The sequence below is a fragment of the Anabaena sp. CCY 9910 genome (assembly GCF_963920875.1).
Lineage (GTDB): Bacteria > Cyanobacteriota > Cyanobacteriia > Cyanobacteriales > Nostocaceae > Trichormus > Trichormus variabilis.
Genome location: NZ_CAWUDJ010000033.1, coordinates 1 through 57,671, shown reverse-complemented (window position 1 = coordinate 57,671; position 57,671 = coordinate 1). Strand labels below are relative to the sequence as shown.

General features: G+C 42.3%; 44 protein-coding genes and 1 pseudogene (1 of these 45 running past the window's edge). 12 read left to right on the top strand and 33 right to left on the bottom strand.

Translation table 11 applies throughout. From position 1 onward, the window contains the following. The 12 genes from ACM5QX_RS21290 to ACM5QX_RS21235 form a co-directional block, all read right to left on the bottom strand. Positions 1–587, bottom strand: the start of a protein-coding gene (locus tag ACM5QX_RS21290) for an NAD(P)H-dependent oxidoreductase (RefSeq protein ID WP_414755348.1). Its footprint begins 727 nt before the window's first position; the window shows 587 of its 1,314 coding nt (coding positions 1–587); it begins with the start codon at positions 585–587; its stop codon lies beyond the left edge, outside the window. A 69-nt stretch (positions 588–656) separates the two neighbouring features. Then, positions 657–1,226 (bottom strand): dTDP-4-dehydrorhamnose 3,5-epimerase, encoded by a 570-nt coding sequence (gene rfbC / locus ACM5QX_RS21285; RefSeq protein ID WP_414755346.1) that lies wholly within the window; start codon positions 1,224–1,226, stop codon positions 657–659. An 84-nt stretch (positions 1,227–1,310) separates the two neighbouring features. Next, entirely contained in the window at positions 1,311–2,123 is an 813-nt protein-coding gene (locus ACM5QX_RS21280) for a phytanoyl-CoA dioxygenase (RefSeq protein WP_414755344.1), read from the bottom strand. 7 nt (positions 2,124–2,130) lie between these two features. Beyond that, positions 2,131–3,144, bottom strand: a complete 1,014-nt coding sequence (locus tag ACM5QX_RS21275) for a glycosyltransferase family 2 protein (protein WP_414755342.1) — start codon at positions 3,142–3,144, stop codon at positions 2,131–2,133. A gap of 92 nt (positions 3,145–3,236) precedes the next feature. Beyond that, complete coding sequence (locus ACM5QX_RS21270) at positions 3,237–4,079, bottom strand: phytanoyl-CoA dioxygenase (protein ID WP_414755340.1); 843 nt, start codon at positions 4,077–4,079, stop codon at positions 3,237–3,239. Positions 4,080–4,086: 7 nt separating this feature from the next. Then, the gene (locus tag ACM5QX_RS21265) at positions 4,087–5,130 is read right to left on the bottom strand and encodes a glycosyltransferase family 2 protein (RefSeq protein ID WP_414755339.1); all 1,044 of its coding nucleotides are present in this window, start codon (positions 5,128–5,130) and stop codon (positions 4,087–4,089) included. 228 nt (positions 5,131–5,358) lie between these two features. Then, entirely contained in the window at positions 5,359–6,387 is a 1,029-nt protein-coding gene (locus ACM5QX_RS21260; protein ID WP_414755338.1) for an NAD-dependent epimerase/dehydratase family protein, read from the bottom strand. Between the two features lie 76 nt (positions 6,388–6,463). Continuing rightward, complete coding sequence (gene lhgO / locus ACM5QX_RS21255; RefSeq protein ID WP_414755337.1) at positions 6,464–7,678, bottom strand: L-2-hydroxyglutarate oxidase; 1,215 nt, start codon at positions 7,676–7,678, stop codon at positions 6,464–6,466. A 110-nt stretch (positions 7,679–7,788) separates the two neighbouring features. Beyond that, positions 7,789–8,562 (bottom strand): glucose-1-phosphate cytidylyltransferase, encoded by a 774-nt coding sequence (rfbF, locus tag ACM5QX_RS21250; protein ID WP_414755335.1) that lies wholly within the window; start codon positions 8,560–8,562, stop codon positions 7,789–7,791. A 568-nt stretch (positions 8,563–9,130) separates the two neighbouring features. Continuing rightward, positions 9,131–11,329: a tetratricopeptide repeat protein gene (locus ACM5QX_RS21245; protein ID WP_414755334.1), complete on the bottom strand. Its 2,199-nt coding sequence runs from the start codon at positions 11,327–11,329 to the stop codon at positions 9,131–9,133. Between the two features lie 116 nt (positions 11,330–11,445). Continuing rightward, complete coding sequence (locus tag ACM5QX_RS21240; RefSeq protein ID WP_414755332.1) at positions 11,446–12,228, bottom strand: PP2C family serine/threonine-protein phosphatase; 783 nt, start codon at positions 12,226–12,228, stop codon at positions 11,446–11,448. Positions 12,229–12,270: 42 nt separating this feature from the next. Beyond that, complete coding sequence (locus tag ACM5QX_RS21235; protein WP_011317950.1) at positions 12,271–12,945, bottom strand: vWA domain-containing protein; 675 nt, start codon at positions 12,943–12,945, stop codon at positions 12,271–12,273. A gap of 605 nt (positions 12,946–13,550) precedes the next feature. Here ACM5QX_RS21235 and ACM5QX_RS21230 point away from each other — a divergent pair. After that, entirely contained in the window at positions 13,551–14,924 is a 1,374-nt protein-coding gene (locus ACM5QX_RS21230; RefSeq protein WP_414755331.1) for a response regulator, read from the top strand. A 138-nt stretch (positions 14,925–15,062) separates the two neighbouring features. Here ACM5QX_RS21230 and ACM5QX_RS21225 read toward each other — a convergent pair whose 3' ends face one another. After that, complete coding sequence (locus ACM5QX_RS21225) at positions 15,063–15,701, bottom strand: hypothetical protein (RefSeq protein WP_414755330.1); 639 nt, start codon at positions 15,699–15,701, stop codon at positions 15,063–15,065. A 498-nt stretch (positions 15,702–16,199) separates the two neighbouring features. Between ACM5QX_RS21225 and ACM5QX_RS21220 the strand changes: the two genes are divergently transcribed. Both ACM5QX_RS21220 and ACM5QX_RS21215 read left to right on the top strand, forming a co-directional pair. Then, complete coding sequence (locus ACM5QX_RS21220; protein WP_414755329.1) at positions 16,200–16,559, top strand: hypothetical protein; 360 nt, start codon at positions 16,200–16,202, stop codon at positions 16,557–16,559. Positions 16,560–16,721: 162 nt separating this feature from the next. Beyond that, complete coding sequence (locus tag ACM5QX_RS21215) at positions 16,722–17,279, top strand: HdeD family acid-resistance protein (protein ID WP_414755328.1); 558 nt, start codon at positions 16,722–16,724, stop codon at positions 17,277–17,279. Positions 17,280–17,302: 23 nt separating this feature from the next. Here ACM5QX_RS21215 and ACM5QX_RS21210 read toward each other — a convergent pair whose 3' ends face one another. The 5 genes from ACM5QX_RS21210 to ACM5QX_RS21190 form a co-directional block, all read right to left on the bottom strand. Beyond that, positions 17,303–17,782 carry a HetP family heterocyst commitment protein gene (locus ACM5QX_RS21210; RefSeq protein ID WP_011317945.1) on the bottom strand — a complete coding sequence of 160 codons (480 nt, stop codon included), beginning with the start codon at positions 17,780–17,782 and terminating at the stop codon, positions 17,303–17,305. A 1,030-nt stretch (positions 17,783–18,812) separates the two neighbouring features. Further along, positions 18,813–21,941: a cysteine peptidase family C39 domain-containing protein gene (locus tag ACM5QX_RS21205; protein WP_414755327.1), complete on the bottom strand. Its 3,129-nt coding sequence runs from the start codon at positions 21,939–21,941 to the stop codon at positions 18,813–18,815. 1,055 nt (positions 21,942–22,996) lie between these two features. Then, entirely contained in the window at positions 22,997–25,411 is a 2,415-nt protein-coding gene (locus ACM5QX_RS21200) for a GH116 family glycosyl hydrolase (protein WP_414755326.1), read from the bottom strand. A 111-nt stretch (positions 25,412–25,522) separates the two neighbouring features. Next, the gene (locus tag ACM5QX_RS21195) at positions 25,523–25,756 is read right to left on the bottom strand and encodes a hypothetical protein (protein ID WP_011317942.1); all 234 of its coding nucleotides are present in this window, start codon (positions 25,754–25,756) and stop codon (positions 25,523–25,525) included. 32 nt (positions 25,757–25,788) lie between these two features. Continuing rightward, positions 25,789–26,487, bottom strand: a complete 699-nt coding sequence (locus ACM5QX_RS21190) for a Coq4 family protein (RefSeq protein ID WP_414755324.1) — start codon at positions 26,485–26,487, stop codon at positions 25,789–25,791. Positions 26,488–26,587: 100 nt separating this feature from the next. On the opposite strand from ACM5QX_RS21190, the gene ACM5QX_RS21185 reads away from it, so the two are divergent. Beyond that, positions 26,588–27,241 (top strand): TetR/AcrR family transcriptional regulator, encoded by a 654-nt coding sequence (locus tag ACM5QX_RS21185; protein ID WP_414755323.1) that lies wholly within the window; start codon positions 26,588–26,590, stop codon positions 27,239–27,241. A gap of 127 nt (positions 27,242–27,368) precedes the next feature. Here ACM5QX_RS21185 and rimM read toward each other — a convergent pair whose 3' ends face one another. Further along, on the bottom strand, positions 27,369–28,070 hold the full coding sequence (gene rimM / locus ACM5QX_RS21180) for a ribosome maturation factor RimM (RefSeq protein WP_414755322.1): 702 nt from the start codon (positions 28,068–28,070) through the stop codon (positions 27,369–27,371). Between the two features lie 3 nt (positions 28,071–28,073). Then, positions 28,074–29,357, bottom strand: a complete 1,284-nt coding sequence (locus ACM5QX_RS21175) for a valine--pyruvate transaminase (RefSeq protein ID WP_414755321.1) — start codon at positions 29,355–29,357, stop codon at positions 28,074–28,076. 278 nt (positions 29,358–29,635) lie between these two features. On the opposite strand from ACM5QX_RS21175, the gene ACM5QX_RS21170 reads away from it, so the two are divergent. Continuing rightward, positions 29,636–30,745, top strand: a complete 1,110-nt coding sequence (locus ACM5QX_RS21170) for an S-(hydroxymethyl)glutathione dehydrogenase/class III alcohol dehydrogenase (protein ID WP_414755320.1) — start codon at positions 29,636–29,638, stop codon at positions 30,743–30,745. 63 nt (positions 30,746–30,808) lie between these two features. Here the strand turns inward: ACM5QX_RS21170 and ACM5QX_RS21165 are convergent, their stop codons facing one another. Further along, entirely contained in the window at positions 30,809–31,438 is a 630-nt protein-coding gene (locus ACM5QX_RS21165; protein ID WP_011317935.1) for a Uma2 family endonuclease, read from the bottom strand. Between the two features lie 174 nt (positions 31,439–31,612). Between ACM5QX_RS21165 and fghA the strand changes: the two genes are divergently transcribed. After that, positions 31,613–32,449 (top strand): S-formylglutathione hydrolase, encoded by an 837-nt coding sequence (gene fghA, locus ACM5QX_RS21160; RefSeq protein WP_414755319.1) that lies wholly within the window; start codon positions 31,613–31,615, stop codon positions 32,447–32,449. Between the two features lie 408 nt (positions 32,450–32,857). After that, positions 32,858–37,141 (top strand): ATP-binding protein, encoded by a 4,284-nt coding sequence (locus ACM5QX_RS21155; protein WP_414755318.1) that lies wholly within the window; start codon positions 32,858–32,860, stop codon positions 37,139–37,141. 189 nt (positions 37,142–37,330) lie between these two features. Here ACM5QX_RS21155 and ACM5QX_RS21150 read toward each other — a convergent pair whose 3' ends face one another. Next, complete coding sequence (locus tag ACM5QX_RS21150; RefSeq protein ID WP_414755317.1) at positions 37,331–37,765, bottom strand: hypothetical protein; 435 nt, start codon at positions 37,763–37,765, stop codon at positions 37,331–37,333. A gap of 545 nt (positions 37,766–38,310) precedes the next feature. On the opposite strand from ACM5QX_RS21150, the gene glgP reads away from it, so the two are divergent. Further along, positions 38,311–40,524, top strand: a complete 2,214-nt coding sequence (glgP, locus tag ACM5QX_RS21145) for an alpha-glucan family phosphorylase (protein ID WP_414755316.1) — start codon at positions 38,311–38,313, stop codon at positions 40,522–40,524. A gap of 172 nt (positions 40,525–40,696) precedes the next feature. Here the strand turns inward: glgP and ACM5QX_RS21140 are convergent, their stop codons facing one another. The 4 genes from ACM5QX_RS21140 to ACM5QX_RS21125 all read right to left on the bottom strand — a co-directional run bounded on the left by ACM5QX_RS21140 (position 40,697) and on the right by ACM5QX_RS21125 (position 46,753). Then, complete coding sequence (locus tag ACM5QX_RS21140) at positions 40,697–41,179, bottom strand: DUF3368 domain-containing protein (protein WP_414755314.1); 483 nt, start codon at positions 41,177–41,179, stop codon at positions 40,697–40,699. Next, positions 41,169–41,423, bottom strand: a complete 255-nt coding sequence (locus ACM5QX_RS21135) for a UPF0175 family protein (protein WP_414755313.1) — start codon at positions 41,421–41,423, stop codon at positions 41,169–41,171. The genes ACM5QX_RS21140 and ACM5QX_RS21135 overlap by 11 nt, the downstream gene beginning before the upstream one ends. Positions 41,424–42,271: 848 nt before the next feature. Beyond that, the gene (nifJ, locus tag ACM5QX_RS21130; RefSeq protein ID WP_414755312.1) at positions 42,272–45,871 is read right to left on the bottom strand and encodes a pyruvate:ferredoxin (flavodoxin) oxidoreductase; all 3,600 of its coding nucleotides are present in this window, start codon (positions 45,869–45,871) and stop codon (positions 42,272–42,274) included. Positions 45,872–46,309: 438 nt separating this feature from the next. Next, the gene (locus ACM5QX_RS21125; RefSeq protein WP_414755308.1) at positions 46,310–46,753 is read right to left on the bottom strand and encodes a YidH family protein; all 444 of its coding nucleotides are present in this window, start codon (positions 46,751–46,753) and stop codon (positions 46,310–46,312) included. A 456-nt stretch (positions 46,754–47,209) separates the two neighbouring features. Here ACM5QX_RS21125 and ACM5QX_RS21120 point away from each other — a divergent pair, with 456 nt between their 5' ends. Further along, complete coding sequence (locus tag ACM5QX_RS21120) at positions 47,210–48,202, top strand: methyltransferase domain-containing protein (protein WP_414755307.1); 993 nt, start codon at positions 47,210–47,212, stop codon at positions 48,200–48,202. Here ACM5QX_RS21120 and ACM5QX_RS21115 read toward each other — a convergent pair whose 3' ends face one another. From ACM5QX_RS21115 to ACM5QX_RS21100, 4 genes are all read right to left on the bottom strand, one after another. Then, a complete protein-coding gene (locus ACM5QX_RS21115; RefSeq protein WP_010996278.1) occupies positions 48,203–48,427 on the bottom strand; it encodes a FeoA family protein in 225 nt (74 codons plus the stop codon). 1 nt (position 48,428) lies between these two features. Continuing rightward, positions 48,429–49,892, bottom strand: coding sequence for a nucleoside recognition domain-containing protein (locus tag ACM5QX_RS21110; protein ID WP_414755306.1), 1,464 nt, complete (start codon positions 49,890–49,892; stop codon positions 48,429–48,431). Between the two features lie 25 nt (positions 49,893–49,917). After that, positions 49,918–50,538, bottom strand: a complete 621-nt coding sequence (locus ACM5QX_RS21105) for a FeoB small GTPase domain-containing protein (RefSeq protein ID WP_414755304.1) — start codon at positions 50,536–50,538, stop codon at positions 49,918–49,920. 126 nt (positions 50,539–50,664) lie between these two features. After that, entirely contained in the window at positions 50,665–52,452 is a 1,788-nt protein-coding gene (locus ACM5QX_RS21100; RefSeq protein ID WP_414755303.1) for a hypothetical protein, read from the bottom strand. Between the two features lie 333 nt (positions 52,453–52,785). Between ACM5QX_RS21100 and ACM5QX_RS21095 the strand changes: the two genes are divergently transcribed. Further along, positions 52,786–52,950 (top strand): hypothetical protein, encoded by a 165-nt coding sequence (locus tag ACM5QX_RS21095; protein WP_414755302.1) that lies wholly within the window; start codon positions 52,786–52,788, stop codon positions 52,948–52,950. An 89-nt stretch (positions 52,951–53,039) separates the two neighbouring features. Here the strand turns inward: ACM5QX_RS21095 and ACM5QX_RS21090 are convergent, their stop codons facing one another. Beyond that, positions 53,040–53,537 carry a hypothetical protein gene (locus tag ACM5QX_RS21090; RefSeq protein ID WP_414755301.1) on the bottom strand — a complete coding sequence of 166 codons (498 nt, stop codon included), beginning with the start codon at positions 53,535–53,537 and terminating at the stop codon, positions 53,040–53,042. A gap of 411 nt (positions 53,538–53,948) precedes the next feature. Here ACM5QX_RS21090 and ACM5QX_RS21085 point away from each other — a divergent pair, with 411 nt between their 5' ends. Continuing rightward, a complete protein-coding gene (locus tag ACM5QX_RS21085; protein ID WP_414755300.1) occupies positions 53,949–55,199 on the top strand; it encodes a glycoside hydrolase family 10 protein in 1,251 nt (416 codons plus the stop codon). A gap of 44 nt (positions 55,200–55,243) precedes the next feature. Next, positions 55,244–55,819: pseudogene (locus ACM5QX_RS21080) on the top strand (DUF2887 domain-containing protein); the annotation flags it as partial. 61 nt (positions 55,820–55,880) lie between these two features. Here the strand turns inward: ACM5QX_RS21080 and ACM5QX_RS21075 are convergent. Then, on the bottom strand, positions 55,881–57,362 hold the full coding sequence (locus tag ACM5QX_RS21075) for a site-2 protease family protein (RefSeq protein WP_414755299.1): 1,482 nt from the start codon (positions 57,360–57,362) through the stop codon (positions 55,881–55,883). Between the two features lie 35 nt (positions 57,363–57,397). Continuing rightward, positions 57,398–57,529: a hypothetical protein gene (locus ACM5QX_RS21070; protein WP_255449089.1), complete on the bottom strand. Its 132-nt coding sequence runs from the start codon at positions 57,527–57,529 to the stop codon at positions 57,398–57,400. Between the last annotated feature and the right edge of the window lie 142 nt (positions 57,530–57,671).

Genomic DNA, 57,671 nt, shown 5'->3' with positions numbered 1-57,671 from the left:
GTGGGGTTGCGGTAGGGGTCTTGTAAGCCTTTGATGTTACCGCAAAGTAGGGGAGTTAAACCGATGCTTTGGACAAATCGGTAAAGATTCATTTGTACCCCTGGTTGGTCACCATCACAAGCACTGAGAATCACCCCGGCTTTGTCTGCATAGACTTTCAGGATGGGGCCGATTGTACCGTCAAGTTCCGCATTCATCATGATAACGTGTTTGCGGTGGGCGATCGCTTCCATGACCACATGAGCGCCAAATTCTACTGCACCGGTGACTTCGATGATTGCGTCGATACCGTCGGCTTGGCAGATAATTTTGGCATCTTCGGTAATAGTATACTTACCTTGAGCGATCGCACTTTCTAATTCACCTACAGAATCCACAATTTCAATATCTTCGATACCAGCTTCACTATAAGCTCGTTTCGCGCCATCAATACTGCGGTTAGAGATAGCAACTAACTCCATCCCTGGAACTGAATTAATAATTTGGTTGGCAATACCCCGACCCATAAAACCAGCGCCAATCATTCCCACTTTCACGGGGTTACCAGCAGCAGCACGAGCCTTTAAGGCGTTATCAATAATAATCATTTTGCTTAATCCTTTATTTTCTAAAACAAGCAACAGAAGCAGAATATCTTACTCACAACTCAGTATTGTTTAACAAACTGCTTCTACTGGGTCTGGGCTACCGATGGGGATAGTTTCTAATAAAGGCCAACTGGCATCTTTATCAGAAATTACAGTCACATCTAAAGGCCATTCAATGTTGAAGAATGGGTCATTATAACGTAGGCCTTTTTCATATCCTGGGGTATAAAATTCACCTACTTGATAAACAACTTCTGCATCATCGGTGAGGGCTTGATAACCATGAGCAAACATCTCTGGTACATACAAAGCACGACGATTATCCGCAGTGAGTTCTACACCAATATGTGATAAAAATGTCGGTGATTCGGGACGCATATCAATAATTACGTCATAAATAGCGCCTTTAATACAACGAATTAATTTTGTTTCGGCGGCTGGTCTGAGTTGATAGTGCATCCCCCGCAGTGTACCTTTTTTATAGTTATAAGATAAGTTACACTGAGCGACTACTGGTTTTAAACCGTGGGCTGCAAATTCATTAGCACAGAAAGTTCTGGCAAAAAAACCACGATGATCTGGTTTTTCTTCTAAATCAATAATAAATGCGTCCTGGAGTGATGTGGCGGTAAAAATCATGGGTTTCTCAGCTATGAATTAATGATGGGAGAATAATGACTAATCACTTAGTCTTTACAAAGATGAATCAGCTAAACAGGAACTTTAGCTATAATTTGGTTTAGGAAAAGTATCATCCCAGTATTGAGTACAAAGTCCTGGTCTTTTGGCAGGGTTAGCAGTGTAGGCATAGAATAGAGTTGAACGTTCTTCTGTGCGGACTGTGCCATGATGTAGAAGTCTTTGGGTATCAGCAATAATTACGGTTCCTGCTGGGCCAGTACATGATTTCCAAGCTGATTTAGGCACAATTTTATTTAATGCCTCATCATTAATACCCGACTTATGAATTTTGTAGTAAAGTCGATAGAAATTCAAACTATCTATAGAGGTAAACGATGCTGGTACGTATTCAAAAGGCCCGTGTTTTTCTTCTACATCACTTAAGTAAATGATAATTTTGACAATGCGGCGATCTTCTGAATCTCTATGCCATAACATTGTACTGAATTGATTGGCATTTACAAAGTCTTTGCGAATTTGTACGCCATGATAAGCGACGGGAAGACCAATATAATTTTCTAGAATATTCAATAGTCTTGATTCACTTCCCCAGTTATAAAAATCTGGTATGTGGGCAACTGTATAAATTTCTGGGGGATTTTGGGATGATTCTGCATAGCTACCTTGTCCCATGCTGGGTAATAAAGCATGAGAAGCTTTAAGTAATTGTTCTGTGGATGGAAGCCCTAACTCTTGTAGTGTAGTGATGTAAATTCCTTCACTTTTAAGAGTATCAACAATCTGGCGATCGCGTGATTCTACTTTAGGCAAGTTGGGAGCATATTGCCAGAGTTTGACTCTATAGGAAACTTCTGAATTTAGCGCTTCAATTTTTTCTTTGACTGTAGTTAACATGGGAGACTCACTTTGTCTTACTATCAGATTTCATTAAGTCACGTCTGTTGTTACTATTACTCCTGCTGATAACTTCTTGCGAAACCCCTTCTTTAGTAAGAATAATAGTTTCTAAAACTGATAAACTGACTAGCCCAAAGTAAGGAATTACTGTGGTCAATGCTAGAACAGGCCATCTTCTTAAAGCCCCTAATAGAACCCGCCAATTATTATTATTAAAATGATTGATAACCAGGTTTCTACAAAAACTATCTGAATAGCCTATTTCTTTCAGCTTGATATTTACCTCTGGTGAATATGTATATTGCATTTTCAGCAACATTTTTGGTTTAACCATCCAATGGCTAGCACCGAAAGCATTTTCTAGATATACATCTTTGCTGATTCTGACATTTCCATGAAAAGCACAGAACCCAGTTAAATATACTTGATAATCTAAGTTATTTACCCCATCAGACCAAGTTTTTAACGCACATTGTGCTAAATCTGTTCTATATACTTGGGCCGACATTAGTTGTACGCCAGAGCGACTTTCTTGGATACAACGTTCAAAAACTGCCCTACCATCAGTCTCAACAATTTCATCTTCAATTTGATAACAGCGTTCGTACAATAACTCACCTGTTACTTCATGGCGACAAGAAAAATTTAAAATCAGCAAACCTAAATTAACTGATGTCTTTAATGTGTTGATGAGGTAAGAAATCGTTGTGTCCTCGATTTTATCATCATCACTGATTGTCCAAACATATTGGCTGGTTGCAGCATTAAGGCAATAAGCGATGTTTCTCATCACTCCCAGATTTTGACTATTTCTGTTAGAGTGAAAAGCTGTTTCAGGCAAAGTCATCTGCCATTTTTTCACGATTTCTTGGGTATTATCTTCTGAACAGTTATCAGAAATAATGATTTCACATTCAGATTCAAAACCTTTGATGGCTTTAGCTAGCCATGCTAATTGTTGGTCAAGTAATTTAGCTCGATTATATGTGGGGAGAGCAATAGTGAGTAATTTATTCATGATTAAACGAAGATGATGCTTGGTGGTGAATTTCCGAAATAGGTATATTTATTTCGGAAATATGAAGAGATTTTTGACACCAAAAAATCAAACTAGACAGGATTTTTCTCTAATTCTAGTAAGTCAGCCCTAGTATAAGTATCATCCCAGTATTGTGTACAAAGGTCTGGTCTTTCTGGGGGATTGGCCGTATAACAAAAGAAGAGGGTTGAGCGATCTTCCGTCCGCACTGTCCCATGATGTAAAGTATTTTTGGTATCTACAAAAATGACCGTACCTGCTGGGCCAGGACATGATTTCCAAGCTGATTTGGGAATGACTGCTTTGACTTGTTCATCGTCGATACCCATATAGCTTGACTGCCAAAGTTTGTAGTAAAGTTGAAAATAATTCCAACTAAATGTGGGAGTTAATGAACGAGGAATGTATTGAAATGGCCCCGTCTTTTCTTCCACATCATTTAAGTACACAAAAACTTTAATCAGACGACGATCTTCTGCATCACTATGCCATAGCAAAGTTCCAAATTGATTATTGCTAGGAAAATCTTTACGTAAATGTACACCGTGAAATTTAATAGGAAGACCAATATAATTTTCGATTATGCTTAGTAGTCTTTGCTCTGTTCCCCAGGTATAAAACTCTGGTAAACCCGTAACTGTATAAATTTGCGGCCACTTTTGTTCTAGATGTTCGTTGTTAGCATTTTGCATCTGGGACAATTGATGTTTAGCAGCCTGGAGCAAATTTTGAGTTGAGCTTAAACCTAAATCTGCAAGTGTCGTGACATAAACACCCTCTTTTTTCAGTGTATCTAGAATGATGCGATCGCGTTTTTCTAGAGATGGTAAATTCTTTATATGTTGCCAGCGTTCTACTTCGCAAGCAAAATCAGAATGTATTGCAGAGAGCTTGTTTTTAATTGTGTTGAGCATAAAACACCTAACCTTGTTTATTCAGTAATTTTTGGAGTGATTTTCTATCGTTGTTTGCCGAGGATTGTTGAGATATCGGTTCACTAGTTTCAGCAACTCTTATCTCTTTAAAAGGGATCAATTCAAAAGCAGACAAACTCACTAAAGCCACAAAGGGGATAACTGTTTTAACAGCAGATATTGGCCATCTTCTTAAAGCACCCAAGAAAACTTTCAAGTCTACTTCTTTAGAATTATGCAAAAGCATCTGCCGACAAAATTGTTTAGAATATCCAATTTCCTGAAGTTTTAAAATCACTTCGGGGATGTGTTTGTATTGCATTAATAATGCTGATTTTGGCTCTTTCTGCCAATAGCTCACACCAACAATACACTCTAAGAAATTTTCTTTTGTGACAATTACATCACCGTTAGCAGCACAATAACCAGCCAGATATGCTAAAGATATCCAATTATTGGCTGCATCTGGCCAATTTTGTATAGCTTGCTTAACCAAATCAGTACGATAGATGCTAGCACTCAGAAAGATAACTGCACCTACACTTTTGGCAAAACAATGTTCAAAAACTTCTTTACTATCTCTACACCCATCTTCACAATCAGCATCAAACCAACGATTCCCAATAATTGTTGGTGGGAATACTGGTTGATTAGTAATTTTATTGCGACCAGAAAAGTTGAGAAAGATTAATCCTAAATTTTGATGCTGTTTGATCTTATTGATGACATAGGCAATAGCTCTATCTTGTATAGGATCATCATCGCCAATTGTCCAAACATATTGTGTTTTCGCAGAACTTAGGCAGTACATAATGTTTTTCATTACGCCTAAATTTTTTGAATGTTTGTTAGACTTAAAGGTGACGTTATTTAATTGATGCTGCCATTTTTGGATAATGCCCTGAGTATTATCAGTAGAACAATTATCAGAAACTAATATCTCACAATATTCTTCAAATCCCTTGATAGCATTTGCCAGCCATGCTAACTGTTGGTCAAGCAGTTTAGCACGATTATAAGTAGGAATGGCAATTGTTAATAATTTGCTCATAATGCAAGAATAAGAATCCGGGAGACTGATATTTGGATAAGAATAGAAAATGCTAAAAACGATATTTTTGTGATAAAAGCTGCGGTTAAGGAGTTAATCTCAAATCAGCCTGTAGCGCATCTCATAAATTTTGATAGATTAGTAGTAAAAGCTCTAGCCCTACTTGATTGAGAATTCGAGGGTTTAAGCCCTTACTACAAATCTCTAATGACCAAGCACTTTTAGGTGTTACTTAACATTCCAGAAGAAATCTTGGTTAATTTGTTCAGTCCGGATGAGGTATTCTAGCTGCTTTAAGCGTGTAAAACCTCTAAACAAGAAGGTATCTTCTGTCATATCTATTTGACTGAATAAATCAAATAATTGTCTAGCGCCTTTTTGTGCATCCCAATCACACTTAAATCCTGGTAAAACAGTGTTGATTTTTTCAAAAGATACGCGGTAACTGCGGTTATCTGCACCATTATCACCGAAGGATAATTTACAGCCAGGGAAAGTATCGGCGATGATTTCGGCAATTTCTTTGACGCGGTAGTTGTTGGTAGTATCGCCAACGTTAAAGACTTGGTTGTGAACAATATCACGAGGCGCTTCTAAAGCACAAACTATGGCTTTGCAGATATCTAGTGCATGGACTAATGGCCGCCAAGGAGTACCATCACTAATCATTTTGATTTCTTTGGTAGTCCAAGCCAAACCTGCTAAGTTGTTCAACACAATATCAAAGCGCATTCTGGGAGAAGCACCAAAAGCAGTGGCGTTACGCATAAATGTAGGGGAGAAGTCATCATCGGCTAAAAGTGTGACATCTCTTTCTACCAGGGTTTTGCATTCTGCATAGGCTGTTTGGGGATTCACTGGAGAGGCTTCTGTAACATCACCCTCAGTAGCAACACCATACACACTACAAGAAGACATATAGACGAAGCGCCGTACGCCCATTGTTTTGGCTAGGTTAGCCAAACGGACTGAACCTATATGATTGATGTCGTAGGTAATATTTGGTGCTAATTGTCCGGTGGGGTCGTTGGAAAGTTCCGCCATGTGAACGATCGCTTCTACACCTTCCAAGTCTTCGGGGGTGATGTGGCGGATATCTTTATTGAGGGTTTTCGCTGTTACTTGAGTACCGTTGTATAGCCAGCCTACTTTGTAGTAACCAGTATCTACACCAATTACTTCATGTCCTTTGCCAATTAACAAAGAAGGCAATAAACAACCTAAATATCCTTCGGTTCCAGTTACTAAAATTTTCATTTGTGTCAAATTCTCTATATTGGTTAATGGAGAGTGGGGAGGGCTGAGTAGTGACCCCTGCCCCCTGCCTAACTATCTATGCAATCACCGCATTCTCAAGGTGTGATTGCTGGGGGATTTGTGCTGCGATCGCTTTGCCAATTTCTAAGGAAGAAGTCGCGGCTGGTGAAGGCGCATTGCAAACATGAATGGAGTTTTCACCAGGAACAATGTAGAAGTCGTCTACAAGTTTGCCATCATCCATTAAGGCTTGGGCGCGTACCCCTGCATGGGTGGGAACTAAATCCTCGGCTTGGACTTCGGGAATCAGATTTTGCAAACTTCTGGTGAAGGCGGCTTTGCTGAAGGAACGAATGATTTCTTGGATACCTTCGTCGGCGTGTTTGCCTGCAAGTTTCCAGAAACCAGGGTAGGTCATGACTTCCGCAAAGTCTCTCAGGTCAAAGTCGGTTTTTTTGTACCCTTCGCGCTTCAGACTTAACACTGCATTCGGCCCGGCGTGGACACTTCCGTCAATCATCCGCGTGAAATGGACACCGAGGAAGGGAAATTCGGGGTTGGGAACCGGGTAAATGAGTGTTTTGACCAAATACCGTTTTTCGGGGGTGAGTTCGTAATATTCTCCCCGGAAGGGGACAATTTTTGCGCTTGGTTGTACTCCACCTAACTTAGCGATGCGATCGCTGTGCAATCCGGCACAATTGATCACAAATCTGGTTTCAAAATTGCCTTTATTGGTTTCCAGTACGTGATTTTTACCACTGGGGCAAATTTTCAGCACTTTGGTATTAAGCCTTAAATCTCCGCCTTGTTGTTGAATCAATTCGACGTATTTTAGGCAAACTTGCTTATAATTTACAATGCCAGTTGAAAATACCCGAATCCCCGCTACACATTTAACGTGAGGTTCAATTTCCTTAACTTCTTCGGGGCTAATTTTTTGAACTTCTATGCCATTTTCTACGCCGCGTTGGTAAAGGTTTTCTAGGCGTGGTAACTCTTGCCCATTTGTCGCTACAATTACCTTGCCACAAACCTCATGGTCGATGCCATACTCCTGGCAAAACTTTACCATTGAGTCTCTACCATCACGGCAAAATTTAGCTTTAAAACTACCAGGCTTGTAATAAATTCCAGAGTGAATTACACCACTATTATTACCAGTTTGGTGAAATGCCCACTGGCTTTCTTTTTCTAATACTAAAATTCTTGCTTGGGGATAACGCTTACCTAAAGCCATCCCTGTGGATAACCCAACTATGCCCCCACCAACAATGGTAAAATCGTACATTGTTATTACTGCAAAAATTACACTAAATCAGTCAACAATACCTTACAACGGAAGTCAAAATAAGAAGGGACAAAATGCCAAAATGTTTTTTGAATTCCGTGTACTTTTAATTACCAAACCTTCCAAGGAGCTTGGTTATTTTTCCATAACTCCTCTAGATAGTTTTTATCGCGCAATGTATCCATTGGTTGCCAAAAACCACTGTGTTTAAAAGCAGATAATTCTTCCATATCTGCTAACTTTTCTAGTGGTTCTTTCTCCCAAACGGTAGCATCATCAGCAATTAAATCTATAACTTCTGGTTCTAAGATAAAATAACCACCGTTAATCCAAGCACCATCACCTTCAGGCTTTTCCCGGAAACTAGTTATTTTAGTTTGTTCGTATCCCAGAGAAATCGCCCCGAAACGTCCTGCTGGTTGGACTGCTGTTAGGGTTGCTAAACTCTTTTGTTCTTGATGAAACTTAATGAGTTCGGTGATATTAATATCACATACACCATCACCATAAGTAAAACAAAAAGTGTCATTACCCAGATGTTCGCGGACACGCTTTAAGCGTCCACCAGTCATGGTATTATCACCTGTGTTTACCAATGTGACGCGCCAAGGTTCAGCATAACCAGAATGGACATTCATCTGGTTAAAACGCATATCAAAAGTCACATCGGACATATGTAAGAAGTAGTTAGCAAAGTACTCCTTAATCACGTAACCTTTATAACCACAACAAATAATAAAATCATTAATGCCGTGGCTAGAATAAGTTTTCATGATATGCCAAAGAATTGGCTTACCACCAATTTCTACCATCGGCTTAGGCTTGATACTGGTTTCTTCACTGAGGCGTGTACCAAGCCCTCCAGCCAAAATCACCGCTTTCATACAATTACCTTGGGGATTTGCAGTTAGATTAATTTTTGAATATCGGGATGAAGAGGATGCACATGGATGGGAGAAAAATTAACTTCTCTTTTATTTTTCTCCGTACATAATCTAACTGTTTTTCTGAGATTTTGTATAAAGAATAAGTAAATATAAATCTTTTAGATATGAAAGCTTAGTGAATGAATTAATTATTAGTTGTCTGTTGTTAGTGGTCAGTTGTCATTGGTGAAAAATAAAGAGTTTTGGGATAAATTATGAACGATGAAATATTGAACATTGCCTGGGATTTTACAATACATGTAGGGTGCGTTACCCTAAGTGATAACACACCCTAGATACACTTAAATTTTTCAGTGTAGGCACAGACTAAGCCAACAAAAATTAATACCAATTCAATTAATGATTGCAACACATCTTTGGGTGAAGAAGACGCGATGATTCGCGTCTCTACAGATGGTTCATTCGTCCCATTCTGTTTCCAATTGGTATAACTTGAATGACGATGTAAATGATTGATTATTAACAACTGACAACTAACAACTGACAACTGACAACTAACCATTAATTACTGTTTTGCTGTCAAGTCGGTGCTGGCATATCCTCGCATTGTAGAGCTTTGGAATAAAGCATTACATTTGCTTTCCTCAATGATACAGATACTGCTGAGTGCTTGTTGATAACTTTCCGTATCTTCTTGTTCTAAAGAAAGTTTGGCGGCTAGCTGTAAATCTGCAAGGGCTTTGGCATTATTGGCATCAGATTTATTACTAGTAATTTGTGCTAATTCGTAGCGCACCATACCGCGTTTGAGATACACTTTGGCTAGTTTGTCGTTAATTTTTAATGCTTGATCAAAATCAGCGATCGCCTGATCATATTCCTTTGTCGAATCACCTGTATATTGGGCAATGAGATAGCGGACAGAAGCACGCTGAAAGTAAGCTTCGGTTTTAGCGGGATTAAGTTTCAGGGCTTGGTCAAAATCGGCGATCGCTTCTTGGTAATCTTTAATGGTATCGCTGCTATATTTAGCCATTTGTGACCGGACAATCCCCCGGCGGATATAAGCTTCGGCTTCCTTCTCGTTGAGTTTCAAGGCGTGATTAAAGTCGGCGATCGCTAATCTATACTGTTGGTCAGGATCATTACTATATTCAGCCAGCATCAAGCGGGAGTTACCCCGATTCACAAAAGCTTTGATTTCATTGGGATTAATTTGCAAAGCTACAGTGTAATCGGCTAAAGCACCTTCATAGTCTTTCAGGTTATAACGCGCATTACCTCGATTCACCAAAGCTTTGGCGTTTGTTGGTTCCTGCTGAATAGCATGGGTGAAGTTATCTACTGCCTGTTTATAATCACGCACTTGGTAAGCAGCATGACCCTGTTGATAATACTCTGCAAAACTCAGGGCAGTATTACCATTAGCTTGTTTAGGCATCAGCGCTTGTTGAGCATAATTATTGCGCGATACCAAAGGACTGGTGAACTTTGTCACCACATCCAAGTATCCCAAAACCCCAAAACCCAACAAACAAAAAACTACCGGATAAAACTTCCCTTTCCAGCGATTGCGGTAAGGTGAAAAACTGGGGGTAGGCGAGTGCCAGTTGTTTTGGTACATTGGCATCACTGGCTGCGGCAAGTTAACAGGCTGATTGCCGTGGCCATAGCGTCTCTTGGTGGGGATGCGGGGACGGAGATGTTCTCTATTTTCAATCGCTTGCACCGAAGGAAACGGGTCACGACCACCCAAGCGTAAAGCACGTTCGCACCAAGGGCAACTGTGCAGGTGATTGCTGTAGTGATGTTGAGAATTAACTGTACAGGTAGTCAGGGAATCTTCAGCCTCAGCTATAGCCGACAGCCAAGCTTGGGCATTAGGGCGCAGTTGGGGTTCGTTGTGACCATCCTCAAAACAACGAATAAACAGCGCTTGTAAGCTGGGGTGGAGAATTTCCCAAGGCGGGGCGATGGGAGTAGGTAGGTAAGGTACTTGCCGTTTCTTACTATAAGTGAAATGTCCCGACGCAATTCTGGCTTCATAAGGTGGTGGTTCAGGAATGCCTTGATAAATGCCAGAAAAGGGGTGCGTACCTTCCATCAGCAGTTGGAAGATTAGCACCCCTAAACCAAATAAATCATGAGTAGCTTGGCGATCGTGATGAGCAAAGATTTTATTCTGTAGTTCTGGTGGGGTAAACTCTGGTTTCCCTACCGGACAACGATAAACAATATCATTATCAGGGTCACATACTTGGAAAGAATCCGTATCTACCAAGGTAACCAGGGCTGTGTCACTTACCAAAATGTTCGATTCGTTGACATCGCCTACAGAATAGCCGCTATTATGTAAAGCCGCAAAAGCCGCCGCCAAATTCCGCGCTGTCCGCAGTAGGTACTGATAATTAAATAAAGGACAGTGTTGACGGCGAGTCCGGGGGTTGTAAAAGTCGATGATAGGACGCATCCCCCGAATACGCGGCATCAAAAAGCCGATGACGCGTTCGCTTTCATCTGCTCCCCACAATAATTCTTGCGGCCAAGCAATGGAAATATGACCCAAACTAGCCGTAGGATTTTCCGGCGGGTTAGCCAGCATCGCCCGGAGTTTGCTGGCGTGGGCAACTGTCGGCTTATGATAAATCTTTGCCACACAATCACCCGCCGACGGTACAGCATAAATGCACGCTTCACCGCCACGCCCCAAACTCACGCTGAGGCTGATAATCTCTTCCTGAGGAAGATAACGTAGTACCTTCATGATTAAGTTACGGTTAAGGGTATAAGAAGGGCAGGGGCAGGGGGCAGGGAGCAGGGGGCAGGGAGAGAAGAACACTATTGACAACTGACCACTGACAACTGACCACTGACACACCTTTACAAATGATTAAAGGCTCCTATAATCAGCGTTAAATCATCGTCAGTACGTTGTGTAATCCGCTCAGAGCCTAGAAACTTGACTAGCTGCTCTTTTGCTTCTGCTTGATCTTCGGCGTTTTTTACAAAGTCGAATAACGGAAAAAAGAAGGGTTTGTGAGGTTCACTAACAACCATATTTAAAGCCAGCATTTGCAGCCCATCGGTGAGGAGTCCGATGTTGACGATGGTTTCGCGCCATAATCGCATCTGTGCCGTTTCTAACGCACCTGGTGACGTTAAAAAAGTTGTCTCGTTAATGTATTCGCCGTTGTCTGGGATGGTGAGTGCCAGTAAGTTGCCCAAATGATCCTTAGCTACTGCCATCCCATCACCGATTTGTGCAGCTGCCACCATTTCTGGTGAGGCGATCGCAATAATTAAGGTAGTCGCTAAATCCTGAGGCTGTTTTTGACAAGCTGCTGCTTCATCTTCCACAGCTTTCTTCGCAGCCAGCAAAGCCTCAGTTAAGAGCGATCGCACAGTTTCATCATCAGCCAGGGAATCTCTGGTAATATCTCTCAGCGATAAACTCTCAATCGCTGTTTCTACCGCCACCATCGCGCCAACTTTCCCTTGACTTGCAGAACCCGCCCCATCTGCGGCCGCCGCCACCAAAACATTCCCCGGCAATAATTGCCAGTGGTGAGCATCCTGACACAACTGCTTAGTTTTCATGTGGCTTGTTCCACAGACAGAAGCGGCGACTACCTGCCAATGAGGGTTCTGTTTTGATGTTTTCATATAGTTTGTTGTGTCAGCTAGCTGTGTAAGGTGCAACTCCTATTAGATAGATCCCCAGCCAATCGGCGGTAGCGCTACCTGCTCATCAATTTGCGAATGAGAAACTGCCGACATACTAGCCGATAGCCAAACAAACATTTCAATAAAGTTCAGTCCTTTGAGTTTCAGTGGCGTTCTGACTGCTATTTGGTTCAGCCTTGTCATGTTCGCATTTTCCACACCTACGCTGAAAAATGCCACACGTTTATTGACCTCATCACCTTGTAAGCGCAAGGCTGCTTGTTCTACTAAATGATCTAGTTCACCTTGTGGTTCACCATCAGTAATCATAAACACCCAAGGACGATAATACGCAACACCATTGGCACGATACAACGATTTGCGCTCTTGTACCATGTCCAACGCTTTGTGAATACCAGCCCCCATACTGGTTAATCCTTGCGCTGTCAGAATTGGTGGGTTAAATTGATCGGCAGTTACAAAGTCTTGTATTACATTGATATGACTATCAAAAGTAATGATCGCAATTTCTACCCGTCTGGCTGCTATGGAATTTTTCATCAGCTCATCTTTCAAACTGAGCAAGCCCTGATTTAGAGCTTCTATAGCAGCGCCTTGCATGGAGCCAGATGTATCGAGCAACAACACGCAAGGACAGCGTGGTTCTGGGTTCTCAGCAAACTCTACTACTTCATCTAGGGTCAAAGTATCATTCATAACGTTTTGTGTTATGTTATAGTCCAAAGCTCTATTTTCCTTTTTTCAAAGTATATAGTTTCCACAGCCGAAGCCGACAAGACCACAGGTAGATGTTTGGCGGTAGCTGGTTTAATCTTCATTAATAAAGATCCTTCTCACCGAAAGCTCTACAGATTTAAGGAAATCTTAATCAAAATGTAGAGTCAAAAATAAATCATCGGTTTCCATTCGAGACATTAATCCATCTATCAAAATTTATATAGAGCAACCACAGAATATAATAAATAGTTTGATTTTGCCTACATAAATTTTTAAAGATTTTGTGTGGAATTTTTGGTTTTCTATATAGAAAATAAATTGCTAATTAAATTAATCACCATGAATAAAATACCTAATGTAACTAAGGAAACTTGAATGTGAAAATTGCTAAAAGAATAAGACTTCAGTACGTGGTTTGCAAGTTGACATCATCTTGAGTGCCTAAGGTTCCTAGTTAGTCAAAGATTTGTCTGCCTTCACTCCAGAAAAACCTAAAAAAATATCCAAATATCATGAATATCTCATAGTAAAAGCTCCAAATCCGGACATAAATCCTGTATCTTTTGACAAAAGTAATTAACAATATGAACTATCACGGCACATTTACAGCACTAAGTCCTCAGGGTTTGTTAAGACATTTATCTAGTTGTTTTGACACCACTTGTTTAAAAGCTTTTAGCAACTCAGTCACTTGGTCAATTTACTTAGAAGATGGAACAATCACCTATGCAACTCATTCTGTAGAACCATTCGATAGATTAGAACGCCATTTACGCCGCCTCAGTCAACAATTTCCTCAAGTGACGAATGAAATTCGGGTACAGTTACGCTTGCTGTTTGAAGCCGAAGGGCAAAATTCCAGCGATACTATTCAGCTCCCTGATTACCAGGCTGTTCATTGGCTTGTCGAGCAAGAATATTTAGATACTGCACAGGCCACGATGCTAATTCAAGAATTAGTTAAGGATGTAATTGAATCATTTCTGTTAATCAAAAATGGCAATTATGAGTTAAGTAATTCACAGGAGAAAGTATCGGGAATTTGCCGACTTGATACAGCCAAAGTAATGGAACGTTGTCAAATCAGATTACAAAATTGGCAATCTTACTTACCGAAAATCACATCACCCTATCAACGTCCATATCTGTTGATTAACAGTAAGAATTCTCCAGAACTCCAACCAAAACTGACTTATTGGATGAAGGGTTTCAGCTTGCGCCATCTGGCTATAATTATGAATCAAGATGAAATCCAGTTAGCTCAAAGTTTATATCCTTACATCCTCACCGGAGAGATTATATTACATGAACCAGATCCACCATTTGATCAATTACCCAAAATTCTAGCAGAATCAACATTTAATCCTAAATACACAACTGCATTCCTGAGTAGGAAATTAGTAGATACAGTTGTAGAAATCAGTAGTAATGCTACACCAATCACCCCAATTCTTGCAGTAGATAATTTAGCTCCTATGGTGCGATTACCACAAGGTTATACTCCTGCCAAAGCAAGCCATCAGGAACTAACATTATCAAATACCACAAATTCTATTCCGGAAAGAGTAACGCCTGCTACCAGAACTACTCGACAAGTTTATAAAATCGTTTCTGTAGATGATAGTCCGACAATTCTCAAGGAAATTAGCTATTTTTTAGAAAGTGAAAATTTCACGGTAATCACTATCAATGATCCGCTCAAGGCTGCTATGTCAATTATCAGACACAAACCAGACTTGATTTTACTGGATCTGAATATGGCTGGTATTGATGGTTATGAATTGTGTAAGATTATCCGCAATAATTCCATGTTCAAAAATACGCCGATTATATTCGTGACGAGTTATAAGGGATTAGTTGATAAAGTAAGGGCTAGATTAGCTGGTGCATCTGGATATCTCACTAAACCTTTTACCCGTGCAGAATTATTAAAGATTGTGTTTATGCACTTAGCTTAATTAGTTTAAGTAGAACAGGGTAAATAATTAAATGTTTGTAGTGAGAACTGAAGCCTAGTATTTTCACATCACTTAACATAGGTTGTTTTCTGCAAGTCGTTATACTTATATATAGGAATTGTTAATTAGTAAAGTTTTCTATCTGTTGACAAAAATGAAAGAGTTGACAATTTGTTGGTAAGCTCTGCGATAAACTGCATCATCATTAGTACTATTTTTCGATAATGATACAACTATAATCCGAGCATCTTTAGGGTTGATAAAGACAACACTTTCGCTTTCATATAAGCCACTAGACTGAAATTTGATTCCAGTTTTACCAGCAATTCTGGCAATTTTGAAATCACGGCTCATGGTAAATTGATTACTCTGTTTAACCCATTGCTGCAAAGGTAATTTTTTTGGGTTGTCGTAAACTCTAATACTGACATTAGCAGGGTATTCGGTACCACCTTCATAGGCTCCGGCGCGAATTTCCTGAGCGTGCTGTTTAGTCCATATGTCAAGAGCTTCTACAGGAGCATCAATACCATTTGAAGGTGTAGAGATATCATTATCTATGACAAAATCTTTGGAGGAATAGGTAAACCGAAACAGAAAGCGATCGCTCCGATACACTCCTTGGCTTTGTGACACAACTGTCGGTGTAGGTATTTCTAATTTAGCCCCTTCTTCCAGGGTTACAGAAGAAGCCAGTCCAGGTTTGTCAGATATTGCTCCTACTATGACCAAACCCATGATGATGGCATTTAATACTGGTTTATACGCTACTTTCATTTCTGTGAACTCATGTGTTTAGTTTTGGTTACATAGATAGATTCAATCCCCAAAAGAATATTTCCGCTAAATAAACGACTTGAGTAGAGTGCGCACAACTATTGAACCGGAGGAAGATGGACAGAGGGTAGCAGTTATCTGTGGTGTTTACAGGGTAAGCTCTTACCTATCCTATTGTTTATGCAGTTTATTCATAACTTCAATGCACTTTATACAAAAAGTATTTTAAAGTACACCTAATCACTGCCATGATGAATTAGTTCATAGTGTTGTTGTTTGTTGTGATAGGCGGAGATTCCTTGAGAATCCGCCTACTTTATCTTGGCATTTCTTCACTACAATGAGGTGTCCTAGTATAGTCGTACAGATGCGATCGCTAATTACTTGTCAATAAAACTGTGGATGCAATCTCCTATTTTGGGTAGAGGAATGACGAGTGGTACTGTCTTTAACATTTGAAGCAGTTGAACCACTACCAAAAATTGAGAAGAGATATCCATGATCACTCATCAGGATCTCAAGCAGTTGCAGTCTTTGACTAAGGTTCCAGCACTTTCTATCCTATTGCCGACTCATCGCACATCACCCGATAACAAACAAGATCCCATTCTGGTGAAAAATCTGGTAAGTGAGGCAACAAAGCGGCTTGACAAAGAATTTACTAGCCGCCAGTTAGAACCATTGTTAAAGCAGCTCGAAACTCTGGTGAGCGAGATTAACTACCATGTACCAGCGATATTAACTGAAGATGGCAGGTTTGAGTTAGTGGATCAGCCAGGCGAGACAGATGTGATGGATGATGCTGCCGATAAAATTATCGAATTTGTCCTGGCTAAGAGGGAAAGGTTGCCATTGTGAATGATGAAGTGCTATCCATTCATCAGCGAATTGCTTTGATTTTTCGGTATTAATGTCAAATTTCTACAGTTAGACTCAACCTCCTGCGTTTCCTAGCTTGAGGTTGGCTGTTTCAATCTCAGTTGCAAGCTAAATACGTTGTGAAAAAACGAGGTGAGTCCTATGAATACTGATTTTCAATCTGAAGTAGATATCCAAAAATCGACTGGATGGGTAATTGCTCTAAGCGTTGGTCTGATTATTCTAGGGGTTCTAGCAATTCTAATGCCTGGCATAGCGTCGGCATTTTTTACATCCCTCATTGGTTGGATTACCCTGATTAGTGGCGTTGTGATGATTGTTGAGTCGTTTCCATCAAAACCAGTAAGAGGGTTCTGGCTGAATTTGATTGTGGGTATTTTTTACGCTATTGCAGGTATTTACATTCTGTTGAATCTGAAATCCGCGCTACTAGCGTTGACCTTAGCTTTTGGTATTCTATTTGTTGTCGAGGGTATTTTTACCATCATTATGGCGTTTACCAACCGAGCGGGACACAGGATGTCTTGGCTGGTGGCTTTAAACGGAGTCATTACTCTAATCTTGGGTATCATGGTGCTGAATCGCTGGCCTTTCAGTGCTATCTGGCTGATAGGTCTATACGTCGGTATTAGCCTGCTCATGAGCGGTATCTCTTTGTTAGCCTCTGCCCTGACTGCTCGGCGGACACTTGCTAGTTAGTCGTGGCTTGGGGGAGATTTTCTTCAATTATGAATAAAATCTAGGTCAGATAGTTTGAAGGTAATGTCTTGATTGGATATTGCTTGTGGTTCCAAGTACATATCTTGAAACTCATGAACTTGTTCTGTTAACCACTGATCTAAATTACCACCATGAATTTCTGTTGTTTGCTTGCCCACCACCTCCAGATAAGCTAAGTCTTTAATTTTACTTAAGCAACTGGACGGCATATTAGTATTAGACCTAGAAACAGCCGCTACTTGACTGTTTTTTAGATTATCGTGTTGCGGTTGCTGTACTTTGCTAGCTTCGGAGTTTTCTTTGAGTAAGCGGTTATATGTGCGGTAGGGAATGTAGTGCATGGGATTGTACCCAGCAAAGCGCAGCATGAGAACACAAGCCCAAGAGTATTTACCAGCCAGAATTGCTTCAACCACTTTGTCAAATTGTTGAGGATTGATAGCTTTGTTGTAGTTGGTTATGCCTGTAGTATTTTGGTTCATGGTTGTTGTTGTTTTGGATGAAAGTATCTCAGCGATTGCGTGAATTAATAAACCTTAGTAGTTATGTTGAATTACGAACTTGGTAATTATTCCGTGGGCGTTTTGATACTTGTAAATATCTTTGCTGGGTTATTAGATAATAAAGCGACATTATTACTATTAAGTAGTGGGATTTTTAAAGCTAAATTCCTATCAGTATAATCACGTTTTAGCTTCATCTCTCAACTGCCCCTTATTGTTTAGTGTGACGACAAACAAATGTCTGTTTATACCCCTACGTAAATAAAAATTACTGTTATTCACCCAACAAGTTTTGTAATTTTTATCCCTGATTAATTTATTGAATTTTCACTTACTTAAGTATAGGCGAAGCAGTAGAGTTTCTGTATGTATTTTAATCTTTAACATTATCATTGCTTCTCCATACTCTATTCAGAGTCATATTAGTATTTATACTATCTTTTTTCATGAATGTCACCCGTTATCAGAATTTTATTACTCAATTTTACTGAATATTTTTAATGTTGAGTTATACGCTATATCGATGGGGATTTTGAGCATTTTTTACTAGGTAATGAGGGGTTAGACCCCTCGCCTACTGTGCGTTTGAGACTTTAAACCTACTAAGAGAATTTACCACTAAATAGGTTGATAAGCAATTATTTAACGTGAAAAATTACCTGATAAAAGTTCAGTAAAATTTTCACATTGATATATGAATGCTAATGGTTGCTTACCAATGGTATACGGATATAAATTTGCACTAGATTTATGATGTAGATAATATTGTTGCAACTATACATCCGGAAAATTTTCTATAAAAGTGTCAAGGTTTTTTCACAAAACTAGGAAACTGTTCCCAGAACTTTTGTCACTTTTGCGATTTTATGATATGGCAGTAAAAGGTAGTATTCTTTATATGAGTCATACCAATTTGAAAAAAGAATAGGCAAGATACATTGATAGGTGCTTACAAATGTAAGACCCTGTGGCATGGGGAGAATAAAACTATTGACAACTGACGAAAAAACTATAGTTGCAGTTGAGCTAAGTGGTGATAAAGACCAGCGATCGCCATTAGTTCTTGATGAGTGCCATGTTCAATCACCATTCCTTGGTCTATGACAAAAATATGGTCAGCATAGCGCACAGTGGAAAGACGGTGAGAAACTATAAAAGTAGTCCGTTCCTGACTAATCTGGGCTAAATTCTGTTGAAAGCGGCGTTCTGATTCCGCATCTAAACCGCTAGTAGCTTCGTCTAAAATCAAAATTTTGGGATTTCTCACCAAAGCGCGGGCGATCGCAATTTTTTGTCTTTGTCCGCCAGAAAGCATGAAACCTCTTTCTCCCACTTGGGTATCGTAACCCAGAGGTAAGGCTTGGATAAAATCGTGTGCGCCGGATAACTTGGCGGCGGCGATCGCTTGGATTAAACTCAGTTCTTGATCGTGCAAAGTAATGTTTTCTAAAATCGTTCCCGAAAAGAGAAAACTGTCTTGTGCTACTAACCCCACCTGAGTCCGCCAGGATTGGGGAGACACCCCAGCCATATCATGTCCATCAATCAAAATTCTGCCTGTATCAGGGCGATATAAACCGGCTAATAAATTAGCTAAAGTACTTTTACCAGAACCACTTTGACCAATGATACCGATAGTTTGTTGGGGTTTGACTCCAAAAGAGATATTTTGTAAGGCGTTGCGTTCTTGAAACGAGTTATAACGAAACGACACATTCTCAAATCGTACTTCGCCCCGAATTGGCGGCATCACAAGTAAAGTTGTTTGAGAACTTGCTTCTGGGACAGCCGCATAAACATCATTGAGTCGTTCCACGGAAATCAAGATTTCTTGAAACTCATCCCACAACCCAACTAATGACAAAACTGGATGAGTCACATTTCCAGTCAGCATATTGAAAGCCACAAACTGTCCCAAGGACATTTTCCCACCCATCACCAAAGTAGCCCCAAACCATAGAACCAGGGTGCTACCAACATGATTAATTAACGTCCGCGTCACTTGTAAACGATGGGCTAATTTTTGTCCCCGCAACCGCGCCTTCAACATTTTTAAAAACCGTTCTTCCCAATACTTCTGCAAAGGACGTTCGGCGGTGGCGGTTTTGACTGTTGCTACCCCAGTCATCATCTCTACCATAGAAGAGTGTTGTCTGGCGGATTCCTGAGAAATTTCTCTTGATGCTTGCTTGAGGTAGGGACTGGCAACTACAGTTAAAATCACTACGGGGATAATCCAACTCAAAACTAAAAGAGTGAGTTGCCAACTGTAATAGGTCATCAACCCCAGATAAGTCACCACCATCAAGATATCCACCGCCGCCGCAATTGCCCTACGGCTAATAAACAGTTGAATTTTGCGGTTTTCTTGAACGCGGCTAATAATGTCGTCTACATGACGGGAGGCGAAAAATTGTAAGGGTAACTGCAACGTATAGTTAATAAAGTTGCCAATCAAGTTTAAATCTATGCGGTTAGCAAAATAATCTAGTAAGTGTTGGTGTTGTGCTGTTAACACAGTCCGCCAGATACCCAAACATAAAAAGCTGAACGCAAATATATGCAAATTCGGCAAGTTTTTGATAGGCATGACTTGGTCGAGAATCACCTGAGTAAACAGGGGAGTTGCCAAACCAAAAACTTGTACCAATAAGGAGGCCAGAATTATCTGCCTGAGTACTGTCCGATAATTCCACAATGTTTGCCCATAGCGACCAAGAGAAAATTTTTCACTTTTGAGGGCTTGAAAACGTTCTGTGGGGTCTAATAATAGGGCGTAGCCTGTCCAACTCGTTTCAAATTGCGGACGTGACAGCCATTTTCTACCTACAGCCGGGTCAGAAATAAGGATGCGATCGCCTTTAATCTGCCACACTACTACATAGTGATTTCCTTGCCAGTGGGCAACCCAAGGGTTATAGTGCCACTCTAATTTCTGCAAGCTTCCCCGCACTGGTAGCACATCATAACCCAAGGTTTGGGCTGCTACTGTCAAACCTTCAAGAGATGCGCCATTACGGTCTACCTGGGCTAAATTCCTCAAACTGTACAGACTTAGACGCTTACCCCAATATTGGCTAATCATCGCCAAACAAGCTGCACCACAGTCTGATGAACTTTGTTGTTGAATAAATGGGTAGGAGTAGGACGACCGTGATTTGTGTTGCTTGACTCCTTGGGGAAAGTCGATATCTTCGATGTCGGATGTGGCTGGCGCTGTAGGCGATCGCAAATTCTGCAACTTGGGCAGGGCTATTTGTGGTTTACTATCAGCCGGGACAACATTAACCACCTCAACGGGCGCTTCTATTGGTTGATAGCTTTCAGTAAAGTAATCGGGAGCGATCGCTCTTGCCAAATCCCAATTTTCCACAGACAGTTGGTAAACCAGCAAATCTGTCTGCGCTGTCCCATCTGGTAATGTGGATTGGGGATATCCCCAACTATCCCCCACCACTGGCAAAAAACTTGCTATTGATATTGATTGTACTTGACCACTCCCTAGCCAAAAACGTCCTTTTTCTGGTGGAGTTGCTTCTGATAAGGTTGTGCCGGTCGGGATATGTTTAGCTATTAAATAAGGTAGTAATTCTTGGAGTTTTTTACTCTTGAGAGAATGTAATTTAGTATAAGTTTTAAAAAATATCAGCGCTTGGCGTTCACTGGTTAAGCGCTGCAAGTAACTTTTGAGTTGGGGGATAGCCTGTAACCAAGGTTTTAATTCAGCAATCGTCGTAGAAAGAACAAAGCCATCACTAGCGGCGATCGCTCGATATGGTAATGTTTGCTGACAAAAGAAATGATCTGCCCCAAAAGTTTGTTCAGCCGACACCAATTGAGTGGAAACTTCTCGCCCCAGAGTTTGATTAAACCCTAATAAACGAACTCTACCTTGACAAACTAAGTAAATAACATTACTACTATCTGTAGTTGCTGCATCTACAACATAATTTGCCAGTTCATCACCTAGTTGAAACTCACGAACTACCCAGTTTTGGCTCAACTCTGAAACTAGACTCGTATCCCCTGCAACTAACCTCAAAAGATTGAGGATAGCCACTTCTGGAGTGGGAGATAGCTGATCACTGGGATCTTTTTGCAGCCCTCCCTGAACTCTTAACGACGAAGAGGGATTCATAGTTTAATTTCTGTTTGGTGTGTAAACTCTTGGCTTAGTTCTCGGCAAATAAATCTAACATCAGCATTTTGATTGATTGCTAATGTATCTGCTAAAAAAATCGTATTTGGATGAAAACTTATTCCGGTATTTTCTCAAATTTAACTGAATCTTTAACCAGTATTCATGAACTTTATTTTTAATTGATGTTGATTATTCATGAGTAAGTTCACTTAATGGTAAAAGTAGATAGTTAATTTAAATAACTATCTATAGTTTGTTAAATCACCTTTAATTTATTACAACAGTAATTTTCTTAAAAAATCAGGAAAATTATTTTTTTATTTGCAAAAGGTTCTCTATGAACATAATTTTAATGCCATTTTAATTTAGTAATACTGTTAAAGAATGTGAGTAACATCGACATCTGTAAAAATTGGTTTTAATCTGTGTGTGTCCGAAGATATTCAAACATTAGTTACATTTTCCCTCGGTTGATTAAACTCCCGGAAAATAAACCCGAAAATTGTTAACACTGGTTTTTAAATTGGATGTTGAATCCCACCCAAGAGAGAGATACTAAGGCAAATATAAATGCTATTGTGTATCTCATGTTACAGATTTTTTCCCATAGCAATCTAACAACAACTATAAGATTGGCAAGATAGTTGTCACCCCTCACCGATGTACGAAAACTTGGAAATATAGATAAATCAAGCGGAAAAAGCTGTAATTTTTTTGGAAAAAACAGGATTTATTCATCAGAATGGCCAGTTTTTTCCATTATTGCCATGAGAAACTTAAGGAAAATTTTATATTCTCATGGAATTGATGCAATGAGCTATTCTGCTTTTAAGTTGCACAATCCATCGTGAAGGCTGTTGACAGTTAACAGCCCTTATTAGTAGTTAACGCCGTGTGCAACTTTCTCTCAGACCTAACCCCCAACCCCTTCCCTACAAGGGAAGGGGAGTAATAATTAAAGCCTCTCTCCTTGCAGGGGAGAGGTTGGAGAGGGGTTTTAAGAATAAGTCGCACATCGCGTTAGTTATGCAATTTGGACGCGCACTAGCTTACTAACCAATCACCAAATATATTGCCCAAATCGCCATAGCGCGGAGATAAGTACTAGCGCGGAAAGTACCGGCGGCGGTGATGGCTTCGGGTGTGCGGAATTGTAAGCCGTTGTTATAGATTTGCTCTACTACCGCTTGTGTCAACCTGAAACCTTCATCTTTCATCCCCATTTGTACTAGAAAAGCTGCTAATCCAAAGTTAATTCCTGTCCACACTTCTAAGGGGTGGGTGGCTTTTGGGTTTTCTGGTGAACCATCGGGACGTACTCCATTGGCTGCACCAAATTGACCATCGTAAAACTTGAGGAAGCAAGCATCATAAACAGTTTGGAGTGCAGAAATAGCGCGATCGCTTGGTACAATCTCCGGTAATTCTAGTAAGTTGGCGTAGAATTGTCCACACAATTGATCTGCCATGACAACATCAGAACCACTTTCACTATCTAGTCGATAATATTTACCATTCCAGAGTTTTTCTTGATAAATAGGTAGGGATTTTGTTAACCAAGTTTCATAGGTGGATTTTTGTAGAAGCAGCTTTTCCTTAGTTTCCGAATCTTGGTGATTTTGTAATAAGGTGTCGCCAATAGCGATCGCTGCTGCCAATGCAGCCATCCACAAGCCACCACAATAGGCGCTAACTCCTTGCAAACGCCAATCATCAAAGGTTTGGTCTGGCGCACCGGAATTTTCGGGAATCCCATCCCCATCTAAATCAAAGGTTTTCACATAATCAAGGGTTTCTACAATTGCATCCCAGCAATCCCTTAAGAACTGCACATCATCCGCACCAGTCAGGAGAAAATCCCGATACACTTGCAAGACAAAATCACAGCCTAAATCCTTCCACAAATTGCAATCTTGATAGCTGGTGTAATTAGTTTTCTCCCAGACGTGTTCATTGGGTGCGCCTAAATCGTGGGGTGTTGCACCTGGAGTTTTACGCACAGCAATGGGACTTTCTGCCCCAATGGTGTAGTAATAACCAATCACACGGGGAGTATCATCACCTTGGGGAATTGCCCGTGCAAAAGCCCGCATAACGGCTTTTTCCAGTTCTGGGAATAGTTGCAACAACCCAAAAGAACCATACAGCCGCACATCCAAACTTTCATACCATCGGTAATCTAAGCACTCCAGCACCGCAAACTGACCGATGGGATCGCTTGGTGTCGCTGCACTCCAGAGAGTCCCCCCACTGGTGAGGTCATAAAGCTCATTAAACAGAGCCATTTTGAACCAATCGGGCAAATCATCCCGGTTCAGTATCGGGTCTTGCCAAGCTTGGATTTGTTGTTGCCAAGTTTTATACTGTTCTAGAGCAATAGTTGCGATCGCCCAAGCATGATTACCACTTTTACCAAAAAAGTCTGTATATCTGCGATAGTAATTCACACCAGCCGCAAACTCTGTTACAGGTAAATCCCAACTCACCACAAAGGGGATTTCTAGGGTTTCTCCTGGTTGCAGGGTGAAACGGACGGCGATCGCAGATCCTAACTGTTCATTCTCTGAGGCAGGTGAAGTATCTATATAATTAGCTAAGGAACCATCCGCCGCAAAACTCTGCCATACTTCCTCACCCGTCCCGACAGGATTCCATCTTGTATGATGAAAAATCTCTACTTGGGGATGTTTCCGAGTGACAATGCACCAACTCCCCTCACCTTCCTGTAAAGGTTCAGCCATCCCCACCCGCCCCAAAAAGCAACCAAGATGTTGGGGACTCTCATCTAAATAGTTATAATTTCCCCCACTTTCTCCCAAGCGCGGCTGATACTCATACACTGGGCTACCATCATCCCGCACCTGCACATCAGGAGATTTGAGGGCATTTGTAAACCAACCCACCATATTTTGCCAAGTCAGCATGATACTGAGTGTAATCGGCGCATTTGTGGGGTTATGAGCTTGCCAAACAAATACCGCTACAGGGTAACTAGTCTCTTGATAATTGTTTGCCCAAATAGGGGAAAACTGCTCACAAGTTAACTCTGCCTGAAACACATTCTCATACACAAACCAACTACGCGGATATAAGGCGTGATATGTCCCGGTAGTTTGCGTTTCCCTGGAGGCTGGATACCACTGCCAACTTTTCAAGCTTCCATCATCTGTTGCTTGGGTAGATAAAGCATAAGCTTGAGAAGAAGCACCATTTGATTCAAATACACTAAATTGACAGGCGGGAAAATTTTGGAAAATATGCTCACCCCCGTCAATGTGCCATAGATTGAAGTCTCCCCGCGAAGAACGACCAATACAACCAGCACCAAAGCCACCCAATGGCATCCCATGCCAAGGCCCATCATCAATATTACTCGCATAGCGGACAGTATAAGGTTTATCCCAACCCAAGCCAATAGGACGGTTCCAAGTAGAGGAGGGAATTTGCGGGGAGAATTGATTTGTCATTAACTGGTGTTACAAGTATGCAGTTACGCTAAGGAAGCTTAACGCGATGTGTAATTTTTCTCAAGTGTTTGGGGACTGGGGATTGGGAACTCAATGGTTTACGAGATGTTTTTACGCCCAATATTCTGGCTGGGTTAATTCTATAGCGATCGCTAGGAGACTGGCAAAGTCCAACCGATAAAAAAGTTGCCAAAAACGAACTTGTTCCCGTATCTGATGATTGCCGCAGGAAAATATTACTCGTCTAGTTTGTATGAGTAATGATAACCAAGGATAGGTATTGCGGATGAGACGAAACCAAATACAGGAAGATTGTTTGTTATTGTTCTGATTTTCACGACTCATATTCTAAACTTTTTCCCTCCTGCCTCCACCATCTAATCAAAAGCTTGAATATTTAATTCATACCGCCACTGAGATAAAGGTTTTTCCCAAGCTTCTTCCCACTTTTGTGCGAATAACGGTTTGGCTTGTAAACCCATTGTCCAACCTCGTTCAATAGTCTGGAGAAGCTGAGGTAAGTCTTCTGGAGCGAGTAAGGTGGCGCTCATCAAGGCATTGGCAATTAACATACTGGCTAAGGGTAAACGGAATTGTGCTAGATAAAAGGCTTGTAGTCCTATTTCGTCAATGCCGCTAGCGCTGAATCCTGTAACAAGATGCCAAATATCATGGGTTTGCTGCCAGCGATGCTCAATGTAAGCTGTATCTGAATTGACAATAATTTCGGGATCTATGCGTTCAAAGCCAGATTCTTTGAGAGTCGAGGCATAGAGATAACCCAAAGAATCAGCCGGATATTGCAATAGCTGCTCTAAGTCGTGGACTGGCGCATAATATCGCTCTTTGATCAAATGTGCTACCTCAGGATCAGTCTGCATACTTTCCGCCGCCAATTTAAAAGCCCGGCTGTGAATTAAGATGCTACTAAGTTCATCTACCGCATCTATGTTGTCTTCTGTTGTCAGTAACGTGAAAAAAGCTTTCATCGCCGTCAAAAACTGGAAATTCATCTGCCGTTGTACTTCAGAGTCGAGTTTTAATGGCTGAACTGGGTGAGTATTTATTGTTTGCATGGCAAGAGCTACTAGTAATAAGATCAATTAAATATGAACGATGTTCATATTTACAAAATACGAATAATGTTCATGTTTTGTCAAGGGCGAAATTAGATTGATGACAGCGAATAATTCTCCTAGTAATTCCAAGATGCGCCGCCAACCCCAGCAGGCGAGGAGTCAGGAGCGAGTTAATTACATTCTGAGTGCAGCCGAAGAATTATTTATTGAGATGGGATATGAGCAGACAACAACAAGAGCGATCGCATCTCGTGCTAAAGTTCCTGTTGGTTCCTTGTATCAGTTCTTCCCCGATAAAGAATCCATTCTCAAAGCCTTAGCCGTGCGATATTTTCAACAGGAATATCAGCTGTTTGCCCAACTGCACACCAAAGAAGCAGAGACATTACCTGTTGCCGCGTATGTTGATCGGGTAATCGATGCGTTCGATCATTTTATGAATAGCCATCCGGGGTATCGTGCTGTGTATGAGCAATTGCTGAACTTGATGACATATTCAGCAATTGAAGCAATGGATAACTATGAATATCGAATTGTAGATGAACTGGCTGCTTTCTTTGCTAAACTCAACCCCAAACTAGAGGCAGAAAAATGCCAAGCGATCGCCTTAGTAGTAGTGAAGGTAGTAAGTGATCTTCTATGGCTGGCTACCAGTCAGACTCCAGCAAAGCGGCAATTGCTGTTAGCAGAAACGAAAATATTGATGTTGGGTTATCTCAATAATTATTTAGGTAATCAGGTAGGGGACTAGGGATTGGGGACTGGGGATTGGGGATTGGGGACTGGGGATTGGGGACTGGGCATTTCCCCCCCTACCTCCCCTGCCTCCCCTGCTTCCCCTGCCCCCTGCCCCCTGCTCCCTGCCCCCCTGCTTCCTCTCACACTCCGCTTCCTAACTCCAACAACCCAGGCGGAGGCGTAATTTCTATGCGGCGGGTTTCTAAATCTACTACTGGTGTGATCGCCTTGACAAAGGGAATCAGCACAGTTTTTGGTTTTTTGTTGCTAGGAACTGGCTCATGCAGACTCACTTCTAGTAAATCATTACCAGCCGGGATGACATCAACTACAGCCCCTACCAAATCGCCGGAGGTTTGTAAGAAGACTTCCATACCGATTAAATCGACCACATGATATTCATCTTCGCCTAGTTCTGGGCGATCGCTTGCTGGCACAAATAACATACAACCCCGTAGTTCTTCCGACTGGGTGCGATTTTCTACACCAGCTAACTGGAGGACATATAAGTTTTTGTTCTCCAGATAACGACCATGCAGCAATTCTATAGGTTGTGGTTCCGTTTGCCCCGGACGCAATAACCATCGGGTTCCCGGCACTTCAAAGCGTTCGGGAAAGTCAGAATCAGGATAGACTCGCACTTCCCCAGATAAGCCTTGGGCGGAAACGATTTTACCAATTTGTAACCATTCGTCAGGATCGGGGACTGGGGACTGGGGACTGGGGACTGGGGACTTTTTCTGTTTCTTTTCCCCCTGCCCCCTGCCCCCTGCCCCCTGCTTCTTCTCACCTGCCCCTTGCTTCTTCTCCCCTGCCCCTTTACTATCTTGTTTACGCTTCATGACTTAGGCACTAACAGGTGTACGCTGGTAAACTTGTTCAACTGCTTTTGCTAGACGCTGCATACCGAGGGCGATTTCAGTATCGCTACCAGTCAAGCTGATGCGGACACATTGGTGTTTGTGCGCCCATTCTTCTTTTAAGCCAGGGAAGAATGTACTACCAGGGACGACAATTACTCCCACTTTTTTGAGTTCTTGGTATAGTTCCCAATCAGTGATGGGCAAATCTTGTAACCATAGCCAACTAAAGATAGCACCTTCACCGCGATGGAGGAACCAAGGTAATTCTTTAGGCATGGCTGCTTCTAAAGCGTTCTCGACGATGGCGAATTTGTTTTGATAGAAAGGACGGATAACTTGTTCTGCGATTTGTGCCAATGCACCAGAGTTAATGGCACGGGCAGCGATCGCCTGCCCGTAGCGTGAGGAATGTAAACTAGCATTAGTCTGGAAAGATTCTAGGACTTGAATTAACCTTTCATTTCCAATGGCGATGCCAATTCTTTCCCCTGGTAAACCTGCTTTCGATAAGCTGGTGCAATGAAGAATATTTTCCCCAAAAATCAGGGACATATCTGTGAAATTCAACGCTGGGAATGGGGGAGCGTAAGCCGAATCAATTAGCACTGGCACATTATAAGGTGCGGCGAGGGCAGCAATTTTTCTCACTTCGTCATCGGTGAGAACATTACCGGTGGGGTTGCAGGGGCGGGAGAAGATAACGCAGCCGGTGCTTTCGGAAATAGATACTTGGCTAAAATCGGGGCGATATTTAAAACTGTGTGCTGCTGCATCAATATCTAAAGATGGTTTGTAAGCAACTAAAGCTTCGGGAACTAGACAAATACCACCATAGCCAGTGTAATCGGGACTCAGGGGTAAAACAATTTGCTTGAGGTCGCCGTTGCCAGTGTAACCGCCGAAAACATTGGCAGCATAAAAGTAGAGAGTTTGACTACCTGGAGTGATTAAGATGTTGCGATCGGTTAAATTCAGACCATAACGACGGTTAAAATCTTTGACAACTGCTTCAATTAATGGCGCATAGCCTTGACTAGAACCGTAACGACAAACTACTTCACCATATTCTTGACTTGCTAAGAGTTCTGCTGTGCAGTCCCGCCATAACTGTTCTACCTCTGGCAAAATCAACGGGTTGCCCGCACTCAAATTAATTAAATCCTGCCCTCCACCAGACTTCAACGTTTCGATAATGTCCTTCATAATCGCTCGTACACCAGTCAGGTTGGACATTTGATCGCCAATTTTAGTTAGGGCAGGGTTCATAAGCTTTAACAGTAAAGATAATTGAAGGGTTGACAAAAATATGGGTCTAGTGAAGCAGACCGATATCATTTTCTAGGCTTGCCGCCTGTAACTAATGTACCAATCTCAGCCGAAAATGCAATTTTAGTTAGTTTACAAAAAAGTTATGTAAATTTTCTGCAACTACCATTTGATAGAATCTTGCTCACCCCATCATTTTCCATTTTTCAGGGTTGCAGGTAAGATACTTGCAGGTAAGGGCTTTTTTTGAATTTTGAATTGATGAGGAGGGCTAACTCGTGGAAGTGAAAGCAGCAATAGCTTACGGCGCGGGTAAGCCGTTGACAATTGAAACCGTTCAACTAGAGGGGCCAAAAGCTGGGGAAGTATTGGTGGAAGTTAAAGCCAGTGGCGTTTGCCATACCGATGCTTACACCCTTTCAGGAAATGATCCCGAAGGTTTGTTCCCCGCCATTTTAGGACATGAGGGCGCGGGGGTGGTAGTAGATGTGGGCGCTGGTGTTACCAGTGTCAAACCAGGGGATCATGTGATTCCTCTCTACACCCCAGAATGTCGCCAATGTGCCTATTGTTTAAGCTTTAAGACTAATCTGTGTCAAGCCATTCGTGGTACTCAAGGACGAGGTTTGATGCCCGATGGGACTAGTCGTTTTAGTATCAATGGGCAGATGATTCATCACTATATGGGTACATCTACGTTTGCTAACTACACAGTCCTACCAGAAATTGCTGTAGCCAAGATTCGGGAAGATGCCCCATTTGACAAGGTTTGTTACATTGGCTGTGGTGTAACGACAGGTATCGGTGCAGTAATTTATACAGCCAAAGTGGAAGCAGGGGCAAATGTTGTAGTTTTTGGCTTGGGGGGTATTGGTTTAAACGTCATCCAAGGGGCGCGGATGGTGGGAGCTAATATGATTGTCGGCGTAGATATTAATCCCAATAAACGGGCTTTAGCTGAGAAATTTGGGATGACACATTTTGTGAATCCCCAGGAAGTAGAAGGTGACTTAGTTGCTTATTTGGTGGATTTAACTAAAGGCGGCGCTGATTACAGTTTTGAATGTATTGGTAACGTCAACGTGATGCGTCAAGCATTAGAATGCTGCCACAAAGGTTGGGGTGTGAGTGTCATTATTGGTGTTGCTGGTGCAGGACAAGAAATTAGTACTCGTCCCTTTCAATTAGTGACTGGGCGTGTGTGGAAAGGTTCAGCCTTCGGTGGTGCGAGAGGGCGTACAGATGTGCCGAAAATTGTTGATTGGTATATGGATGGAAAGATAAATATTGATGACTTAATTACTCATGTGATGCCCATTGAGCAGATTAATAATGCTATGGATTTAATGCACAGAGGTGAATCAATCCGCAGTGTGGTGACTTTTTAATAGTTAGATTGTAACCAGAGTGGGAATACCCAACTCGATTATATAGAGGCAGGTGCGATCGCCTTACCCCATCTGTCCTCGTACCCATTCCCTAATTACTTGTCGAAAAACCCGCCTTCCCGCCATGCGGTATCTTTCAATTAGTGATGGAATCTCTTGAATATTTAAATTAGGAAATACTAAACTTGTTTCGGTTTGGATATATTTCTCACCTTGCAATTGGTAAATTTTGATGTCTCCAGCATCATAACACCAGATTTCAGGCACACCTAACCGAACATAGAGAGGAAATCTATCTAATGATTTACTCGTAACATCAATTTCTAAAGCTAAATCTGGAGGTGGGTCTTGATTTAAATCAAACTTGAGCTTACCTCTAATTAAGGCTTCATTTTGGAAATAAAAGCAATTGTCAGATTCTATCCCAGCCTTTTTTAATTCTCGTTTCCAGGTAGTTGAACCATAACATTCATAATCTAACTCTAAAACTTCAGCCGTATCTTTGATAATGTCACCAATTATTTCTTTATAATATTCGTGTTCTGGTAATGGGGTCATAATCTCTAAAGTGCCATCATCGTAAGCAATCCTAGCTGCTCTACTTTCACCTAAATTTACTAATAAATTCTCAAATTGTTGCCAACTAATATTATGGAGAACTACCCGATCAGCACGAAGTTCAGTTAACAGCATATTTCCTCGCAGCATCAGTGAGTATTAGGCTGAGGAGTGTCAACCTACTTCATTTTATCAATGATGATTGATAAATATTTTCCAACCCTAAACCACCTTCTTCCCACGGAACTTTCAACGATGAGCGATCGCTTCTATCCGGGTATACCTACAACAGATGATTTAATTAAGTAGATGAATAATCTCAAACTGATCTCCGAATATCAAAGCTTTGGCGGTAAACTCGGCTTTTATTCTCATCCGTCTTTTACTTGTAACGGGGAAATGCGTTTTGCTGTTTATCAGCCACCGCAAGCAGTCGAAAAACCTCTACCAGTCCTCTATTTTCTCTCTGGTTTGACTTGTACAGAAGAGAATTTTATGGCTAAATCTGGGGCGCAACGCTATGCGGCTGAGTACGGTTTAATTTTGGTTGCGCCGGATACTAGTCCTCGTAATACAGGAATTGTTGGTGAGGATGACGAGTGGGATTTTGGGACAGGTGCAGGATTTTATGTGGATGCGACGGAAAAACCTTGGCGATCGCACTACCAAATGTATAGTTATATTGTGCAAGAATTACCTGCTTTGATTGCGGCTAATTTCCCTATACAAGCAGAAAAACAAGGGATTTTTGGTCACTCAATGGGTGGACATGGGGCGCTGGTCTGTGCTTTGCGTAATCCCCATATTTTCAAATCTGTGTCGGCTTTTGCACCGATTGTTGCACCTATGGGCTGTCCTTGGGGTCAAAAGGCTTTTAGCCGCTATCTGGGCAATAATCAAGCAAATTGGCGGGCTTATGATGCTAGTGAATTAGTCAAACAGTTGGGATATCACAGCCAAATTCTCATAGACCAAGGTACATCTGATAAATTTTTAACTGAACAATTGTTAACAGATGTATTCGCCCAAGCTTGTAAAGCAGTTAACCAACCGCTTAACTTACGTTATCAAACAGGCTATGACCACAGTTATTATTTTATTGCTAGTTTTATAGAAGATCATATCCGCCATCATGCGTTGGCTTAGCCTGCTGTAGGCATCGCCTTGGAGAAATTTTCGATATGTGTTGAAAAAATCCTTCAGTAGGGCGATGGCGTAACCGCAGGAGCGTAGCTGAGAGCCAATCTCTTACCACCAATTAATCCCACTTTTGTTGATTTATGTCATATAGAAGAAAAAATCCTGAGGATTAATCAGAAAATTTAACCCTACAGCTAGATTACTCGCTCTAGGCTCATGGCAGACAATTTATACAGCGCTTATATAGTGTTATATTCTACATCGGTTTTCTTGTGATAGCTACGACTAAAAAGACAATAGCTCTGGCTTAACCGATGCTTTGCACTTTATTCGGGAGCTGTAACTGTGACCCATGAGATAAACTCTAATATCTCTGAAAATCTCTTTGTCGGCGAAAGTGAAATGGCCGCACTCATGAGATCGCGCGACTGGTCGCAAACGTCTCTCGGTGCCGTGGAAACTTGGTCACAGAGCTTGAAAACAGCCGTACGCATTATGTTGACTTGTCGCCAAGCTATGTTTGTTTGGTGGGGAAACAACCTAATCAACCTCTACAACGATGCCTATAGAGCGATTCTCGGCGGTAAACATCCAGAGGCTCTAGGTCAAAGAGCTGCCGTCGTCTGGCAAGAAATTTGGGATCAAGTGGGGCCTCGTGCAGAAACAGCGCTCTTTCAAAATCAGGGTACTTACGATGAAGCCTTGCTGCTGATTATGGAACGCAATGGCTACCCAGAGGAAACCTACTACACTTTTTCCTATAGTCCTGTGCCTAATGATGACGGTGGCATCGGTGGTATTATCTGCGCCAATACAGAAGATACACTCCGCATCATTGGGGAGCGCCAGTTGGCACTGTTAAAGGATCTGGCAGCCAAAACAGCAGATGCTCAAACATTTGATGAGGCCTGCATTCTCAGCACCAAATGTCTGGCAACCAACCCCTACGATCTGCCGTTTGCGATGATTTATCTGGTTGATCCAAAGCAGCAGTGTGTAACTTTAGCAGGAACTTGCGGAATTGAGCGAGGACACCAAGCTGTTCCGGAAACAGTTGCCCTGGAAGAAAATTCTTTTTGGCGCTTTGCAGAGGTGTTAACAACTCATAAACCTTATCTGATCTCTGATTTACAATTACAATTTCCTGATCTGCCAACGGGAGCCTGGAATAGACCACCCCATCAGGCGGCTGTAGTACCCATCGCACCATCGGGACGCATGGGCAAAGCTGGGGTATTAGTGGCGGCTTTAAACCCATTTCGACTGTTTGATGATAACTATCAAGGATTTCTAAATTTAGTTTCGGCGCAAATTGCTGCCAGTATTGGCAACGCTCAAGCCTATGAAGAAGAACGCAAACGCGCCGAAAAGTTAGCAGAACTCGATCGCGCCAAAACCACCTTCTTTAGCAATGTTTCCCACGAATTTCGGACTCCCTTGACTTTAATGTTGAGTCCGTTAGAAGAGCTATTGGCAGCAGATGATCTGTCACAAGAGCAACGACAGGAAATGACCTTGATCCATCGCAATGGCTTACGCCTGTTGAAGTTGGTCAATACACTACTAGATTTTTCTCGGATTGAAGCTGGACGAGTGCAAGCGGTTTATGAACCCACAGACTTATCTACTTTCACCGCCGAATTAGCCAGTATCTTTCGCTCGGCAATTGAGCAAGCAGGCTTACAGTTTACTGTCACCTGTGAACCACTACCAGAATTAGTGTATGTTGATCGCCAAATGTGGGAGAAGATTATTCTCAATCTCCTCTCAAATGCCTTTAAGTTTACCTTTTCGGGAGCGATCGCCCTGACCCTGCGGCAGATACAGCACCAAGTAGAAATAACAGTCACTGATACAGGGATTGGGATTCCTCAAGCAGAATTACCCCACTTGTTTGAGAGGTTTCACCGTGTCGAGGGAGCGCGGGGCAGAACTCAAGAAGGTTCGGGAATTGGACTAGCATTAGTCCAAGAATTAGTGCGCCTGCATGGTGGTCAGGTACAAGCTGACAGCCGTGAAGGTTTAGGCACTACCTTTACTATCACCGTGCCGATGGGAACCGCCCATTTACCCCCTGAACGAATTCAGGCAACACGAACCTTAGTTTCTACTGGATTAGGTGCGGCTCCTTACATTGAAGAAGCTTTAAGCTTGTTACCAGCAATCAGGAATAGTGAGGAATCATATTTATCACCACTCACCTATAATCTATCTTCCTCTGCCCGTATTCTTCTGGTCGATGACAATGCTGATATGCGGGAGTACGTGAAGCGATTGCTGAGTAGACATTATATAGTAGAGACTGCCACCGACGGTCTGGCGGCATTAGAGGCGTTGGCTAATCATCTACCGGATTTGGTGCTAACGGATGTGATGATGCCCCGTCTGGATGGCTTTGGTCTGCTCAGTGCCTTGCGGAGTAACAATCGCACCCGTGAAATTCCCATCATTTTGCTTTCTGCCAGAGCCGGAGAAGAGGCAAAGGTGGAAGGATTAGAAGCGGGAGCCGATGATTATCTGATTAAGCCGTTTTCTGCCCGTGAACTATTAGCGCGCGTGGAAGCAACTTTAAAACTGGCGCAATTGCGGCGAGATGCTATGGAGCAGGAACAGACCTTGCGACAAGAAGCAGAAACAGCCAAGCAGAATGTAGAAACTATTTTGTCGAGTATTAATGATGGGTTTTACGTCCTCGATCGCGACTGGCGATTTACCTATGTCAACGATCGCCTGTGCGAGATCATTAGCATGGAACGCGAGGATATTCTCAATCACCGCATTTGGGATTTATTTGCAGATACTATTGGCACTGATATTGATCTTCAATTTCAACGAGCGTTTAATGAACAAACATCAGTCCAGTTTGAATATCTTTATGTCACCTGGAATCGTTGGTATGAACACCGAGTTTATCCTTCGCCTGATGGACTGACAGTTTTTGCTGCGGATATCACCGAACGCAAACAAGCTGAACTGGAACGCGAACAACTGCTAGCCCTTGAACGCCACTACATTAACCAATTGCAGGGATTGACTAGAGCCGCACTGGCAATTAACTCTGCCCTTTCCGTAGAGCAAGTTTTGCAGGTGATTACAGATCAGGCAGCATCAATCATTGGTTCTCACCAATCTGTTACGAGCATGACTATCGGCCAGAACTGGTCACAGGCAATTAGCGCCATTTTCTTATCTGATAAGTATACTCAGTGGCAAAATTATGATGAAAAGCCGGATGGATCAGGCATCTATGGCTGTGTCGGCCATCTCAATCACCCAATGCGGATGACTCAAGCCGAACTAGAGGCAAATCCACAGTGGCGCGGCCTTGGCAAAGAGGCAAAAAACCATCCCCCTCTGCGTGGCTGGCTGGCTGCTCCCCTAGTAGGGCGGAACGGACAAAACATCGGTTTGATTCAGCTTTCAGACAAATATGATGGTGAATTTACCGCCGCAGACGAAGCAATCCTGATGCAGTTAGCACAAATGGCTTCTGTGTCCGTGGAAAATATCAGGTTATACGAAGCTGAAAAACAAGCACGGTCGGCAGCCGAAGGCTCACGAGAAGAAGCCGAAGCGGCAAACCGGATTAAAGATGAATTTTTAGCCGTGCTGTCCCACGAATTGCGATCGCCCCTCAACCCGATTCTGGGTTGGTCAAGGCTGCTGCAAAATGGCAAACTAGACAAAGCAAAAGCCAAACAAGCTGTAACTATTATTGAGCGTAATGCCAAGCTGCAAGTCGAATTGATTGAAGACCTTTTAGATATCTCGCGGATTCTACAGGGGAAACTCAGCCTAACAAGCAGCCCGATTAATTTAGCATCAGTGATTAAAGGGGCGATTGAAACTGTGCGACTGGCAGCAGAAGCTAATTCCATTCGTATTGAAGTCAATCTTGATGGGGAAATAGGACTAGTTTCTGGCGACTCAACCCGCTTACAGCAAGTGATGTGGAACTTGCTCTCTAATGCTGTTAAGTTTACACCCACAGGTGGTTTGGTGGAGATACGCTTAGAACAAGTTGGTAATCAAGCTCAAATTAGCGTTAGTGATACTGGTAAAGGTATTTCTCCCGATTTTATACCTTATGTGTTTGATTATTTTCGCCAAGCAGATAGCGCCACTACTCGGAAATTTGGTGGGCTAGGATTGGGTTTGGCGATCGTGCGTCATTTAGTTGAGCTACATGGTGGTACTATTCACGCAGAAAGTCCGGGTGAAGGTATGGGAGCTACATTCACCCTGAAGTTGCCACTCTTACCTACTCAGCCGACTGTAAAACCAGATTCTCCATCCTCAGAAGTATCCCTGGGTTTGCATGGTACCCAAGTATTAGTGGTAGATGATGATACCGATACACGCGAATTTGTGGCTTTTCTCTTGGAACAAGCAGGGGCAAGGGTAGTCACAGCAGTTTCGGCTCTTGAAGCATTGCGAGTCTTTACCCAATCCCCACCCGATATCCTCCTGAGTGATATTGGGATGCCAGACATGGACGGCTATATGTTGATGCGGCAGATCAGAGCTTTGCCACCAGATCAGGGCGGAAAGATTCCCGCGATCGCCCTAACAGCCTATGCTGGGGAAATAGACGAAAAGCGGGCATTAAAAGTGGGGTTTCAAAAGCATATTTCTAAACCAGTAGACCCAGACAATTTAATTAGGGCGATCGTTAACTTAATTGATATAAAACTTTAAATGTAGCTTGGGTGGAGAACAGAACCCGATAGTATACAAGATGATGGGCGACGCTATCACCTACTCATCCTACAAATAATTTTGTCTCTGCGCTTACTGGTGAATGGGAATGTCCCAAATTTGCAAAACTTTGGGACATTAATGCTCAATTAAGCTACAACCGAGCCTAATATACTGAAAGCGGAGGGATTAGTAACCAAACCAGTTACGATTCCAGTCATCACGACGGTTATTATTCCAATCATCACGACGGTTGTTATCCCAACGACGGTTATTATCCCAGCGACGGTTGTTATCCCAGCGACGGTTATTGTCCCAGCGACGGTTGTTGTCCCAGCGACGGTTGTTGTCCCAACGACGGTTGTTATCCCAGTCGTTACGACGGTGATTATTCCGGTGGCGACGGTCATTATCCCGATAGCGACGGTCATTGTCGCGGTCATAGCGGATATTATCCCAATCTTCACGACGGTCGTTATCTCGGTTATAGCGACGATTATCTTGTCTACCTAGCTCAAAAATAGAAAATGCTGGTGTGTTCGCGTCAGCCTTGGGGGAAATAGCCAAAGCTGAAGCGGATGCTATCAAACCAACAAGAAAAACAGAGGTAATGCGATTGATCATATGAGTCTAGAGTTATTGTTTGTAAGTTCTCCAAGCCCAGTCAATTTACGCAAAACAGATTCCACATGGCTTTCCATCAAACCGATTAATCCTCACTAGCTGGAAAGGTCTTCTTGGATGCAGAGAATTTTTTTGCCTCTAATACAATTTTGCTAATAAGGTTTTGCTTGGCAACACTATATTGTTATATATTTAAATATTTTTTTACAAAAGAATAAATAAATTAAAATTTAGTGCGTGGTATCGATATAAAACAACATCAAAAATTCTCATAAATAATGGTAGTCTCTACAAGATATAAAGAATAAACATCACTAATTTTAGGTAAGTTTTGATGTCAAAAAAATCCCCCTAATTCAGGTGTTAGTTAACTACTTGAAACTCAACACAAATCAACCTGAATGGCGTTGGCTGGGGGTAGATGATGAGTGAAATCGAGAAAAAATAAGACGTTTACTAATGCTGTGTTGTCAACCATACAGCAAGAAAGTATTTCTTTGATAACCGTAAGTATCTCACACGTAATTTCCAAAGCGTAGAATTTTATGTCTCAGAGCAGTGCAAATACAGCAGCCTTACATTTAAGTGAAAAGCTACCTTTTTCCCTAAAGCGATTAGCAGATTTAGCTTACAACTATTGGTGGAGTTGGAGCGGCGATCGCCTAGCATTATTTCAAGCCATTGATCCCCAAGAGTGGGAACGCTGCGGACATAACCCAGTGGCAATTTTAGAGTCAGTCAGTTACGAACGCCTCACCCAGTTAGCTGAAGACCCGTTTTATCTCAAGCAAGTTTCTGCCTTGGCGCAGGAGTTTGACCAGTATATTAATCAGAAAGATACTTGGGTGAGTCGAGTAGCACCTCAAGTTACTCACAACAACCCGGTTGCTTATTTTTGTGCCGAATTTGGTATCCATGAATCTCTGCCAATTTACTCTGGTGGTCTGGGGATTTTGGCTGGGGATCACCTAAAATCGTCATCGGATTTGGGTGTACCGTTGGTGGGTATTGGCTTGTTATATCGCCAAGGTTATTTTCGTCAACGCTTGAGCCGTCAAGGTTGGCAAGAAGATTATTATGTGGATAATTCCTTCCACCGGATGCCCATTGAGTTGATTAAAAATGAGCATGGGGAACCACTAACAATTCAATTGGAGATTCGCCAGCGCCAGGTAACAGTGCAAATCTGGCGAGTGCAAGTAGGCAGGGTAAGTTTATATTTACTCGATAGCGATCGCCATGACAATGATCCCATTGACCGTTGGTTAACAGGACATTTATACGGTGGGAATACAGAAACCCGCATCGCCCAAGAAGTCGTCTTAGGAATTGGCGGTGTCCGGGCGTTGCAAGCCTTGGGAATCAAACCTTCTGTCTATCACCTCAACGAAGGTCACGCCGCTTTCTGTACCCTAGAAATTGCCCGTCTGGAAATCGAACGCACAGGTAAATCCTTCTACGACATTGAAGCCAGTGTGCGGAAAAGTTGCGTATTCACAACCCATACACCAGTTCCCGCCGGTCATGATGTCTTCTCCCCCGATTTAATAGACTCCTTCTTTGCCCACTACTGGACACAATTACGCCTCTCCCGCGAACAATTCTTAGCATTAGGCGCACGGCGATTAGGAGATCCTTGGGAACCCTTCGGTATGACCGTTTTAGCCCTGCGGATGTCTCGCGCTTGTAACGGTGTGAGTGAACTACATGGTCAAGTATCCCGCAAGATGTGGACTGTCCTCTATCCCCAACGCACAGAAGAGAAAGTACCCATTGGTTACATTACCAATGGTGTACACGCACCCACATGGACAGCACCCTTATTAGCCGACTTATATAATCAATACTTAGGTGCAGACTGGAGAACTCGCGCCATTGATCCCCAAACGTGGGCAAAAGTTGACGACATCCCCAATGAGGAATTATGGTCACGCCATCTCATCCTCAAAGAAAGATTAGTCGCATATACCCGTTATAAAGTCAGAAAGTCACGGGAACATCGGGGTGAAGACCACAGACTAATTCAAGCCAGCGATAGTCTACTTGATCCCAAAATCTTGACAATTGGTTTTGCTAGACGCTTCAGCCCTTACAAACGTGGCGATTTAATTTTACGTGATGCAGAACGGGCGTTACGGATTTTCAGCAACGCTGAACGTCCAGTGCAGATAGTGTTTGCCGGCAAAGCCCACCCAGCCGATGAAGAAGGTAAGCGGATTATCCAACGCTTGATGGAATGGTGTCATAATTCAGGCATTATTAACCGCGTCGCCTTTATTGAAGATTACGACATTTACACCGGACAAAAATTAGTCCAAGGTGTGGATGTGTGGTTAAATAATCCCCGTCGTCCTCTAGAAGCATCGGGAACAAGTGGACAGAAAGTCTGCTTTAACGGTGGGATTAATTGCAGCGTCCTTGACGGTTGGTGGTGTGAAGGTTATCAAGCCGACGCAAATGGTAAAGGCTTAAATGGTTGGGCGATTGGTGAAGATGCTCACACCAGCGACCAAGAATTACAAGACCGCATTGACTCCCAATCCCTGTATAAGTTGCTAGAAGAGGAAATTGTACCTCTATACTACGACCAAGATGCCAACGGGATTCCCCATCGTTGGGTGCAAGTCATGAAAGCATCCATCAAAACCAATGCACCATTATTTAATACCGACAGAATGATTGCTGACTACGTTACACAGGTGTATGTGCCAGAAATCTCTACTGTTGTACCACCAATTTTAGCTAAAGTTCTGCTGTAGCTAATAATCTAAGTTTCCTGGTTCGGTAGAGGGGTAGTATATCTACCCCTTTTTTTGGTAATTGGTGATAAGGATTAATTAAATTATCTAGCCTTTATTGCAACAGTGGATTATAACGATACAAAAACCAGCATCCTGATTCTACCAGGGCTTTTTGTTGGTTCATGAATCTTTATTCTCCTGCTTGTTGTTTGAGTAATTCTACCAAAGTATCAGATAGCCACAAATCGGCATCACGCAAAGCTTGGATTGCAGGAGATATACTTGCAATGAGTCCAGGTCTTTTTGCTAATATCAGTAAACCTCCCGTTCCAATTGTAGTAATTCCTAAAGCTTGACCACAACGGCGCGCTGCCCTATCGTCAACAATAGCAGCAAATTCTGAATTTTGTAGTGCCAAACTCAATACTTGTGATTCTCCTTTTCCCAAATCCCAAGCTGCTACTTCAGGTACAATAATCTTAACTTCTACCGTTTGTATCCACGAAATACTTGGTAATAGTTTTGATGCGGTGTCATTTTTCGTTGTAATTTCTTCAATAACACCGGATGGTACTAAAATTTCTGTAAATAATTGTGGGATTAATTGAGCTTGTTGACTTTTTAAAAGAACAATTAAAGGTGAAGAGTTAACAATGACGCGACTAATCGACATTCATCAGTTCCTCTGCTAATTCTTGAGCCGTATATTGCATAAAATCTACTTGATAGCGTGCTAAAGCATTGATGAATTCAGCACGAGTCAATCCAGAAATTTCTGCTGCTTTAGCTTGTGATATTTCACCTAATTCATACCATTTAACTGCTGCTGCAATTCGCATTTCTTGAACAAATTCTTCAGGGTTTTTGCGGAGTGCTGAAAATACTGTTTCTGGTAATTGAATTGCTACAGTTCGCATAATAATGATAAATTATAATTATTTTATATTTTTATTATAAAGCAATTTTGAGTTAGCGGAAAAATTATAGAAATTCCCAGTTAAGTGAGGTACAGATAATATTTTGAAACGCAAAGGAACGCAAAGTAAAACGCAGAGGTACGCAGAGATTTGTACCTCAGTAGACCAGGAAACGCTGTATAACTCCGACTTATCGAAGAAATCGGGGTTATGGAAAAGAGCGATCGCCTGTAGATTAGAGATGGTAAAGTAGAGACTGTTATCTATCTTAATAGTATTCAATCACCTCTTGTTAACTGTTTGAATAATCTGTATTGCTTTTAGCGGCTAATTCTAAATTTGCAGTGTTTGTTACTCCATAAAGGAATTGTTCAAATAGCTGAAAAAATTTATAAAAAGCATCTTTTTCATCAGTGGAATTTGCGAGGATAATACTATCCCAACTTTGACTGGTATTAATATTAAATTTACTCTGTATCCATTCTTGAAAATTATCAAACAATTAGTGGCGAGTCCAAGCTCCCACTAATTGTCTTTAATTTTGAATTTTGAATTTTTAATTTTGAATTGGAGCGAAGCGACTTGACAAAAATAGTAATAGGTAATAGGCAAGAACAACCCATTAGAGACTATTTATAAAGTAAATATTAAGTAGGGTGTGTTACGGCTATGAAAGGATTTGGGACTCAGAGACAAGAAAATTTAGCCGTAACGCACCATCCGGCGGTGCGTTAGGCGCGAGGATAGTTATTTTGTGACCAATCATCAGGGAAATGAGCGCCTAACACACCCTACAATAATTTTATTTTTGCTTTATAAATAACCTCTTACCCATTACCCATTAACTATTACCTATTCGCCAAATATTGATACATCTGCCAACGTGCATCAACTTCAGCTTGTGCTTGTGCTAGTAGTTGTTTAGCTACTTCTGGCTTACTTTTCGTCAGCATTTTGAAGCGATTTTCTTGATACATTGATTGCTCTACTGATTGAGTAGGCGATCGCATATCTAACTGTAAGGGATTTTTGCCCTTTTGTTGCAACAGTGGATTATAACGATACAACAACCAGCGTCCTGATTCTACCAGGGCTTTTTGTTGGTTCATGCCTGTGGTCATGTTGATGCCGTGGGCGATGCAATGGCTGTAGGCAATAATTATAGATGGGCCGTCAAAGGCTTCTGCTTCCAAAAATGCCTTGAGTGTTTGGTCATCTTTCGCACCTAACGCCACACTCGCCACATACACATTACCGTAATTCATCGCCATTAAGCCCATATCTTTCTTTTGTGCAGGCTTACCACTGGCGGCGAACTTAGCGACGGCTGCTTTAGGGGTAGCTTTGGAAGATTGACCCCCGGTGTTAGAATACACTTCTGTATCCATCACCAAAATATTCACATTGCGACCACTCGCCAATATATGGTCGATACCACCAAAGTCAATATCATAAGCCCAACCATCACCGCCGATAATCCAGACGCTTTTCTTCACTAGGTAATCGGCTAAGGATTTGAGATTTTGGATTTTGGATTTGATGCTGGGGTCAAAAGTCTGGATTCCATCTAACTGTTGCTTTAACAACGCTATTCTTTCCCGTTGTTCCCAGATATCAGCCTCAGTTTTCTGTTCTGCATTGAGGATGGACTGAACCAGATTATCCCCCACTTCTGCACTGAACTGTTGCAGTAGTTCCGCCGCAAATTCTGCTTGTTTATCTAACGAGAGACGGTAGCCAAAACCAAACTCGGCGTTATCTTCAAATAGACTATTAGACCAAGCCGGGCCTCGTCCTTCGCTGTTTTTCGTCCAAGGGGTGGTGGGGAGGTTTCCGCCGTAAATGGAAGAACAACCAGTGGCGTTGGCAATAACCGCGCGATCGCCAAATAATTGTGTTAATAGTTTTACATAAGGTGTCTCACCACAACCAGCACAAGCACCAGAAAATTCAAATAGAGGTTCTTGCAGTTGTTGTTGACGAATCTGGTTAAGTTTTAACTTGCGTCGGTCAGGATTAGGCAAATTCAAGAAGAAATCCCAATTCTCTCTCTCCTGTTCCCTTAAGGGTAGCTGATTTGCCATGTTAATCGCCTTCAGGGATGGCTCGGATTTATTTTTGGCTGGGCAGACATTTACACAAATAGCGCAGCCTGTACAGTCTTCTGGAGCCACTTGGATAGTGAATTTTTGGTTAGCAAAGTCTCTATCTTTAGCATCCACTGACTTAAAAGTAGGCGGTGCATTCTCTAACTCACCTGGCTGATAAACCTTAGCGCGAATTGCAGCGTGGGGACAAACCATCACACACTTACTACATTGCACGCAGACATCCGTGTCCCACACCGGAATTTCTTGCGCGACGTTGCGCTTCTCCCATTTAGCCGTACCTGTGGGAAATGTCCCATCAGGTGGTAGTGTACTTACAGGTAAGTCATCACCTTGCCACACCATGATTTTTCCCAGAATGTCCCGGACAAACTTGGGCGCGCTGGTGGGAAAGGGACTTTGGCTAGATAGGAGTGCTTCTTCATCTATCCATTTCCCTTTTTCCTCAAGAGGAATCTTCACCTCATGTAAATTTTCTAGGGTCTGGTCTACCGCTTGCAGATTCATCCGGACAACTTCCGCCCCTTTCTTACCATAGGTCTTTTCTATCGCTTGTTTTATTTTGGCGATCGCTTGCGCTTCTGGCAAGACCCCCGCCAAAGCAAAAAAGCACACCTGCATAATGGTGTTAATGCGTCCACCCATACCACTGTCACGGGCGACTTGATTGGCGTTGATGACGTAGAGTTTGAGTTGCTTGTCTAGAATTTGCTGCTGTACTTTCAGGGGTAAATTTTCCCAAACAGCACCCGCATCATAAGGACTATTTAACAATATAGTCGCTCCTTGTGCAGCAGCTTTTAAAACTTCGATACGTTCCAAAAATCCCCAGTGATGACAACCAATAAAATTGGCTTGGTCAATTAAGTAAGTAGAACGTATGGGTTGAGAACCGAAGCGCAGGTGAGAAACGGTCATGGAGCCGGATTTTTTGGAGTCGTAGACAAAATACCCTTGGGCGTAGTTGTCTGTTCCTTCCCCAATAATCTTAATTGAGTTTTTATTCGCCCCTACTGTACCATCGGAACCCAACCCGTAGAACATCGCCCGGACAACGTTATCCGGTTCAGTAGAGAAACTGGGGTCATATTCCAGGGATGTATGCGTTACATCATCATTAATCCCGATAGTAAAGTGATTCTTCGGCGTAGCTTGTGCCAAATTATCAAACACAGCCTTCACCATCGCCGGTGTAAATTCCTTCGAGGATAACCCATAACGCCCACCAATAATTTTGGGAACTGGGGACTGGGGACTGGGGACTGGGGAATTATTTTTATTTACCCATCCTTCATGAATCGCTGTAACTACATCTTGATATAACGGTTCCCCCGCGCTTCCCGGTTCCTTGGTGCGGTCGAGGACTGCGATCGCCTGTACACTATTGGGTAAAGCCTGGATAAATCTCTCTACATCGAAGGGGCGAAATAGTCTGACTTTGAGAACACCCACCTTTTCCCCACGGGCGTTGAGATAATCTACTGTCTCATGTACCGTCTCACAGCCGGAACCCATGAGAATAATTAGGCGATCGGCATCACTTGCGCCGTGGTATTCATATATTTGATAATATCTCCCCGTCCGTTCGCCGAATTTATCCATAATCCCTTGGACAATTTCCGGACAAGCATTGTAGTAAGGGTTTGCACCTTCACGGGCTTGGAAAAAGACATCAGGATTTTGGGCTGTCCCCCGCAACAGAGGACTATCTGGAGTCAGGGCGCGGGCGCGGTGTGCAAATATTTTATCTTCATTAATGAGCGATCGCACATCATCATCTGATAAAAGTTCCACTTTCTGCACTTCATGGGAGGTACGGAAGCCATCAAAGAAATGTAAAAATGAAACCCTTGTATCTAAAGTAGCCGCATGGGCGATTAAAGCGAAATCGTGGCTTTCCTGCACCGAAGCCGAACACAGCATCGCAAACCCAGTACCACGAGCCGCCATCACATCACTATGGTCACCAAAAATTGATAGGGCGTGGGTAGCTAAGGAACGGGCTGCAACGTGAACCACCATACTAGTCAGTTCACCCCCAATTTTGTAGAGATTGGGAATCATCAACAACAGCCCTTGAGAGGCGGTGAAAGTCGTACTCAAGGAACCCGTTTGCAAAGCCCCATGCACCGCACCAGCCGCCCCGCCTTCGCTTTGCATCTGTACCACACTGGGAACTGTACCCCACAGGTTAGGACGACCTTCCGCCATCCAAGCATCAGCCCATTCACCCATTGCTGAAGAGGGGGTGATGGGATAGATAGCAATTACTTCATTCAGTTTATAAGCAACACGGGCAACAGCTTCATTGCCGTCAATAGTTGCAAAAGTTTGGCTCATAATTTTATCCTTGTCCTAGCCCTAAACTGCACTTTCAGAATGTAGAGATAGAAGAATGAGAAATAGCCAGAACCAGGGAATTAAATATATTTAATGAATGGTAATAGGTAATAGCTAATAAGTAATTGTTCTTTACCATTACCAATTCCCAATTACCTATTTCACAGATATTATCAGTATTCAACGGGAAGTGATAGCATTATCAAAACAAGTATTTATATGCGGCTACTGATTCGACTTTCTACAAATATTCCATAGGTCAGTATCTCATCCGCAATACCTTATATATATACGATCTATTAACGATGTACTCTATTGGGAAACTGCCTAACTAATCGGCTTTTTAGCTAATTAATTGCATTTTCTGGGGTAGAGGTTCGGGATGATTTCCACTATCTTTTAACTGTGGACTATTGACTATTGACTATTGACTATTGACTATTGACGAATATTTTCCGATTTTGGCTGCTTGAAAACAGAAGACGGTCGCGGTATAGATTGTTCCCGTAACAAGAGTAAAGGAATACTTAAAAACCCCAAAATCATCACAACTCCAGTCATCAACCATACTGCCAATCGATTAGGTTGATAGTCACCTCGTTCTATTTGCCAGAATACCTGATTGTAACGCCACGCAGCTAGAGCGATCGCCAAAATCCCCACAAGTACTAAAGTAATCCCTAAATTCTCTGAGTTGAATAGAGGATTGACATAAGTTTCCTTTTGTGAAATTGCCGTATCAAGCTGACGCAAAAATAACCCAAATCTCGCAATAGCAAAACCAAAACCAATCAAGGCGATAGAAGTTCGTAACCAAGCTAAAAAAGTACGTTCATTCGCTTGATGCTCTCGCTGACGGTCTATTTTCGGCAGCTTATTCATAAAGTAATTGGTTCTTTGGCTTAGAGGAATACCAAGACTGAAATATTATCAGCAAAAGCTATTTTCTCTATCATTCCCCAGTAATAATTAACGTAAGGACTTCCAGTAAAAATATCCAAATGTAGGGTGCGTCAGTGCGATAGAACCTAACTATACTCAGAAATTATTCATACTGACGCACCCTACCAGACCAGATAATTGATTTTTTGGTGTTCCTAAGTATCTGTAGGGTAGGCAATGCCCACCATATCCCAATACGGTTCAGTTAAGAGAATAGTAGGTTGGGTGGAGCGATAGCGTAACCCAACAAAGTCTTGAGAATGTTGGGTTCCGTTCCTCCACCCAACCTACATACAGTTCTAAGTAATGAGGTAGGCGTGAATAGTTAAACTCTCCGAAGAAAGCAATGGGATAAAATTGTATATAAATGTTAAGGCTCATTAAGGCTCTATTTTCATGAATTGGTTGCTTTCTACACTGATATTTTTTTTAACACTACTGGCAGCAGGTATCGCGTTATATCTCATTACTGCTAGACGTTATCAATCATCTAACTCCGTAGCCAATTCCTACGACCAGTGGACTGAAGACGGTATTTTAGAGTTTTACTGGGGCGAACACATCCATTTAGGTCATTATGGTTCGCCACCGCAAAGGAAAGATTTTCTGGCAGCTAAATCTGATTTTGTCCATGAAATGGTGCGTTGGGGTGGTTTGGATAAATTACCCCCTGGTACTACCCTGTTAGATGTTGGTTGTGGAATTGGGGGAAGTAGTCGCATTTTGGCACGGGATTATGGATTTGCCGTTACAGGTATCACCATCAGCCCCCAACAAGTCCAACGCGCCCAAGAATTAACACCTCAGGAACTGAATGCACAGTTTTTGGTGGATGATGCAATGGCGCTTTCTTTCCCAGATGGTAGTTTTGATGTAGTTTGGTCAATTGAAGCTGGCCCACATATGCCAGATAAAGCCATTTTTGCCAAAGAATTGATGCGGGTGCTAAAGCCTGGTGGAATCATGGTTTTAGCCGACTGGAATCAGCGAGACGATCGCCAAAAACCCCTGAATTTTTGGGAGAAACCAGTAATGCAGCAACTACTAGATCAGTGGTCTCATCCAGCTTTTTCCAGCATCGAAGGCTTTTCTGAGCTTTTGGCCGCGACGGGATTAGTAGAAGGGGAGGTAATCACCGCAGACTGGACAAAACAAACACTCCCCTCTTGGCTAGATTCTATCTGGCAAGGAATAGTTAGACCAGAAGGATTAGTGCGTTTTGGTCTATCTGGTTTCATTAAATCTCTGCGAGAAGTGCCTACCCTACTACTGATGAGGTTGGCATTCGGTACGGGACTCTGTAGATTTGGGATGTTCCGCGCTTTACGAGCTAACACTGTAACACCATCAGCAGAACAGACAACTGGGATCAAGGTTGCTCAAAAGTAATCAATTGCGAGATTCCACAAAAATACACTGTGCTGTTTCTCGATCCAAGGCGGTGCGGGTTCTGCCAACCATGATGATATAGGATGGAAAGCGTTGCTCTAGCACCAACTTGCTCCCTGGTAAAATACCGAATGCCATCAGTTTTTGTAGTACTGCTTGATCTTGAGTTCGTAAACTTACTACCGTTTGCGGTTGACCGACTTTGACTGTTGATAAGGCGTTCATATTAAAAGTTCACTCCGAATAATATTAAGCCGAAGTTGACGACATATCCCATGAGGAAAGCAAAGGGAAAAATAAACAGTACTATTGCCAAAGTAGTTTTACTCCCCCGTTCCTTAATCAGCATTTGCAATTGGGCAATACAGGGTAAAAACAAAGTTAAAACGATCGCAGCTATCACTAACTGATTACCTGTCAAGCTTCCCTGTTGCTGCAAATCAAATAGTCCGGCTGCACCATAATCTCGACGGAAAAAGCCATAGAGAAATATGGGCGCTGCTTGTTTTGGCATTCCCAAAGCCAAGGTGAGAGGTTCAATGGCGCGAATAATTACGTCAAATAATCCGGTTAAACGTCCCACCCAAATCAACACAGATGCCCAGATAAATAAGGGTAATACTTCAAAGAAATACCACTTCATCCGCACCCAGGTTTTAGTGAACACATTCCGTAATTTGGGCAGACGTAAAGGGGGAATTTCCATGTAAAACCTGCCGGAAGTCCCAGGTAACAATCTGGCGGTGAGATACCCAACTACTAGGAAGATGGCGGTGATAAAACCTCCCCAAAACAGTAAGGCGGCTGGTTTTTGTGCCAGTAGTCCCACAATTACACCCCACTGTGCTGCACAAGGTATGGCCAGGGAAAGTAAAAAGGTGGCAATTAATCGTTCACGTTTGGTTTCTAAGGTGCGGGTGACTATTGTTGCCATTGTGTCGCACCCCAAGCCCAATACCATCGGAATCACCGCACGACCCGATAAACCAACGGATTTGAATAAGCGATCCAGCATTAAAGACAAACGTGGAAGATAGCCGCTATCTTCTAGTAACGAGAACATCAAGAAGTAAGTGGCAACTACAGGTAAAACGATCGCCGTAGCATAACGGATTCCCAAGGTGATAATGCCATAATCATGAGCAATCAAGTCTTGAATTGGTCGCCAGGGAATGATTTGTGCCGCGACTTGGTTGACTAATGGGTTAATTTGTGATTCAAAAAAGCTTTCGATGCGATCTACTAGTTCCCCTGCACCAAATTCACCGACAAATTTGTAAACTCCGTAGTAAAGAATGACCACAAGAATGGGGAATCCAGTAATAGGATTGACCGTGAGTTGGTGGAGTGTTTCTGTAATCGATGATCGCGCTTCTCTGGTTTCATGCAAAACTGCCCTTTCTATTATCCGAGCCTGATTTTGACGAGTATTGGCGATCGCTAGTCCTAAAGGCTGATGAAGTTGATTTTGGGTAACAGTAATCAAAACTTCCAGATGACGACACTGTTCTTGGTCTTGTTCTAATATTTGCCATAATCCTGGGTCTTTCTGTAACAGCAATAAAGCCAGGCTACGAGGTGATAATGAGTAATTATGAAATAAATAGCGATTGCCCAATGTCTGCCACCACGATTCTATTTGAGCGATCGCTGCTTCAATTGGTTCTGGATAGATAACTTGGCTAATCATGCCCTTTTCTCCTGATCTCAAATACTCACGCTGGTATCATTGCAGTCTGAACTGGCAGGAGCGAGGCTATCCTATGTCGCAATTCATCTATACCTTGGTTCAAAGCAGCCGCCATACAAACTACTGGAACTTCTAATTCCATCTCCAGCAAGTCTGGTCGTAAATCTAACCCCCAACGATGGGCTTCATCCATCATGTTGACAGCGAGTAAAATCGGCAGACCAGCTTCTATCAGTTGAAAAGTTAAAGGCAGCATTCTTCCCAAGTTTTTAGCATCTACCACATGAACCACAGCTGCTACAGGTTCTAAAAGCAATAAATCTCTGGCAACTTTTTCTTCTTCACTGATGGGTAATAGTGAATACATTCCTGGTGTATCAATCACTGTGATGCTTTGTTCCCCAATCTGCGCTAGTCCACGACTTACTTCTACAGTTGTACCGGGGTAATTAGAAACTGTGACATAAATTCCTGTTAGTGCATTGAACAACACACTCTTACCAACATTGGGCATTCCAACCAAAGCAATTTGGGGATTGTGGGAAACATCCTGAGTAAATGGTTGCTGATTTTTGGGGGAAAATAGCAATTTAGGCGATCGCTTTTTACACGATTGACCCTGAGATTTACATTTGTGACAATCCATCAAAATTTCTCGCTGAGATTAACTGCAAATTATTCTCAACGAGAAACATGAGGAACTTGTGAGGAAATCTCCTAATATCAAGAAACACCCATTACCAATTACCAATTACCAATTACCAATTACCAATTACCTATTCCCTACAATATCCCTCCAAGCTTGCACCACTCCCTGTAAATCCTGCGGCAAGTTATTCTGAGAAACATCGTTGTACTGTACTGTACCGTCTTCGCTGGTCAGAGTGTAGGTAATAAAATCAGCAGCACCTCTAGGGGCTGGGTAATTAATATTTTGGAACTCCTCTGATCTGCGTTCTAGCAACCGTTGAAATTGACGTACCTGCTGCACAGGAATACGGCGCACACTCCGCTCAGAATCATTAGCATCACCAATCCGCACACGGATTAACAAACCATCATCACGTAATACTGTTTCGTAGGTTCTACCCGCAAAGCCACCGCTAGAAATTTCTCGAAATACTACACCTTGATCTAAAGGTGGTGGTAACTCGCTGGGACGAATCGGTACAGGGTTGAGATTACCATCATCTGAGATTGGGGTATCGTTAATTTGATTCCAAGCGGTGATGACAGCTTGTAAATTTGTCGGTACGCTATTTACAGAAATATCATTGTACTCGACCGTACCCTCTTGGCTAGTAAGAGTGTAAGTGATAAAGTCAGCACTGCTTCTGGGCGCAGGGTAGCGCAGATTATTAAATTCACCTCTGTAGCGTTGTAGCAACTGCTGAAATTGCTGTAATTCTTGGCGGCTGAGACGGCGCACACTGCGTTCAGAATCATTCCCATCACCAATCTGCACACGAATTAATCGCCCATCATTGAGCAAAATTGTCTCGTAGGTTCTGCCAGTAAAACCACCACTCGCAATTGAGCGGAAGACCACATTCCTATCTAAAGGTGGCGGTAATTCACTCTGGGAAATAGGTATAGGTTGCACAGAGTTAACATTACCAGTAGTTGTGCTAGCAGCTCGATTGAACTTGACTAAAAAGTTATTGTCAGTGTGATAAACGAACTTTTCCCGGCCTATTGTGACCGTAACACGCCAACCAGGCACTTGGGCGAAAGTACAAATCCCCCCATCTAAATCTAGACAGCCATTACTCCACACCACCCGTTCTGCTTGGGTAATATTTCTCGAACTGACTGCAATCTTGGTTCTACTGCGGTTGGAAGCATCCGCTAACACTTCATCTATAATCGATGTTGGTAAATTTGCACTTGGATTACTTCCAGTTGCTAACCGGACTCTATCACCATTTTCATTACTGACAAATACCCAACGTTGATTCCCAGCACCTACAGTTACTTGCCAACCAGAGACTAAAATTTGATCGCAAGGATTGGGGAAAGTGGAGACTTCACAACCTTCAACCCAGTTAGTCGGTTGAAATTCCACAATACTCAACGCCCTAGTTGGTAATCCTGAGATTTGTCGCGCCTGTACTAACACAGCATTTCTCACATTTTGAGGTAATCTACCTGTGTTAGCTCGTTCATTTAGCCTGACCACAGAACCATTTTGATTGGTGTGATAAATCCAACTTTGTTGACCGCGAGAAACTACAACTCGCCAACCTGGAACTAAAGCCTGAGAACAGAGTTCATCCGGTCGCTGTAGTTCTAAACAACCGTTACGCCAAGTTTGTTGACGATAATCAGTGATTTTCAAAAAGAGGGAAGAAATTCCTGATCGATTTGATAAATCTCGCAACACAGCATTAGCTACAAGGCGCGGTAAGCGGTTCGCTGGAACATTTTGTGCTAAAAAATCGATAGATGAAGCGCTGGCGTTTTTTATCAGTGTCAACTCACTACCAACAGATAGAATGCCAGTCAAAATTAAAGCAGTAATAATTTGAGCCTGTTTAGTATAACGATAAATTGGCAGCATAATTCCTAAGATAAAACGCTGACATCAGCGTCTAGAGTTCAGTATTGCAATGTTCAACAATTAATACGTAACCAGTAAGAACAATTCCGTAATTATTCCCAAAATGAAATATCTTCTGATGTAGATGTGAAGATAGACACTTCTATATTAATCAGACTTACGTATGAAAACGCAATATCAAGGGTTTATGGGTGTAAGGGTGTAGGGGTATTGTTTGAAACACTTACACCTGGTCTCAAAATAAAATCTGGGTGCGTAAGCCCTAATTGATTTTTTGTTACTAAGTATTTCAAGAGAAATGGGAAACAGGAAAAAGTAAGTATTTGTAGTAGGGTGGGCAATGCCCACCGAAACCATGAGCCGGTGGGCATTGCCCAACGCCACTTGCTCCAAGCCGGGAAACCCTTTCAGCAGTTACTCCACTTGGGGAAACCCCAAGACCGTACTGCTTCACCAACGCAGTGGCTCCCCTACGTATATTTCAAAAATCAAGTATGAGTCCTATAGAAAACAGGAAAAAGTAAGAGAGTAGAGCAGATAAAACATTTACCTAATCCCCAGTCCCCAGTCCCCAATCACCACCAGCCTTAAGCAGTTAGGGCTGAAGTTTCCATCAGTGGATTTTGACCCGCATCGAATTTAATGGTATTAGCTGCCCAGTTTTTTAAATCGGGTGCTAACCAGATTAATTTCTGAAGAATTTCATCATTTACCCATAATACCAAGGGGAAATGAAAGTCTTTACGAAACTCATCTCGCATGATATTTGTACTGAGAATGAGTTGGTTAATGGCCTCTACAGATTCTAAACCACGAATCATCAGAACTTCGGGTTGAGTATTGCCCAATTTGGTTTTAATGGTTGTGTATAGTGTCTCGTCTGTTGGTGAGAGAGTAATCTCTTGAATGTTGGTTGAAGAAGATGCTTGTAAGGAATTGAGGGTTTGCTGCTGTTTTTTCACAGAGTTGGCACAAGCTAAGATTAGTGAGAACTCGCCAGTAGACAGCATCAGCGACCTTTCTAATCTCTTCATGGCGGCTGTCATATCTGTCAATAGGTCTTGCGAGTTACTTAAGCTGTTCATTATCAACCTTATCCGTGGTTTCTAAAGTTGCTTAACACAGTGTTAAAGTTACTTAGTATGTTGTTATTACTTTTGTAAGTAGCTATTTGATTTTTTATCCTAAGCTTTCGTTATTATTACTTAGAATCACCATAAAGATACACTATTTTTCCCAAATTAGTTAAAAATTTACATAATTATCTAATGAATATAAAGATTATATGGGATTCACAAACAGGTAAGAGCAGAAAATTTTCTAGCTTTTTGAGCAAACAAATCCTATGCCAAAGGTGGTTTCGCTAAGTTTAAAGCAAATTTATCAGCCTTTTATGGCAAGGCTTCTGACCACTAAAAGCTAACAAAATGGTGCAACTTCTGCTTAACTATTACAGTCATGCTTCATGTTTTCTTAGCAGATGTTTATAACGATTTATGAAAGTGTTTGTGAAGTGGTGTAGTGGATCTTTATTACCTAATGTTGCGGCAATTAGAAAGCAAGTCTTCTTTGCCTTAATGATGGTTTTGAGTGTTGTGGCTACGGTGATGCTATCGTTTCCTTTAAAGGCTCAAATTACTCCTAGTGCAGGATTAGCATCTGAATTGAGGGGGGTATGGTTAACCAATATTGATAGTGATGTATTATTTGAACGCGATCGCCTCAAAACATCTTTACAAAATTTAGATAAACTCAACTTCAATACCGTATATCCAGCAGTGTGGAACTGGGGACATACACTTTACCCCAGCAAAGTTGCAGCCAAAGTTATTGGACGAGCGATCGACCCGACCCCAGGATTACAAGGGCGAGATATGCTCAAAGAAATCGTCACGGAGGGACATAAACAAGGATTAACCGTAATTCCCTGGTTTGAGTTTGGGTTCATGGCTCCAGCCGATTCACTCCTCGCCAAAAACCGTCCCCAATGGTTAACCAGTCGCAGCAACGGTAGTCGTATAGTCAAGGAAGGTAAACACGATCGCGTATGGTTAAATCCCTTCCGCCCAGATGTCCAACAATTTATCCAAGATTTAATCGTGGAAATTGTAAGAAACTACGACATCGATGGTATTCAATTTGACGATCATTTCGGCTTACCTTCAGAACTAGGCTACGATGCCTACACAGTAGCTTTATACAAGAAAGAACACCGTGGTCAAGCCCCCTCCAAAAACCCCCGTGATCCGGAATGGCTACGCTGGAGAGCCAGTAAAATTACCAACTTCATGCAAAGAGTATTTAAAGCAATTAAAGCCACTAAAAAAGATTGCTTGGTTTCCGTTGCACCTAATCCTCAGCGTTTCTCCTATGATTACTTTTTAGCAGATTGGCAGAAATGGGAAAGAATGGGACTGATTGAAGAACTGGTATTGCAAATTTACCGGGACGATTTAAACGTTTTTGTTCAAGAATTAGAATATCCAGAAGTCAAAACAGCCAAAGCACATATCCCTGTGAGTATCGGCATTTTATCTGGGTTGAAAAATCGCTCCGTACCCATACAACAGATTCAAACCCAAGTGCAGAAAGTACGCGATCGCAACTTTGCTGGCGTTTCTTTCTTCTTCTACGAAACCCTCTGGAACCTCAGCCAGGAAGCATCTGCAAAACGCCAGGCTGGCTTCCAACAAATATTCACCCAACCAGCCAAATATCCCAATCTGATTACAGGTTGGAAGCCATAAATAAACGCGATACACCACAGAAGAATTGAGGCTTCTGTGGTGTATGGGGCTGCAAAGAATTGCTCCGCGCCAGACTGAACAAGGTGGGTGACACTTATCCTTACCGCGCATTACTAAATAGCAGCCAACTTCATCGAGTGTATTTAAATGAATTGGGGGATATTCGTTCCTTGCCCTTATGGTTAGCGTTGATGGTATTGACGACCATAGATGAAGAACAAGCACCCTCGGAAGCTAGGTATTTATTAACAAGGAGTCAACAGCAAGCATCTCAACCATCAAACCGCGCCATAATAGAGATGATCACAACGATAATGGTGTACAAGTTTGAAAAATTAAGTAAAACAGAGGTAGAAGAAATGTTGGGAATTACACTTAAAGAAACGAGAGTTTATAGAGAGATTAAAGAAGAAGGACGTGAAGAAGGGCGTGAAGAAGGAAGACAGCAAGAAGCGGCTAATTTAGTGATTCGATTGCTAACTAAGCGGTTTGGAGAAATTTCTCAAGAAATGCGATCGCACATTGCCACTCTACCTTTACCGATTCTCGAAGATTTGAGCGAAGCTTTATTAGATTTTACAAGTTTAGCTAATTTACAAGCTTGGTTAGAAGCCCTTTAAGATGAAATTGAGTTTTTAGATCCCCGACTTGGAAAAAGTCGAGGATACAGCCAGATATTAACTAGCCACCAATCCCCAAACGCCCGGCTAAAGCAGGAGTTAGAGGTAAAAGGGTAGTAATCATCAAGAACAAAACAAGCAAGCATAAAGCCGCCCTAGCATCATCGGGTTCGCTAATTTCATTCAAGTTGGGACGTTCTAAATCCCGTTGTAAGAACAAAATTACGATCGCCCAATACATCGCTAGTGCATTACCGAGAGAAACCACAGCCAACACAATTAAAGTAGCAAATGTTGCTCTACCTGCGGTTTTGCGTCCGTAAATTGCCTGGATAATCCGACCACCATCTAAGGAGCCGGCTGGCATTAAGTTTAAAGCGGTGATGACTAACCCTAGCCAACCAATAATTACCAAGGGGTGGACGTTGACTAAAGGTGATTGCAACGCCGAACCGAGGACAACCCGTGCTAGACTACCCACCAAAATTGATCCTTGGAAAAACTGATTGGGTAACTGAAATAAACTGCCTTGGTGGGATAGCAGCAAACCTACAATCAGCATAAGCAAAGAAACAATCCCTCCAGCGATTGGCCCAGCCACCGCAATATCGAATAATACTGAGCGATTGGGTAACAAAGACTCAAAGCGAGTAATTGCCCCAAAAGATCCGATTTGTACAGCCGGCAAAAAGAAAGGCCAGCTCAGGCGGACTTGATGACGGCGAGCAACTAACCAATGCCCAATTTCATGAGCCACTAAAATGGCAAATATCCCCACCCCTATAGGTAAAGCCTCTGGCAATCTGGCTGGGGTGGAAAATAAATCAAAATTCAAGAGTAATCCGGCAGTTTCTAAACTAGTGCCGACAGTTGCTATGGCTAAGATGGCAGAAAACGCCTTCTGTGGTAATGTGGTCGGGCGTGGATCATTAGTGCTGGGTAACACAATCACCACAGGTTTAGTGTCTGTGTTTTCTACTAAAAATAGGCGATACTTGTCACCTAACTTGTCTTGCAAACTCTTACTCAGACGAGTGTGAACCTCTTGGGGTTCGCCGCGTAGATTACCTTTGAAGATAGCACCTTCTTGGTAGGCGATCGTTTCTGTGGCAAAAAAGGTATCAATCCCGAAAATGCCTTTAATCACATTCAAGTCTTCTTCGGGGATTGGCATGATTTCCACAACTACCCCCACTGGTTGCGGGATATTTTCTGGCGCTGGTGAAGATTCAGCCGCCAGCCTTTCCGTTGCCCGTTGCTTGAGGATGGCATCTTGTCCAAGCGATCGCAACTGTCTACCCAAGTAGATGTACAATCCAGCAGAACCCACTACCAAAAATAATATGCCAACGATGTTGATATAAATCCCGGCAGCAAACAAACCAAAAAACAACAGCCAAGGAGCCATTAATACCACCGACTGCAACCAGGCTAAGATTCCGAGTTTACCAAAAGGTCTGGCGCGGTAAAAGCCCCAACCCAAAATGGTGAAAGCTACCAGTAAAATTATTCCCAGTATAGAAGTCTCTGAGGAAGCAAACATTTCCCAACCCTTCGCTGTGAAAGACTAAGCCCGAATTAGGCCGGTGTTATAGATACATTACTAATCATAAATGAGCCAGTGCGTTGGGCGGCTATGCCGACTTGTAGCAAGCGGTGTTTGGCACTTTCGCTTATATCCCCCGCATAAATGACAGGGATTTTACGCATCACGACTCTACCACAAGGTTGTGACCTGCCTGCCCCAATGAAAAAAAGTGTAACTTCCCATCTTTTAGTAGTAGAGAGTAGAAATTGACGTCTAATGTGAATTAAAGAGAATGAGACTGGAAGGTGAGAACATCAATACCAA

Bases quoted from the DNA above. Each gene is read 5' to 3' on its own strand.
- ACM5QX_RS21140 (WP_414755314.1), bottom strand. From the start codon at position 41,179: ATGTCGATTAGTCGCGTCATTGTTAACTCTTCACCTTTAATTGTTCTT.
- ACM5QX_RS21075 (WP_414755299.1), bottom strand. From the start codon at position 57,362: ATGTTTGCTTCCTCAGAGACTTCTATACTGGGAATAATTTTACTGGTA.
- ACM5QX_RS21215 (WP_414755328.1), top strand. From the start codon at position 16,722: ATGAATACTGATTTTCAATCTGAAGTAGATATCCAAAAATCGACTGGA.
- ACM5QX_RS21270 (WP_414755340.1), bottom strand. From the start codon at position 4,079: ATGCTCAACACAATTAAAAACAAGCTCTCTGCAATACATTCTGATTTT.
- ACM5QX_RS21125 (WP_414755308.1), bottom strand. From the start codon at position 46,753: ATGAATAAGCTGCCGAAAATAGACCGTCAGCGAGAGCATCAAGCGAAT.
- ACM5QX_RS21195 (WP_011317942.1), bottom strand. From the start codon at position 25,756: ATGAGTCGTGAAAATCAGAACAATAACAAACAATCTTCCTGTATTTGG.
- ACM5QX_RS21155 (WP_414755318.1), top strand. From the start codon at position 32,858: ATGAGATCGCGCGACTGGTCGCAAACGTCTCTCGGTGCCGTGGAAACT.
- ACM5QX_RS21185 (WP_414755323.1), top strand. From the start codon at position 26,588: ATGACAGCGAATAATTCTCCTAGTAATTCCAAGATGCGCCGCCAACCC.
- nifJ (WP_414755312.1), bottom strand. From the start codon at position 45,871: ATGAGCCAAACTTTTGCAACTATTGACGGCAATGAAGCTGTTGCCCGT.
- glgP (WP_414755316.1), top strand. From the start codon at position 38,311: ATGTCTCAGAGCAGTGCAAATACAGCAGCCTTACATTTAAGTGAAAAG.
- ACM5QX_RS21265 (WP_414755339.1), bottom strand. From the start codon at position 5,130: ATGAGCAAATTATTAACAATTGCCATTCCTACTTATAATCGTGCTAAA.
- fghA (WP_414755319.1), top strand. From the start codon at position 31,613: ATGAATAATCTCAAACTGATCTCCGAATATCAAAGCTTTGGCGGTAAA.
- ACM5QX_RS21105 (WP_414755304.1), bottom strand. From the start codon at position 50,538: ATGGATTGTCACAAATGTAAATCTCAGGGTCAATCGTGTAAAAAGCGA.
- ACM5QX_RS21230 (WP_414755331.1), top strand. From the start codon at position 13,551: ATGAACTATCACGGCACATTTACAGCACTAAGTCCTCAGGGTTTGTTA.
- ACM5QX_RS21070 (WP_255449089.1), bottom strand. From the start codon at position 57,529: ATGCGTAAAATCCCTGTCATTTATGCGGGGGATATAAGCGAAAGTGCC.
- lhgO (WP_414755337.1), bottom strand. From the start codon at position 7,678: ATGTACGATTTTACCATTGTTGGTGGGGGCATAGTTGGGTTATCCACA.
- ACM5QX_RS21120 (WP_414755307.1), top strand. From the start codon at position 47,210: ATGAATTGGTTGCTTTCTACACTGATATTTTTTTTAACACTACTGGCA.
- ACM5QX_RS21225 (WP_414755330.1), bottom strand. From the start codon at position 15,701: ATGAAAGTAGCGTATAAACCAGTATTAAATGCCATCATCATGGGTTTG.
- ACM5QX_RS21260 (WP_414755338.1), bottom strand. From the start codon at position 6,387: ATGAAAATTTTAGTAACTGGAACCGAAGGATATTTAGGTTGTTTATTG.
- ACM5QX_RS21135 (WP_414755313.1), bottom strand. From the start codon at position 41,423: ATGCGAACTGTAGCAATTCAATTACCAGAAACAGTATTTTCAGCACTC.
- rimM (WP_414755322.1), bottom strand. From the start codon at position 28,070: ATGAAGCGTAAACAAGATAGTAAAGGGGCAGGGGAGAAGAAGCAAGGG.
- ACM5QX_RS21280 (WP_414755344.1), bottom strand. From the start codon at position 2,123: ATGTTAACTACAGTCAAAGAAAAAATTGAAGCGCTAAATTCAGAAGTT.
- ACM5QX_RS21110 (WP_414755306.1), bottom strand. From the start codon at position 49,892: ATGATTAGCCAAGTTATCTATCCAGAACCAATTGAAGCAGCGATCGCT.
- ACM5QX_RS21200 (WP_414755326.1), bottom strand. From the start codon at position 25,411: ATGACAAATCAATTCTCCCCGCAAATTCCCTCCTCTACTTGGAACCGT.
- ACM5QX_RS21210 (WP_011317945.1), bottom strand. From the start codon at position 17,782: ATGAACCAAAATACTACAGGCATAACCAACTACAACAAAGCTATCAAT.
- ACM5QX_RS21115 (WP_010996278.1), bottom strand. From the start codon at position 48,427: ATGAACGCCTTATCAACAGTCAAAGTCGGTCAACCGCAAACGGTAGTA.
- ACM5QX_RS21245 (WP_414755334.1), bottom strand. From the start codon at position 11,329: ATGAAGGTACTACGTTATCTTCCTCAGGAAGAGATTATCAGCCTCAGC.
- ACM5QX_RS21275 (WP_414755342.1), bottom strand. From the start codon at position 3,144: ATGAATAAATTACTCACTATTGCTCTCCCCACATATAATCGAGCTAAA.
- ACM5QX_RS21235 (WP_011317950.1), bottom strand. From the start codon at position 12,945: ATGAATGATACTTTGACCCTAGATGAAGTAGTAGAGTTTGCTGAGAAC.
- ACM5QX_RS21085 (WP_414755300.1), top strand. From the start codon at position 53,949: ATGAAAGTGTTTGTGAAGTGGTGTAGTGGATCTTTATTACCTAATGTT.
- ACM5QX_RS21240 (WP_414755332.1), bottom strand. From the start codon at position 12,228: ATGAAAACATCAAAACAGAACCCTCATTGGCAGGTAGTCGCCGCTTCT.
- ACM5QX_RS21175 (WP_414755321.1), bottom strand. From the start codon at position 29,357: ATGAACCCTGCCCTAACTAAAATTGGCGATCAAATGTCCAACCTGACT.
- ACM5QX_RS21100 (WP_414755303.1), bottom strand. From the start codon at position 52,452: ATGCTGCCAATTTATCGTTATACTAAACAGGCTCAAATTATTACTGCT.
- ACM5QX_RS21190 (WP_414755324.1), bottom strand. From the start codon at position 26,487: ATGCAAACAATAAATACTCACCCAGTTCAGCCATTAAAACTCGACTCT.
- rfbC (WP_414755346.1), bottom strand. From the start codon at position 1,226: ATGATTTTTACCGCCACATCACTCCAGGACGCATTTATTATTGATTTA.
- ACM5QX_RS21220 (WP_414755329.1), top strand. From the start codon at position 16,200: ATGATCACTCATCAGGATCTCAAGCAGTTGCAGTCTTTGACTAAGGTT.
- rfbF (WP_414755335.1), bottom strand. From the start codon at position 8,562: ATGAAAGCGGTGATTTTGGCTGGAGGGCTTGGTACACGCCTCAGTGAA.
- ACM5QX_RS21205 (WP_414755327.1), bottom strand. From the start codon at position 21,941: ATGAATCCCTCTTCGTCGTTAAGAGTTCAGGGAGGGCTGCAAAAAGAT.
- ACM5QX_RS21165 (WP_011317935.1), bottom strand. From the start codon at position 31,438: ATGCTGTTAACTGAACTTCGTGCTGATCGGGTAGTTCTCCATAATATT.
- ACM5QX_RS21150 (WP_414755317.1), bottom strand. From the start codon at position 37,765: ATGATCAATCGCATTACCTCTGTTTTTCTTGTTGGTTTGATAGCATCC.
- ACM5QX_RS21090 (WP_414755301.1), bottom strand. From the start codon at position 53,537: ATGAACAGCTTAAGTAACTCGCAAGACCTATTGACAGATATGACAGCC.